Annotated in this window: 70 protein-coding genes (2 of these 70 running past the window's edge); 11 read left to right on the top strand and 59 right to left on the bottom strand. The window is 66.3% G+C overall.

Annotation, left to right across the window (positions count from 1 at the left end):
• The 49 genes from P3L18_RS02155 to P3L18_RS01915 all read right to left on the bottom strand — a co-directional run.
• Window positions 1-653: the 5' portion of a C39 family peptidase gene (locus tag P3L18_RS02155; RefSeq protein WP_276113103.1), read on the bottom strand. It extends 52 nt beyond the left edge of the window; the window shows 653 of its 705 coding nt (coding positions 1-653); its start codon is at window positions 651-653; its stop codon lies off the left edge, out of view.
• Between the two features lie 9 nt (window positions 654-662).
• The gene (locus P3L18_RS02150; RefSeq protein WP_276113102.1) at window positions 663-2261 is read right to left on the bottom strand and encodes a hypothetical protein; all 1599 of its coding nucleotides are present in this window, start codon (window positions 2259-2261) and stop codon (window positions 663-665) included.
• Complete coding sequence (locus P3L18_RS02145) at window positions 2262-3098, bottom strand: hypothetical protein (RefSeq protein WP_276113101.1); 837 nt, start codon at window positions 3096-3098, stop codon at window positions 2262-2264.
• Entirely contained in the window at window positions 3098-7105 is a 4008-nt protein-coding gene (locus P3L18_RS02140; RefSeq protein ID WP_276113100.1) for a phage tail tape measure protein, read from the bottom strand. Before P3L18_RS02140 ends, P3L18_RS02145 begins: the two co-directional genes overlap by 1 nt.
• Window positions 7106-7411: 306 nt before the next feature.
• Window positions 7412-7903 (bottom strand): hypothetical protein, encoded by a 492-nt coding sequence (locus P3L18_RS02135; protein WP_276113099.1) that lies wholly within the window; start codon window positions 7901-7903, stop codon window positions 7412-7414.
• Window positions 7904-7988: 85 nt separating this feature from the next.
• On the bottom strand, window positions 7989-8735 hold the full coding sequence (locus P3L18_RS02130) for a hypothetical protein (RefSeq protein ID WP_276113098.1): 747 nt from the start codon (window positions 8733-8735) through the stop codon (window positions 7989-7991).
• A gap of 2 nt (window positions 8736-8737) precedes the next feature.
• The gene (locus P3L18_RS02125; protein WP_276113097.1) at window positions 8738-9175 is read right to left on the bottom strand and encodes a minor capsid protein; all 438 of its coding nucleotides are present in this window, start codon (window positions 9173-9175) and stop codon (window positions 8738-8740) included.
• Window positions 9172-9510, bottom strand: a complete 339-nt coding sequence (locus P3L18_RS02120) for a hypothetical protein (protein WP_276113096.1) — start codon at window positions 9508-9510, stop codon at window positions 9172-9174. The genes P3L18_RS02125 and P3L18_RS02120 overlap by 4 nt, the downstream gene beginning before the upstream one ends.
• 9 nt (window positions 9511-9519) lie before the next feature.
• Window positions 9520-9858: a hypothetical protein gene (locus P3L18_RS02115; RefSeq protein ID WP_276113095.1), complete on the bottom strand. Its 339-nt coding sequence runs from the start codon at window positions 9856-9858 to the stop codon at window positions 9520-9522.
• Window positions 9858-10262, bottom strand: coding sequence for a hypothetical protein (locus tag P3L18_RS02110; RefSeq protein ID WP_276113094.1), 405 nt, complete (start codon window positions 10260-10262; stop codon window positions 9858-9860). The genes P3L18_RS02115 and P3L18_RS02110 overlap by 1 nt, the downstream gene beginning before the upstream one ends.
• A 66-nt stretch (window positions 10263-10328) precedes the next feature.
• A complete protein-coding gene (locus P3L18_RS02105) occupies window positions 10329-10508 on the bottom strand; it encodes a hypothetical protein (protein WP_276113093.1) in 180 nt (59 codons plus the stop codon).
• Complete coding sequence (locus tag P3L18_RS02100; protein WP_276113092.1) at window positions 10505-11482, bottom strand: major capsid protein; 978 nt, start codon at window positions 11480-11482, stop codon at window positions 10505-10507. Before P3L18_RS02100 ends, P3L18_RS02105 begins: the two co-directional genes overlap by 4 nt.
• A gap of 51 nt (window positions 11483-11533) precedes the next feature.
• Window positions 11534-12073, bottom strand: a complete 540-nt coding sequence (locus P3L18_RS02095; protein ID WP_276113091.1) for a hypothetical protein — start codon at window positions 12071-12073, stop codon at window positions 11534-11536.
• Between the two features lie 105 nt (window positions 12074-12178).
• Window positions 12179-12808, bottom strand: a complete 630-nt coding sequence (locus P3L18_RS02090) for an HNH endonuclease (protein ID WP_276113089.1) — start codon at window positions 12806-12808, stop codon at window positions 12179-12181.
• 90 nt (window positions 12809-12898) lie between these two features.
• Window positions 12899-13966, bottom strand: a complete 1068-nt coding sequence (locus P3L18_RS02085) for a phage minor capsid protein (protein ID WP_276113088.1) — start codon at window positions 13964-13966, stop codon at window positions 12899-12901.
• Complete coding sequence (locus P3L18_RS02080) at window positions 13966-15579, bottom strand: phage portal protein (protein WP_276113087.1); 1614 nt, start codon at window positions 15577-15579, stop codon at window positions 13966-13968. The genes P3L18_RS02085 and P3L18_RS02080 overlap by 1 nt, the downstream gene beginning before the upstream one ends.
• Window positions 15576-15737, bottom strand: a complete 162-nt coding sequence (locus P3L18_RS02075) for a hypothetical protein (protein ID WP_276113086.1) — start codon at window positions 15735-15737, stop codon at window positions 15576-15578. Before P3L18_RS02075 ends, P3L18_RS02080 begins: the two co-directional genes overlap by 4 nt.
• Window positions 15734-17041, bottom strand: a complete 1308-nt coding sequence (locus tag P3L18_RS02070; protein ID WP_276113085.1) for a phage terminase large subunit — start codon at window positions 17039-17041, stop codon at window positions 15734-15736. The genes P3L18_RS02075 and P3L18_RS02070 overlap by 4 nt, the downstream gene beginning before the upstream one ends.
• Complete coding sequence (locus P3L18_RS02065) at window positions 17038-17520, bottom strand: helix-turn-helix domain-containing protein (RefSeq protein WP_276113084.1); 483 nt, start codon at window positions 17518-17520, stop codon at window positions 17038-17040. Before P3L18_RS02065 ends, P3L18_RS02070 begins: the two co-directional genes overlap by 4 nt.
• Before the next feature lie 39 nt (window positions 17521-17559).
• A complete protein-coding gene (locus P3L18_RS02060) occupies window positions 17560-17799 on the bottom strand; it encodes a hypothetical protein (protein ID WP_276113083.1) in 240 nt (79 codons plus the stop codon).
• A complete protein-coding gene (locus P3L18_RS02055) occupies window positions 17796-18092 on the bottom strand; it encodes a hypothetical protein (RefSeq protein ID WP_276113082.1) in 297 nt (98 codons plus the stop codon). The genes P3L18_RS02060 and P3L18_RS02055 overlap by 4 nt, the downstream gene beginning before the upstream one ends.
• Window positions 18089-18247 (bottom strand): hypothetical protein, encoded by a 159-nt coding sequence (locus tag P3L18_RS02050; RefSeq protein ID WP_276113081.1) that lies wholly within the window; start codon window positions 18245-18247, stop codon window positions 18089-18091. Before P3L18_RS02050 ends, P3L18_RS02055 begins: the two co-directional genes overlap by 4 nt.
• A 139-nt stretch (window positions 18248-18386) precedes the next feature.
• Window positions 18387-19091, bottom strand: coding sequence for a hypothetical protein (locus P3L18_RS02045; protein WP_276113080.1), 705 nt, complete (start codon window positions 19089-19091; stop codon window positions 18387-18389).
• The gene (locus tag P3L18_RS02040) at window positions 19088-19246 is read right to left on the bottom strand and encodes a hypothetical protein (RefSeq protein WP_276113079.1); all 159 of its coding nucleotides are present in this window, start codon (window positions 19244-19246) and stop codon (window positions 19088-19090) included. Before P3L18_RS02040 ends, P3L18_RS02045 begins: the two co-directional genes overlap by 4 nt.
• A 199-nt stretch (window positions 19247-19445) precedes the next feature.
• Window positions 19446-19838 (bottom strand): hypothetical protein, encoded by a 393-nt coding sequence (locus tag P3L18_RS02035; RefSeq protein ID WP_276113078.1) that lies wholly within the window; start codon window positions 19836-19838, stop codon window positions 19446-19448.
• An 11-nt stretch (window positions 19839-19849) separates the two neighbouring features.
• A complete protein-coding gene (locus P3L18_RS02030) occupies window positions 19850-20188 on the bottom strand; it encodes a hypothetical protein (RefSeq protein ID WP_276113077.1) in 339 nt (112 codons plus the stop codon).
• Window positions 20189-20600: 412 nt separating this feature from the next.
• Complete coding sequence (locus P3L18_RS02025; RefSeq protein WP_276113076.1) at window positions 20601-23096, bottom strand: phage/plasmid primase, P4 family; 2496 nt, start codon at window positions 23094-23096, stop codon at window positions 20601-20603.
• A gap of 139 nt (window positions 23097-23235) precedes the next feature.
• Window positions 23236-23562 carry a DUF4406 domain-containing protein gene (locus P3L18_RS02020; protein WP_276113075.1) on the bottom strand — a complete coding sequence of 109 codons (327 nt, stop codon included), beginning with the start codon at window positions 23560-23562 and terminating at the stop codon, window positions 23236-23238.
• Window positions 23562-23768 (bottom strand): hypothetical protein, encoded by a 207-nt coding sequence (locus P3L18_RS02015; RefSeq protein WP_276113074.1) that lies wholly within the window; start codon window positions 23766-23768, stop codon window positions 23562-23564. The genes P3L18_RS02020 and P3L18_RS02015 overlap by 1 nt, the downstream gene beginning before the upstream one ends.
• A 79-nt stretch (window positions 23769-23847) precedes the next feature.
• Window positions 23848-24528: a DNA methylase gene (locus P3L18_RS02010; protein WP_276113073.1), complete on the bottom strand. Its 681-nt coding sequence runs from the start codon at window positions 24526-24528 to the stop codon at window positions 23848-23850.
• The gene (locus P3L18_RS02005; protein WP_276113072.1) at window positions 24525-24818 is read right to left on the bottom strand and encodes a hypothetical protein; all 294 of its coding nucleotides are present in this window, start codon (window positions 24816-24818) and stop codon (window positions 24525-24527) included. The genes P3L18_RS02010 and P3L18_RS02005 overlap by 4 nt, the downstream gene beginning before the upstream one ends.
• Window positions 24815-25153: a hypothetical protein gene (locus tag P3L18_RS02000; RefSeq protein ID WP_276113071.1), complete on the bottom strand. Its 339-nt coding sequence runs from the start codon at window positions 25151-25153 to the stop codon at window positions 24815-24817. Before P3L18_RS02000 ends, P3L18_RS02005 begins: the two co-directional genes overlap by 4 nt.
• A complete protein-coding gene (locus tag P3L18_RS01995; protein ID WP_276113070.1) occupies window positions 25150-25407 on the bottom strand; it encodes a hypothetical protein in 258 nt (85 codons plus the stop codon). The genes P3L18_RS02000 and P3L18_RS01995 overlap by 4 nt, the downstream gene beginning before the upstream one ends.
• On the bottom strand, window positions 25404-25628 hold the full coding sequence (locus tag P3L18_RS01990) for a hypothetical protein (RefSeq protein WP_276113069.1): 225 nt from the start codon (window positions 25626-25628) through the stop codon (window positions 25404-25406). Before P3L18_RS01990 ends, P3L18_RS01995 begins: the two co-directional genes overlap by 4 nt.
• Window positions 25625-25840, bottom strand: coding sequence for a hypothetical protein (locus tag P3L18_RS01985; protein ID WP_276113068.1), 216 nt, complete (start codon window positions 25838-25840; stop codon window positions 25625-25627). The genes P3L18_RS01990 and P3L18_RS01985 overlap by 4 nt, the downstream gene beginning before the upstream one ends.
• The gene (locus P3L18_RS01980) at window positions 25837-26103 is read right to left on the bottom strand and encodes a hypothetical protein (RefSeq protein ID WP_276113067.1); all 267 of its coding nucleotides are present in this window, start codon (window positions 26101-26103) and stop codon (window positions 25837-25839) included. Before P3L18_RS01980 ends, P3L18_RS01985 begins: the two co-directional genes overlap by 4 nt.
• A complete protein-coding gene (locus P3L18_RS01975) occupies window positions 26100-26294 on the bottom strand; it encodes a hypothetical protein (RefSeq protein WP_276113066.1) in 195 nt (64 codons plus the stop codon). Before P3L18_RS01975 ends, P3L18_RS01980 begins: the two co-directional genes overlap by 4 nt.
• Window positions 26294-27130, bottom strand: a complete 837-nt coding sequence (locus tag P3L18_RS01970; protein ID WP_276113065.1) for a hypothetical protein — start codon at window positions 27128-27130, stop codon at window positions 26294-26296. Before P3L18_RS01970 ends, P3L18_RS01975 begins: the two co-directional genes overlap by 1 nt.
• Before the next feature lie 70 nt (window positions 27131-27200).
• A complete protein-coding gene (locus P3L18_RS01965; protein WP_276113064.1) occupies window positions 27201-27797 on the bottom strand; it encodes a hypothetical protein in 597 nt (198 codons plus the stop codon).
• 16 nt (window positions 27798-27813) lie between these two features.
• Window positions 27814-28581, bottom strand: a complete 768-nt coding sequence (locus tag P3L18_RS01960; RefSeq protein ID WP_276113063.1) for a hypothetical protein — start codon at window positions 28579-28581, stop codon at window positions 27814-27816.
• Entirely contained in the window at window positions 28581-28886 is a 306-nt protein-coding gene (locus P3L18_RS01955) for a hypothetical protein (protein WP_276113062.1), read from the bottom strand. Before P3L18_RS01955 ends, P3L18_RS01960 begins: the two co-directional genes overlap by 1 nt.
• A complete protein-coding gene (locus P3L18_RS01950; RefSeq protein WP_276113061.1) occupies window positions 28883-29608 on the bottom strand; it encodes a hypothetical protein in 726 nt (241 codons plus the stop codon). The genes P3L18_RS01955 and P3L18_RS01950 overlap by 4 nt, the downstream gene beginning before the upstream one ends.
• Window positions 29609-29621: 13 nt before the next feature.
• A complete protein-coding gene (locus P3L18_RS01945) occupies window positions 29622-29744 on the bottom strand; it encodes a hypothetical protein (RefSeq protein ID WP_276113060.1) in 123 nt (40 codons plus the stop codon).
• Window positions 29744-29926: a hypothetical protein gene (locus tag P3L18_RS01940; protein WP_276113059.1), complete on the bottom strand. Its 183-nt coding sequence runs from the start codon at window positions 29924-29926 to the stop codon at window positions 29744-29746. Before P3L18_RS01940 ends, P3L18_RS01945 begins: the two co-directional genes overlap by 1 nt.
• Window positions 29926-30264 (bottom strand): hypothetical protein, encoded by a 339-nt coding sequence (locus P3L18_RS01935; protein ID WP_276113058.1) that lies wholly within the window; start codon window positions 30262-30264, stop codon window positions 29926-29928. Before P3L18_RS01935 ends, P3L18_RS01940 begins: the two co-directional genes overlap by 1 nt.
• Entirely contained in the window at window positions 30261-30458 is a 198-nt protein-coding gene (locus tag P3L18_RS01930; RefSeq protein ID WP_276113057.1) for a hypothetical protein, read from the bottom strand. Before P3L18_RS01930 ends, P3L18_RS01935 begins: the two co-directional genes overlap by 4 nt.
• On the bottom strand, window positions 30455-30880 hold the full coding sequence (locus P3L18_RS01925) for a hypothetical protein (RefSeq protein ID WP_276113056.1): 426 nt from the start codon (window positions 30878-30880) through the stop codon (window positions 30455-30457). The genes P3L18_RS01930 and P3L18_RS01925 overlap by 4 nt, the downstream gene beginning before the upstream one ends.
• Window positions 30877-31497, bottom strand: coding sequence for a hypothetical protein (locus P3L18_RS01920; RefSeq protein WP_276113055.1), 621 nt, complete (start codon window positions 31495-31497; stop codon window positions 30877-30879). The genes P3L18_RS01925 and P3L18_RS01920 overlap by 4 nt, the downstream gene beginning before the upstream one ends.
• Window positions 31498-31885: 388 nt before the next feature.
• Window positions 31886-32128 carry a helix-turn-helix transcriptional regulator gene (locus tag P3L18_RS01915; RefSeq protein WP_276113054.1) on the bottom strand — a complete coding sequence of 81 codons (243 nt, stop codon included), beginning with the start codon at window positions 32126-32128 and terminating at the stop codon, window positions 31886-31888.
• 213 nt (window positions 32129-32341) lie between these two features.
• Here P3L18_RS01915 and P3L18_RS01910 point away from each other — a divergent pair, with 213 nt between their 5' ends.
• Complete coding sequence (locus tag P3L18_RS01910) at window positions 32342-32794, top strand: helix-turn-helix transcriptional regulator (RefSeq protein ID WP_276113053.1); 453 nt, start codon at window positions 32342-32344, stop codon at window positions 32792-32794.
• A gap of 154 nt (window positions 32795-32948) precedes the next feature.
• A complete protein-coding gene (locus P3L18_RS01905) occupies window positions 32949-34022 on the top strand; it encodes a tyrosine-type recombinase/integrase (protein WP_276113052.1) in 1074 nt (357 codons plus the stop codon).
• A 247-nt stretch (window positions 34023-34269) separates the two neighbouring features.
• Here the strand turns inward: P3L18_RS01905 and P3L18_RS01900 are convergent, their stop codons facing one another.
• Window positions 34270-34767 carry a PPOX class F420-dependent oxidoreductase gene (locus tag P3L18_RS01900; RefSeq protein WP_276113051.1) on the bottom strand — a complete coding sequence of 166 codons (498 nt, stop codon included), beginning with the start codon at window positions 34765-34767 and terminating at the stop codon, window positions 34270-34272.
• Window positions 34768-34880: 113 nt separating this feature from the next.
• Window positions 34881-35612 (bottom strand): IclR family transcriptional regulator, encoded by a 732-nt coding sequence (locus P3L18_RS01895; protein ID WP_006371032.1) that lies wholly within the window; start codon window positions 35610-35612, stop codon window positions 34881-34883.
• A 106-nt stretch (window positions 35613-35718) separates the two neighbouring features.
• On the opposite strand from P3L18_RS01895, the gene leuC reads away from it, so the two are divergent.
• The 3 genes from leuC to P3L18_RS01880 all read left to right on the top strand — a co-directional run bounded on the left by leuC (window position 35719) and on the right by P3L18_RS01880 (window position 38660).
• Window positions 35719-37197 (top strand): 3-isopropylmalate dehydratase large subunit, encoded by a 1479-nt coding sequence (leuC, locus tag P3L18_RS01890; RefSeq protein ID WP_276113050.1) that lies wholly within the window; start codon window positions 35719-35721, stop codon window positions 37195-37197.
• Between the two features lie 80 nt (window positions 37198-37277).
• On the top strand, window positions 37278-37871 hold the full coding sequence (gene leuD / locus P3L18_RS01885) for a 3-isopropylmalate dehydratase small subunit (RefSeq protein WP_006371034.1): 594 nt from the start codon (window positions 37278-37280) through the stop codon (window positions 37869-37871).
• Between the two features lie 189 nt (window positions 37872-38060).
• Window positions 38061-38660, top strand: a complete 600-nt coding sequence (locus tag P3L18_RS01880) for an HU family DNA-binding protein (RefSeq protein ID WP_276113049.1) — start codon at window positions 38061-38063, stop codon at window positions 38658-38660.
• 162 nt (window positions 38661-38822) lie between these two features.
• Here the strand turns inward: P3L18_RS01880 and P3L18_RS01875 are convergent, their stop codons facing one another.
• The 3 genes from P3L18_RS01875 to cofC all read right to left on the bottom strand — a co-directional run bounded on the left by P3L18_RS01875 (window position 38823) and on the right by cofC (window position 42883).
• Complete coding sequence (locus P3L18_RS01875) at window positions 38823-39761, bottom strand: bifunctional NUDIX hydrolase/histidine phosphatase family protein (RefSeq protein ID WP_006371036.1); 939 nt, start codon at window positions 39759-39761, stop codon at window positions 38823-38825.
• 129 nt (window positions 39762-39890) lie between these two features.
• On the bottom strand, window positions 39891-42074 hold the full coding sequence (locus P3L18_RS01870) for an RNA degradosome polyphosphate kinase (protein ID WP_079930267.1): 2184 nt from the start codon (window positions 42072-42074) through the stop codon (window positions 39891-39893).
• Between the two features lie 38 nt (window positions 42075-42112).
• Window positions 42113-42883: a 2-phospho-L-lactate guanylyltransferase gene (gene cofC / locus P3L18_RS01865; protein WP_276113048.1), complete on the bottom strand. Its 771-nt coding sequence runs from the start codon at window positions 42881-42883 to the stop codon at window positions 42113-42115.
• Between the two features lie 129 nt (window positions 42884-43012).
• Between cofC and P3L18_RS01860 the strand changes: the two genes are divergently transcribed.
• Complete coding sequence (locus tag P3L18_RS01860; RefSeq protein WP_026920014.1) at window positions 43013-44020, top strand: NAD(P)H-dependent glycerol-3-phosphate dehydrogenase; 1008 nt, start codon at window positions 43013-43015, stop codon at window positions 44018-44020.
• Between the two features lie 19 nt (window positions 44021-44039).
• On the opposite strand, the gene P3L18_RS01855 is transcribed toward P3L18_RS01860, so the two are convergent.
• Entirely contained in the window at window positions 44040-44648 is a 609-nt protein-coding gene (locus tag P3L18_RS01855) for a DUF3515 domain-containing protein (protein WP_006370589.1), read from the bottom strand.
• 57 nt (window positions 44649-44705) lie between these two features.
• Window positions 44706-44951 (bottom strand): Lrp/AsnC ligand binding domain-containing protein, encoded by a 246-nt coding sequence (locus P3L18_RS01850; protein WP_014360508.1) that lies wholly within the window; start codon window positions 44949-44951, stop codon window positions 44706-44708.
• Window positions 44952-45111: 160 nt separating this feature from the next.
• On the opposite strand from P3L18_RS01850, the gene P3L18_RS01845 reads away from it, so the two are divergent.
• The 3 genes from P3L18_RS01845 (at window position 45112) to P3L18_RS01835 (ending at window position 47516) form a co-directional block, all read left to right on the top strand.
• Window positions 45112-46215 (top strand): thiamine-phosphate kinase, encoded by a 1104-nt coding sequence (locus tag P3L18_RS01845; protein WP_079930265.1) that lies wholly within the window; start codon window positions 45112-45114, stop codon window positions 46213-46215.
• Between the two features lie 96 nt (window positions 46216-46311).
• Window positions 46312-46833, top strand: a complete 522-nt coding sequence (locus tag P3L18_RS01840; protein WP_006370592.1) for a gamma carbonic anhydrase family protein — start codon at window positions 46312-46314, stop codon at window positions 46831-46833.
• 2 nt (window positions 46834-46835) lie between these two features.
• On the top strand, window positions 46836-47516 hold the full coding sequence (locus tag P3L18_RS01835; protein ID WP_006370593.1) for a uracil-DNA glycosylase: 681 nt from the start codon (window positions 46836-46838) through the stop codon (window positions 47514-47516).
• Window positions 47517-47739: 223 nt separating this feature from the next.
• Here the strand turns inward: P3L18_RS01835 and bluB are convergent, their stop codons facing one another.
• The 3 genes from bluB to rpmB form a co-directional block, all read right to left on the bottom strand.
• Window positions 47740-48396, bottom strand: a complete 657-nt coding sequence (gene bluB, locus P3L18_RS01830) for a 5,6-dimethylbenzimidazole synthase (protein ID WP_276113047.1) — start codon at window positions 48394-48396, stop codon at window positions 47740-47742.
• Window positions 48377-49189 (bottom strand): enoyl-CoA hydratase-related protein, encoded by an 813-nt coding sequence (locus P3L18_RS01825; protein WP_276113046.1) that lies wholly within the window; start codon window positions 49187-49189, stop codon window positions 48377-48379. The genes bluB and P3L18_RS01825 overlap by 20 nt, the downstream gene beginning before the upstream one ends.
• 110 nt (window positions 49190-49299) lie before the next feature.
• The gene (gene rpmB / locus P3L18_RS01820) at window positions 49300-49491 is read right to left on the bottom strand and encodes a 50S ribosomal protein L28 (RefSeq protein ID WP_006370596.1); all 192 of its coding nucleotides are present in this window, start codon (window positions 49489-49491) and stop codon (window positions 49300-49302) included.
• A 423-nt stretch (window positions 49492-49914) separates the two neighbouring features.
• Here rpmB and P3L18_RS01815 point away from each other — a divergent pair, with 423 nt between their 5' ends.
• Entirely contained in the window at window positions 49915-51558 is a 1644-nt protein-coding gene (locus P3L18_RS01815) for a DAK2 domain-containing protein (RefSeq protein ID WP_276113045.1), read from the top strand.
• Window positions 51558-53697, top strand: partial view of an ATP-dependent DNA helicase RecG gene (recG, locus tag P3L18_RS01810; RefSeq protein ID WP_276113044.1) — the 5' portion only. The gene runs 257 nt beyond the window's last position; the window shows 2140 of its 2397 coding nt (coding positions 1-2140); the start codon lies at window positions 51558-51560; the stop codon falls past the right edge of the window. Before P3L18_RS01815 ends, recG begins: the two co-directional genes overlap by 1 nt.

Raw genomic sequence — 53697 nt, 5'->3', positions numbered from 1 at the left:
TGTGGCCAGCGACCGCCGATCTGGGCGAGCACATCCTTGGCGTCCGATCCGATGGCCGACATAAACGCCGAGGTGAACCCCGTGACGTCGGTGACCTTCAGGCCTGTCGGCAGATTCGGGTAGGTGTAGCCCTTGCCGGCGATCAGCGACATGCACTGCTCGACGGTGATCCAGTACGTCTTCGGCTGGAATCCGCTGTCGGCCACGAACACCCACCGGTGCGCGTCGTCGTACCCGGCAGCCAGTGTGTAGTGGTAGACCGTGCCGCCGCCGTAGCTCGGGGAGCGTGATCCGCCCACCCCGCGCGGGTAGTTGTTCGGCGGCGCAATCCAGTTCATCGCCACCGCGTACCCCGCGTTCACCGAGCGCACGAGACGACCCCAGAAGTCGTTCACCTGCGCAGCGGTCGGCGGATCGTTGGTGATCCACTGGGTCAGATGGTCGATGCCCAGGTGGTTGCCGAGCACCCGATCCAGGTAGGCGATGCTGTCGGTGCCATTGACGGTGGTGCCGAGCTCGCGGGCCAACTGCGACTCCGGCACCACCCGCTGCGTCTTCGCCCAGATCGCATTCTGCGTGGTCGCCGGACCGCAGTTGTACCCGGTCTCCTGTGTCACGATCCCGGCATTCACCGGGAGAGTTCTGACTGTCATGTGTCCCTCTCAGATCGAGTTCGCGAGTCCGCGGATCGACGTCGCGCCGTCCTGCACACCAGTGATCAGCCGCTCCCACAAGCCCTGCGCTGCCTTGTTTTTCCCGAGCGTCGCCGTCTCGGAGAACCCGCCGTCGCGACGTCGACCGACCGTCACCTTCGAGACGTACTGCTCGACCGAGGTGCCGTTGTCCCAGAGGGTGACGGTGTCGCCGTGCTGGTATTTGCGGGCGGCGCGCTTCCCGGTTTCGGGCTGGCCGAAGTGGATGCCGCGGCCGTCAGTACCGGACATGACGTCGAACTCGATCGTCTGCGTGCCGCCGTGCTCGTGGAGTGTGCGTTTGCCGGTGGCATAGGCGTCCAACGAGTAGGCGGCGGTGTTGTCGGCGAAGATCTCACCGAACGCATCCATCCCGAGGTCGTCCTCAAGGTCGTGGTCGACGACCACCTGGTAGGCGAAGAACACATCGTCGAAGAGGTCGCCGACGGTGAGGCTCAGCCCTGCGAGGCCGCCGGCGCCGGGGATGGTGGAGATGGCGAAGATGATCGCGGAGATGGCGAGGTTGGCGCCGATCTCGATGGCCTGGTTCAGCACCTCGGGCGCCTTGCCGCCGACGATGGCCCGCGGTGCATCACCGTGCGTCTCGCTGAACGTGTACGACTTGATGCCCGCCTGGGCGTCGGTGCGGAACTGGCAGATCCGGTTGTCGCGCTTGGTCGTGGTGTCGAAGAGGTAGCAGGCGTGCGGTGGGGTGTTCTGCCACAGGCCCGACGACACCGACCCCAACTGCGAGAGGTCGAGGAAGTGATCGGAGGTGAGGTCGAGGATCGATTGGAGCTTGCCGAGCGTCGACGTCGAGAACACCTCGGGTGGCGCGCTGTGCCCGTCCCACAGGTCGACCGACACGCCCATCTCCAGGCGGTCACACGTCGGGGCGAACAGCTCATCGAGCCAGGTGAATCGAGCAGGTAGCGCGATGAGGTCTTCGTAGGCGCCGAGGATGATGTCGAGGAGGTCGTCGACCGAACTGATGTCGTCGAGGTTGGTGTAGTTCGAGATGTTCCACGAGTCCGGCCACTTCAATGGAAGGCGCACGTACACAGGTCGATTGAGGCGTGTGAACACCTTGGCCACGAAGTTCTTGAACACCGGATCGACTGGGCCCCAGACGATGTCTTGCTTGCCGGTGATGTTGAATTGGACTTCGGCGGGGAATAGGTTGTTCACCCATGCGGACCCGCGCTTGAGGTGGAAGCGGTTGTCCATTCCGGAGTAGGTGGTTTCGACGCCGAGCGGGCCGACTTTGTTGCGCTTGAGGATTCGGCCGGAGTATTCGAGGCCGTCGTAGCCGCATCGGAAGTGCCAGACGGTGCGGCGGATGTCGGTGATCTCGTCGTTGACCCAGTGCTTCTCAGGGAGCCTGAACGAGAATGCGCCCGGGTCGACGCCGAACGCGTACTCGACCTGATCCTCGATGACCGTACCGACCGGCTTCCAGTCGATGGTGTCGCCGTTAACCGCGATGGCGCCATCGCTGCTGCGCCTGCCCAGCTCGAAGTAGTCCCACGTCGGATCGGTGATCGCCTGTGGGTATCCCGGATCAGCCATCTAGAGCGCCGCCCAATAGTATTGCGGCACAGTCACAGTGAGGCTTGTCGCGCCACTGGTGCCGGTGCCGGTGATGGTGACCGGGATCGCCGGAGTGTTCGCGGGGGCGCGCTTGGCCCACCGCGTGCCGATCCACGAGCGGTCGGCGCCGGACTGGTCGACGATGGACCAGTAGTCGGGGTCGGTGTCGATCTCGAGCCACTGGCCTGCGGTGAGCGTCGGCAGCGGCAGCGTCTCCCCGGCGAGTCCGAGCGTGGGGTTGGTGATCGGGCCGACGAGTTTGAATGCGGCCCATGTGTCGACGTCGCCGTCGTTGCCGATGGTCGCGCCCGCGAACTGTGCCGCGGTGAACGTCGCGACGGCGGGGTCGGTGCGCCACCACGACATGTCCTGGCGGAACGTGAGCTGGTCGAGGGCGCGGCCGACAGCACCCATCGCGCGGTAGTCGGGTTCGTTCTTCGCCGCCATCAGCCGGATGTCCTGCCAGCGCCCGGTGTTGTTGATAGTCAGGCGCAGCGGAGGGGTGTCCTCGGTGCGCGCGAGACCGCGTCCAAGGGCGCGGCGCCACTGCATCAGGTACGACACAGCCGGGTCGCCACCACCGGGGTAGTCGAGGTACACCTCGGCCTCGATCGGTCCCGCCTCATCCTTGCGGCCGCGGACGATCACACCCTGCGTGGATTCGCCCTGCACCTCGTTGAATCCCCACGGCGCACCGGCCAGCCCGGTGATCGACTTGAGGCGCACACCGGGCTGGCGAGGTCCGGGTGTCCAGTAGCCCAGCTCCCAGTCCTCGCCCCAGAAGTCGGTGAGGGTAGCCGAGATCGGCGAGCCCATCACATCGCCGCCAAATGGATGCCGGTCTTCTCAAGGAGGCCCTTCACGTCTTGCACGACGATGTGCACAGTCTTGCCGTCACGCACGTCTTTTCGTAGCTCCTCGAGTTGCTGGGACAGTGGCTCGACGGCCTTGGACAGTGCCTCACCCAGGCCGGGGATGTCGTTGCTCGACGTCGATGGCTGCGGCGCGAGATCGCCGAGGGTGACCTGACCGGCAGCCGCCATCTGCGCGTAGGGGCCAATGACCGATGCTGCGGTGAAACCGGCGCCGGCGGCGAGGTAGGCGTAGTCCATCCACGACTTCGGGGCCATCCAGTCCGAGGTGTCCTCGGCATAGCCGCCGAACCCGCCGCCCGCGTAGGCGCGGACCATGCCGAGTTCGCGACCGGCCTGCAACCACAGACCCTTCGACCGGTCGGAGCCGTCCATCGGGATGAACGCCTCGCGGCCCGCTTCACCGGCGAGGGTGATCCACGCGTTGGCGTTGTTGAGCATCTGCGCGGCGTCGGGCCCGTTCCATCCGCCCTCGGCGTAAGCCACAAACGGCAGCGGCCCGGACGGCTTGAGCTTCGACGGATCATCTTTGGCCGGCGTGGTTGTCGGAGTGGTCGGCGTGGTCGTCGGGGTGGATGTGGTGCCGACGGAGTCGAGGCGGCCACCGGTGACGTACACGTTCTGTGTCGCGCCCGACGGTGTAGCGCCGGCGCCAGTGGTGTCGAGGGTGCCGACCGACGGGCCGAGGTCGGCGACCATCTTGGTGGCCTCGTCCTGGTGGGCGTTCATCTCGTCCATGTAGGCGCCGCGACCATTCGCGACGGCGGTCTGCGCACTCGACTCCCCGGGGCGCTGCTGGACCCAGAAGATGTTCTCGTCCATCGACTGCGACCAGCCGGGAGTCTTCTTCTTCTCGTCGAGGCGGTCGTAGAACCCGGTGATCTGGGTGTTCGGATCGTCGCGCCCGGGGTAGCTCGAGTCCTGTTGGAAGATGCCCTTCCAGTTGCCGTTCTGCGCCTCGGGGTCGAGGTTGGATTCTTGGATGGCATCGGAGAGGATGTCGGCGATCTCGGCGTCGGTGTATCCGCGCTTGCGGCCCTCAGCGATAATCTTGCGGGCCACATCCTCACGCGAGGACTGCGCGGTCAGCGTGATGTCCTGGATGCCTTGCGGCTGCTGCCCGTTCGCCGCCGCGGCGACGCCGACGGGTCCGCTCGCGCGCATGTGCACGTGGTCGGTGTGGCCGCCGTAATCGGAGGCGAAGTAGGAGCCGTCGGTATCAGGGCTGCGGCCGTGCCAGCCGATCTTCTGGCCCGTGTTCGGGTTCATCCAGATGACCTGCTCGAGCGTCGGCGTCGACGGCGCGATCCCGACGAGATATTCAGCGAAGGCCTGCATCTCGTCGACCGAGCCCGACCAATCGATCCCGCGATTCAGATGCCCGGGGTTGGGGGCGTAGCCGGCCTCGGCGCGATCGGACTCCTGATGCCCCGCGTAGGTCGACGGCTTGACGTGGTGTTCCTCGCCGAGCTTGGTCACCCAGTCAGGGAAGCCACCGGACCCGTAGCTGATCGACGTGCCCGACGGCAGGCCGTACCCGGTGTCGCCGCCGACCTGGCCGCCGTCAGCGAATCCACGAGCGAGCACGCGGGGGAAACGGCGCTGTTGGACGTCGGCCATGAAGGCGTTGCCGTAGTAGTCGACCGCGTCGACCGGCTGCACCCATTCGCGATTGGACAGCGCCACCAGGAACGCATCATCACGAGGCCCACCCGGACCGAACACCTGACCACCGGCTGCGCGCTTGGGAAACAGACCGTTGATCCCGTAGCCCGAATTCAGTTGCGAGGCATTGAGTTGGGCGACAACCTCGACCGAGCGTGTCTTGGTGAGCGCCTGGAGCGCCACTTCTGCCTGCTGCGTCTCGGCGTCCACCCGCAACTGCCCGTTCGGCAATGTGGTGACCTTCAGGCCGAGCTTGGTCAGCTGATCGATCACCGCGGGACTGTTGTCGGAGATGATGACCGACTTCGCATCCGGCACGCCGACAATGGAATTCGCGAGATGCTGCATCCCTTGGGTGGAGGTGCCCGCCTGGCTGGCCAGACTCGCGAGACTGTCCGCGCCGCGATTGAGCGACTGGCCGAGTCCGTACATACCGTCGGCGAGCGTGCCCACCGACTCGGATGCCCGCTGGAGCGACGGCGCCATCGTTTCACGTGCCGATCGGGCACTGTTCTCGAGCGCGCGACCCATGTCACCGGCCTGCCCGGGCAGGTGACTCAACGCCGAACCGAGCGCCTGGAATCCCATAAGGATCGGATCGATCGAATTGGCCATTCCGGCTGCGGCTTTCAGCCAGAACTCCGCGCCATGTAGCCACGCTGACATCAGGAAAGCTACGCCCGCACCGGCTTTCATCGCTGCAACACCCAAGATCTGGAAGAACTGGACGATCTCCTGCTGATGAGCCGACACCCAGTCGGCCATCTTGCCGACCTCCGGCGCGAACGCCTCGGCGAGCTTGAGCTTGATGTCGTTGGCCGCGACCGTGATCTTGTTCCGCGCGGCCTGCAACTTGGCGGCCGGGGTGTCGAGCTTCTGCGCTGCCTCGTCAGCCGACAGTCCAGTGTTGCGGAACTCGGCTGCAGCCTTCGACAGGTCCATGCCGTTGACGGCGGCCTTCATATCCTCGGCTTTGGTGCCGAACAGGGCGAGCGCCGCGTTGTACCGGTCGGTGGGGTCCTGGATCTTCTGCAACCCAGTGAAGATCTGCCCGATGGCGTCGCGGGCCTCAGCGCCACCTGCCGCCATCTTCGTCTGCATCTCCTCGGCCGAGATGCCAAGGAGATTGAAGTTCTGGTCGGCCTGCGCGGTGCCGTCGGCGACGCGGAGTGACATCTCTTTCAGCGCGTCGGCGACGACGTCGGTATCGCGCGCGCCCGCCTTGACGCCTTGGGAGAGTAGGCCGAATGCCTCTTGTCCGGTGAGTCCGAGGGAGCGGAACTGAGTGGAGTACTCATCGATCGTGTCGAGCCAGTCCTCGGACACATTGAGGTTGTTGACCTGGCCCTTGTAGATCAGGTCAAGGGCCTCCGAACCGTCCCTAGCCAGGCCGGTCTTCATCAGCTGTCCAGCCGAGCGCGTGACGGCGGGGATCTCTTCGCCCATCACGTCGGTGACCATGTTCAGCTTCTCGAGCAGCGGGTCCATGTCGGCGGCCGAGGCACCCGCCTTGATGAGACCGCTCTGCATGGCCGCGCCCGCCGCGGACATGTTGGCTTCGACCGACTCGCCCCAGCCGTTGCCGAACGCCGCGCCGGCAGCCTTCCCGACTTGCACCATCTGGGCGTCGGACAGGCCGAACCGGGCCTGGATTATCGCGCGATCCTGCTGCATGTTCATGCCGTCCATGACGGCGTCGGCCAGCTTCGCCCCGGCGATGGCGCCGAGGCCGACGACCGCGGCGAGCGCCATGCCGACCGGCCCTGCCTTCGATGCCAGGCCCGCGATTTTGGATCCGAACCCGGCGATGAACGTGGCGCCACCGGATTCGCCGCCCTCGCCCATGCGGTCGGAAATGCGGTCGTTGAGCCCGGATAGCATGCCGGAGAACGCATTACCGCCCTCTTCGGCTCCTTCGCGGATTCCCTCGCCTGCGCGGCGCCCCTCATCACCGAGGTTCCGGAGGTCCCGGCGGGCGCGGTCGGTGTCGTCACTGATGCTGCGGCGAGCCTGCCCCATGCCATCGCCAACACCGCGGAGTTGGTCGGAGGTGCGGCGGCCCTGTGTGCCGAGGTCGTTCAGCGACCCTTGGGCCTGGCCGCTGTCGCGGCGGATGTCCTGCATCGACCGCGGTGACTGGATCTGCGAGATCTGCCGGTCGGTGGTGCGCGCCTGGTCGGCGAGATCGGCGAAGGCGCTGCGCGCGCGGTCGATGTCACGGTTGTACTCGCGCGCCCCCTCAAGGCGCAGCTTCGCGGTGAGGGTCCCGAGGTCGAGATCAGACACGCGTACCTCCGTTCGTTGTTACGAGGGGGCGCACTGCTTGTGCTGTGCGAGATGTGTTGTCAGACAGTAGGTCTGAGACCCGAGACTCGAACCACTTCCAGGTTCGCCGGGAGAGAATGCCGTCACCGAAGTCAGCGGTGAAGCGGGAGTGGAAGTCGAGCTCCACCGCACGCCAGGCGGACCAGATGTGCGCCCACGTGACCGACGCGGTGGGTGGCGTGGGGGCGGTCTCGTTGTACCAGTCGCGGATGGTCTCGCCCGGTGGCAGCGTCGGGTCGTAGTCGCCACCGCCGGGATCGTCGGAGCCTAGGGCGCCTGGGCGGGGGTCGTAGAGGCCGTAGCGCCCTTGGATGAGGTGGCCTTCTTCGGCTTCGCTCTCCGCTGTTTCCGGTTGGAGCCCGGGCCTTTTCCCTTCGCCTCACCGCCGACGAGGCTGTCGAGCAAATCGTCTGGACCCCAGTAGGTGAGGGCCATATCGGGACTCACACCGAAGTGTAGGAGGGCGGTGTTGGCGGCGCGCAGGATCTCTTCGCCGCCAACGCCGTCGGCGAGCATCTGGGCCCACACCGAGCCGTCGGCGCCGACGTACTCTTCCTTCTCGGCGTCCCACTCGGCGCCGAACATCTTGGCCTGCCAGTCGAGCCGTTCGAGAGCTGTTGCGCGGTCGTTGGTGTCGGCGAACTTTCTGCGCAGACGAATGACGTCCATCGCCGAGGGTGGCTCGATGACGTAGACGGTGCCGCCGATCGGCAGGCGAAGGCAGGGGTCGAAGAAGTCGTCGAGATCGGGGTATTCCACTGTGATGATTCCGTTCGGTAGGACGACGAGAGCCCCGCGGTGGTGGAATCAGGCCACCGCAGGGCTCTCGCCGAGATGGGGTGTGTCAGGCGAAGGTGGCGGTGCCGTCGTTGGACAGCACGGCCAGGCTCGCCGACGCCGGCAGGTTGGCGAACGTGTACGGCCCGCCCGTCGAGCCGGTGACGGTGACCGCCGACATGCCGGAGATCGCCTGCACTGCGGTTTGCAGCGATGCCGCGGTGGTCGTCGGCGTGACCGCCAGAGCCTTACCGTTCAGCCCGATCGTCACCGTGGTCGCGGTGTTGAGCGTCAGCGTCGCGCTGATCGTGCCCGCGGCCGTCGGCTTCGTGATCCGGGTGGGCGCACCCTTACCGGTAACGGTCGCCGACCACTTCTGACCTTCGTTCGGCTTGCCGTCGTCGAGGTTGATCTCGACGGTCGCGAACCCCTCGAAGGCGACGTCGACCTCGTCGGTGCGCCATCCGCGGATGTGGATGATCGCGTCGTCGCCCGCCTTGTCCATGGTGTTGAGCAGCCAGACGAGCGCGGGGTTGATGACGCGGTTGGGCTTGACGCCGGTGCCCTTGACGAGGCCCTTGAAGTCGATCTTCCAGCCCTTGCCCATGACTGCCATCGAGTCCCAGATGTCGGACCCGAAGTCGGTGTCGTCTTCGGTCTTGCCCGCGAAGTTCGGGGTGCCGGCGGTGAGCGCGCGCAGCTCCTGCCAGTTGGAGCTGTCCTGCGCGACGGAGCAGTCGATCTCCCAGCGCCACTGACCGGCGTTGAGGTACTTGAGTCCTGCGTTGGACGATTGCTTGAGGGGGACAGCCATTTTCAGTCTCCTGGTTGTAGGGCGAGGGTGTAAGAGTCCGGCTTGATGAACCGGCCATTGGTGTCGGCGTCCAGCGGTCCGTCGATGTGGCGGAAGATGTCGCGGACGTCAATACCTCCCGGCCAGGAGCCGGAAGTGTTGTGCAGCGCAGTGAATCCGCGCCAGGCGTCGTCGTGGACGACGCGCGGGTCTTTCGTTCCACGCCAACGGATCTGCACGTACAGGGTGGGCGTGGTGTCGACGGTGAAGATGTCGGGGTCGGAGCCGTAGTGGTTGAGGGTGACCGCGCGGTCGGGCCCGGTGGTGGGGAAGGGCCCGAAGTAGATGGCGGGCAGTGCGGGTGTGCCGGTGTAGATGCCGGTCGGCTGGTAGGCGGCTATCCCGAGGTCGGCCATGTGCTGAGCGAGGCCGTCGAGAACAGCACGCGGTGCGATGGTCATCCGCCGAGCGCCTGCCGCAGGGTGTCACTTATAGCGCCGAGGATGGCGTCGCGGTGGTTGTGCATGGCGTTCTCGAGGAACTTGGCTTCACCCTTGCCCTTGTGGGTGTAGCCGACCTCTTCGTGCTGGCGTACCGCGTAGGGGGTGTTGTAGCCGACCGCGGCATCGTAGCCGGAGGCGGCGGTGTTTCCGGAGCGTTCGAGGGTGCCGGTCTCGAGGGGTACGTTGCGGTTGGATTCGTCGAGGAGAACCTCGGCGCCGGCGAGCAGGGCGCGTTCGGCGTCGGTCTCGGTGATCTGGGGGTCGCGGTCGCCGGGGGTGATACTGACGGGCATGGCACCTCCTCAGTCGAGATCGATGGTGTAGTAGTCGGGGGTGACGTCGGTGCCGGATCGGTGCGGTGCTTCGGCGATCACAGTGCGCCACTGCGAGTCCGGGAGTTGGACGAGTGAGCCGAGGGGGATGCGCGGGGTGCCGTCAGGGAATGCGGCGCCCGACGACGACACAACCTGGGAGCCGTCTTTGTCGCGGACCAGCCGGTTGCCCCAGCGGGGTTTGCCGACAACCTCGACGCCGTCATCACTGTCGTAGGTGTCGCCGTAGGGGCCGGAGCCGACGAGACGGCGGACGAGGATCGGTGTGCGCCACCAGAAGGCGAGCGCGGTGATGGCCGGGTTGGCCATCACCAGACCGCCGAGGAGGCGAGTCCGGCGTTACGGAGGATGCGGCGTGCGTCATCGCAGAGCGTGTCGGCGAGAGCCGTGTTGTCGGCGATGGTGGGCGCGGTGAAGCTGACCGACGCGCCGTCGACCGATGAGGAGGCGACGACACCGGTCTGCGCCCCACCCGCGAACGGGTCGACGCCTGCGGCGAGCCAGCGCTCCACCTGGGCGCAGGTGGCGTCGCGCATGGCTTCGGCGAGATCATCGTCGGTGGGAATGCCGGTCGGCGTGACGTCGAAACAATCGAGTCGGCAGGCCGAGGTGACGAGCAGGGATGCCTTGCGCAGCAAGGGCCCGACGGTGTCGAGCACATCCTCGGATTCCATGAACGCGGCGAGTTCGGTGGCGTTGGCGTAGACGGGCATTCACGCTCTCCAGGTGGTGGCCGATGGCCGGAGCTGTGTGGAAGTCAACTCCGGCCACCGGGGTTATCAGGAGGCCGATTTGGTCGAGGTGCGCCGCTTGGGCTTGTCCTCGACCTCGTAGCCTGCCGACTCGAAATAGCGCAGGGCGGCCGGGTCGTCGGTGGTGGCAACACCGTTGGTGAAGACGACACCGCACACCGATTCGCCCGAGTACCCCTCCACGGGGGCTTTGACGGTGGCCATCACGCGGTGAGGGTCACACCGCGCAGCACCGCGGCGGCCTTGGTGGCCTTGAGTGCGACACCCACCGGACCGAGCTCCACCTCGCCGCGCTTCACCGCGCCCGAGGTGGAGAAGTCAGGCAGCCAGGTCTGGACGACCTGCGAACCGACAGTGGTGACGGCGTGGAAACCGTCGAGGCCGACCCGGATGGCGTAGATGTCGGTCTTCTTCGCCGTGACGGGGATGACCGGGCTGGAACTGCCTGCCTTCTCGCCGGCGTCGATGAGGGTGATGCCGCCGTAGGTTTCGCGTTCGATCGGCCGTCCGTTGGCGCCGATCAGCCCGTCGATCGGGTCCTTGACGTACATCGAGGCACGGCGAGCGGCGGCGCGGATCTTCGCCAACGCCTGCTTGTTGGCGACGAGGAACGTGGGCGTGGCGTCGAGGCTGCCGAGGAAATCGTCGAGCACATCGAGAACCTTGAATGCGGCGCGGCTGTCGGTGTCGAAGTCCGACCAGTCGGCGGTCGAGGTGATCTCGGTGGCCGATCCGGTCAGCGCCTTCGACAGGCCGTCGAATCCGTTTGCGTCGGTGGCGGTGTCGCCGTTGATGACGGCGTCCTGGAACTTGGCCTTGGTGGCCTTGGCGATCTGCTGGATGTGCAGGGCGATCTGGCCGGAGGCGGCGGGCCCGAGCTTGGCAATGATGCGATCGATTGCGAACGATCCACCGAGAGGCGCCAGGGTTACCGTCTTCTGCACGGTGGTCACGGCCTGGTCGGTGTATTCGGTGTTGTACGCGCGGAACGCCGCGTTGGCCTGGTCGACGAGCCGCCGGTAGCCGTAGGTCAGGGTGGCTCCGCCGCCTGCCGGGTTGACGGCGTCGTCGAAGATGAGGCCGTCAAGCAGCGCCGAGACCTTGCGGAACTCGTCGATGACTGCGGGGTCGTAGTCGGTCTGGGTGTTGTTCTTCGCTTCTGCGAGGGTGACGGGCGCCATGGCGTCCTCTCCTTTCGGTTCCCTCGCTCTGCTGCGAGGAGGTCGGGGTGGTTACTGGTAGGCGGCGCTGATTGCGCCTTGCAGGGTGGTGGGCTTCTTCGCCCCACGTGCTCCGGTGGCTTCGCCGCCGGAGCTGCCGGTCTTGGCGCTGGCCTTGCGGAGTGCGGCGAGCTTCTTGGCCTTGGCGTCGATCTTGTCGACGGGGGTGTCCTCGAGGAGTTCGAGATCGTCCTTGGTGAGGCCGTGAGCGACAGCGGCTTCGGCGAGTGCGGCGCGACGGTTGGCAGCATCCACAGCCTTGAGTGCGTCGTCGCGTTCGGCTTGGGCCTTGGCGGTGTCGTCGAGCTTGGCGCGTTCGCGTTTCTTCTGCTCGGCTTCGTATGCGGCCAAACGCTTTTCGGCATCCTTGCGGGCTGCGCGCTCGGCGTCGAGGGCCTTCTTGCCGCCTTCGCCGAGCTTGTCGTCGTCGACCTCGGTGCTGGTGTCCTTCGCGGACGTCTGCTCGGTCGTCGTCTGCTGCTCGCTGGTGCTGGTCGAGTCGGTCGACGTGGTGGCGTCGGCGTTGTCGGTGGTGGTGTTCTCGTCTGCCATCGCGGCATCCTTCGATCCGGGCGGGCGCATCGCGCGCACGCCGATATCCCCGACACCAGGATCGGTGCGGGGTGACCCGACACGAGGTCGGGAGGTGTGGTGGGGTCAGGCCGCTGGGGTATACGGCCACGTATGCCGCTTCGCCGAGTTGCACGATCGACATGCCGGGCGAAGGTTACTTGGCCAGTTGCAGCCCCCTCGCGCCAACGGCTTCACGTGGTCTATGTGCTCCCAAGGGGAGCCGCAAATCCAGCACTTGCCGCCGTAATACTCAATTCGCGCTCGGACTTGAGATGGCGTCGCAAACCCTTCTGCGGCAGCTTTCGCAGCCTGTCGCTTCTGGTTGTAGGCGGAGGTTCGATGTCGATTTCGCTTCGCCCATTCCCGCCAGGCCGCACTAATTCGCTCGCGATTCTCGCGGCGATACTCCGCGTCCCGCTTCGCCTTCACCGCCTTGTCGCGCTCGTAGCTCTGCCACCAGGCTTTGTTGGCTTCACTCTCGCGCTTTCGACGGTCCCGCTCGTGCCAGATCTCAGGGTCCGCCTTGCGGTCCGCCTTGCGCTGCTCGCTCAATCGTTCCCTGTGGCGAGATTTAAACTCTCGATTGTGCTCACGCTTGCGTTCAAGATTATTCCGATCCCAGCGGATCTTGTTACACCGCTTCGAACAAGTTGTGGCGTCGCGACGCTTGCCGTTAAGGCTCGCTCCACAGATGCAGCAGGTACGATCATTCATGCCGGTTACCTCTATCTAGGTAGTCGGAAGGCCATCAGGTGTTCCCGCACCTGGTGGCCGTTTTATGTTGTGCCCCAATGATACCCGAGATTAACCATGAATCCGCTCGCGCCATGGGACTCGTTTTGCCGACGTTGTGTCGACGTGTTCGCGAATCTTGGCCTGGTATGCGCGGACTCGCGCCTTCGCTACCTTGCGGGCCTCGTCGTCCAGCGCGGCGGCCTGCTGACGCTTCGAAGCTCGCACCTGCCGTTCGAGGTAGCGCAGCTTCTCGCGGTCCTTCGCACCCTGCGGATCGGCCGTCTCACCGAACGAGCGGGTACGGCCTGGCACGTAGAGCGCGTGGCTGTGTCGGCAGCCCGGGTGGTACAGGCCGGCCGAGCGCGCCTCAGCAAGGCTGCGGTGCTGACCGTCCGGTTTCAAGGCCAGGACCTTGCCCTCCCACGGTCGGCATCGTTCGCATTCCTGCGGCACGTCCGACACGATCACCAGATCGAACCCGGCCGACACGAGCTTCGCGTTGTGGCCTTCGATCGACGCGTTCATCAGCGACGAGCGGGACGCCATGTCGACGTAGGATTGCAGCTCCCATTGGCGACCACGGCTGTCGACGAACCCGGTGATGCCGCGGGCCGCGAACTCGTTGAGCGCCTGCGCTGCCGCCTCACGCTGCGTCTGCGCGCCGAGCATGGCCGGGGCGGACGCCCGCGCCACCACCTGCCGGTAGATGTCGTTGACGCTGCGGTAGATCTGCGGCCTGGTGGCATCGAGGGTGTGTGTCAGGTCGGCGGCCGCGGCGGCGAGCGCGAAAGTGTCGACCGCGCCCCCGACGCTGCCTGTCGACAGGACGGCGGGCGCGATGGCCTTACCTGCTGCGCCGATCTCGGCTTGCGCGACAGCTGCGCCGCGGTTGACCGCCATGCGGGCCGTCTCGTTCGCGGTGAGCGGGATACCGGCCTGGAGTTTGCCGAGCACCACCTCGGCCTCTTCGCGGAAGCGCTGCATGGCGAGGAGTTGGCGATCGGCCCAGTCGGGTCGGTCGAGGCCTTCGGCGAGCCGGTTGGCGATCGTGGTGAGGAGTGCGTTTTCGGCTTGCGCGTATAGGTCGAGGATCTGGCGTACCAGGGGCTCGGTGAGCGGTCCTGGCTGTAGCGGCATCAGCCCAGCTTATCGGCGTTGGCCGGCGGCTGCTGCGGAGTTCCCTGCTCATCGACAGCCTGCGGATCGGGCGCGTCGGGCTGCTGACCACCGGCGAAGTCGGCTTCCTCGGGGAGTGTGGCCACCGAGATGGTGTTCGCCTCATCGATCAGCTCGACCTCTTCGGCGACGCGCTCGTCATCCCACTCGGGGTGCAGGTGCCGGACCTTCGTCTCGGTCGATGCAGCCTTCGCCGCCTCCCACATCTGCACCGTCGTCGCCCGCTGGTTGTCGGACTGCTGACGCATCGACGGCCACGACACCTCCAGATCCTCAGCCGGAGCCGGAGTGCCGTTGAGGTGCGCGGCGACCTGCATCAGAGTCGTGTTGAGCGACACCATCATCGGCGACCACAGGCGGATGCGGGCGGCCCGTGTCGAGTTGGTGTCGCGCTCCTTGGCATCGACCTCGGTGGCCGTGACCGCGGTCTCGTCGGACAGGCCGAAGGTGATGGGGGAGTAGCCGACCCGAGACAGCACGCGGCGCAGCAGGTTCTCGAAGGTGGCCTGGTGTTCGGCGACGCGGATCGAGAACTGTTCGGCCTGTAGGTACGTCATCGCTTCGCCGGTGGCTGCCATACCGGTACCGATCGGCGAGTACACCGACCGATCCAGGTCGAAGCCTGGGGTGTGACCTTTCCGGGCCTGCAACAGCTCGTCGGAGACGAACACGCGGCCGCGGCCGAGGTCGAGATCGTTCATCCACGACGACCAGGTGGCATCGATCCGGTCGAGCAGGTGAATGACGTCGCGGGTGAGGTCGGCGCGCCCCAGTGGTGCGAGCGCGGGCTCGTTGCGCCACTCCGGGTTTGGGCGCAGGTTCGGGGCGTAGCCGGCGCAGATGCGGTCGGTGCCGGTCGCGATGCCGGTGCCGTCGAGTGTGACCTCGATGCCCGCGGTGGCGGCGTGCTCGGTGAGCGGGATCGCGCGGCCGAGGTTGTCGGCGGTGCCCTGGTACAGGACGTGGTCGATGCGTCCCGGCGTGTAGTGCTGCAACCAGCGCAACACGACGTTGGCGTCGCCGGAGTCGAGTTCGGACCAGAACGTGACCGCGACGAGGTGCCCCCAGCGGAAGGTGGGGATGGCGCGGTCAGCATCCACCCAATCGATCCACGGGTTGTCGCCGATGCTGCGATCCCACACAACCCGTCCGTACACCCCGGACAGCATGGATGCGGACTCGGCGGCGGCGAGCCGTCGCGAGTGGGCGTCGTCGATGTTGACGAGGTCGTCGATGATCGCTTGCAGGCTGTCGTTGCCGTCCGGGTCGGTGACGACAATCGGTTCGGCGAACAACGATTGCGCGGCGACGCGGCCAAGGTCGGCGGCGACCGGCACGTGCAGACGCTTCGGGTTGCTCATCCCTGGTTCGGGTTGTGACCAGAACGCGCGCCACGCTCGCTTGAGGCGGTTGGCGTTGACCATGTCGGCGCGTTGGGCGCCCTGGCTGCCGTAGAATGTGGCCAGCTTCTCGGGGTCGCCTTCCCACCACACCTGCCGTTCGGCGCAAGCGGAGAGCACCTTGTCGTGCGGTGCGGGCGGCCAGGCGGTGCCGTTGGCGGGGAGATCGATCACGCCGGCTTCCGAATGAGCTTTTCGATGATTCCAGGATCGGCGCGGTGGTGGTTCAAACCCACCAGTTCCGTCGAAGGAAGATCATTCACCTCATCGACGTAGGCCAACAACGCCGGATTCTTTCGAGCCTTGCGGTTGCGATCACGACGCTTAGTCACGCGGCGGCCTCCTCGGGTTCGTCAACGGTCACGGTCGGTATGGAAACGTAAGAGCGCCAGAGGTTTTGGGATGTCACTACCCCGTAGCGCAGGGCGTCAGCGCTGTGGTCGTCGAGCTTGATGACCGCGTCCTCACCCTTCTCTTCCGCCTTCTTCGTGTCCCACACGTAGCCGGGGAGCTCATCGATCAGCGCGGTGCACGAGCGGTGGATCTTCAGGCGGTCGGCCTTGAACAGCGACGACACGAGCGTGATCCCGGGAACGACGCGATTGTTGGCGGCGAACACCGAGGTGAAGCCGTCCACGCGAAGCTGGTTACGGAAGCCCTTCGCCGACGGGTCGACGAACAGCCGGTCCGGCCAACCCTTCTCGTCGAACCAGGCACGCAGATGTTGCGAGCGTTCGCCGTCGGTCATCTTCGGCGGATTCCACTCGGCCACCACGTACAGCACACCATCAACGCCGACGCCGATCAGCTCCCCGCGGGTGGGGTTCTGAACGCCGTGGTCGACGCCGAGTGCGACGAGCCGTTCGATGGTCGGCACCTCGTCGACCACGTGGCGTGCGGGATCGAACATGTCGTAGACGGCGCCGTCGGCCAACGCCCATTCGCCTTTGATCATGCGCCGGAACCAGAGGCCGGTGTACATGCTCTTGACGCTGGCAACGTAGTCGGCGTCGAGGTTCGGATTGTCGTCGAGGATGAAGCTGACGCGGTGCAGCTCGATGGGTCGGCGGTCGTCGCCCTCGGGGAGTGTGAGGTCGTCCCGACGGTCGATGATGCTGCCGTCGTGGGTGATCCAGTAGGCGGCCTTGTCGAGCCATTTGAGCTTGAACCAGTGCCGGGGGCCTTCGGGGTTGCAGGTGGCCCACAGTCGCGCCCCGACGACGCTCAGGCGGGATACGAGCATGTTCCAGTAGCTCTCGGGAAGCGTGCTGGCTTCGTCGACGTAGGCGCCGGCGAGGGTGAGGCCCTGGATCTTGGTGCGGGCGGCCTCGTTGTCGGCGCCGATGAGCAGGATGGTGCGGCCGAGGATGTCGACGGTGCCGAGGCCGTAGTTGATCTTGACGCGGTGCGCGCCCAGCATCTCCTGCATCGGCAGGACGAGGTTGTTGATGATGGTGCGCTGGGTGCGCCCGGTCATCAGGAGGTTGCCGTCCGGGCCCTGCCGAATGAACCCGATCCACTCGATCAGCGAACCGATCGTCTTGCTGGATCGGACGGAACCCTCGTAGACGTTGAGGCGCGCCTTGGGCATGCGGGCAGCGGCGAGGCCTTTGCCGACGAGTGGGTTGATGATCATGGTTGGTCGCCGAGAATGTGGTTGAGCCAGGCGTCGACGGCGGGCAGGTCGCGGCCTTCGGAGTTGAGTTCGTGCAGCCTGTTCGCCGCGACGAGGGCCGAGGAGACGGCCTGCATCAGGTCTTTCTTCGACCGCGGGGTCATGTGGTCGAGTTGCCGTGAGTTGAACACATAGTCGGCGCCTCCGAACCCGTACACCTCTTCGGGTCCGTCGATCTCGGTGAGCAGCCCGACGACCTTCTCGAGCAGCGTGGTTTCGATGGTGGCTCGGCGGGCTTTGTTGTCAACATGGTTGGCTTCGGCGGCCTTCGCGGTCTGGCTGCGATCCCACGACAGGCCCATCGCCTTCGCGTGCCGCGATACGCCTTCCTTGCTGCGCCCCAGCTCTTTCGCGATGGAATGCAGCGTGCGGCCCTCGGCGTGAAGTTCGCGGATGCGATCGCGTTCGGCGTCAGTCCAGGGTCGGCGTGGGGTGGCCATGGCGTAGAGGTGTTGGCATCGCGCCCCTCCTTGCGTGTGTCAGACCGGGATGTCGATGCCGGTGATGTCGGTGAACAGGTCGCACATTTCGGTGACCTGGTTGTCGGTGAGTCGTCGACCGCTGCGGTTGTCGGTGCGTGCGGCGTGCAGCTTGGGGAGTAGTCGGTCGCGGATCGCGATGGCGTGTGCGGCTTTGAGTCGGCCGCGTTGGCCGCGCATGGTGGCGTTGAGTTCGGAGCAAAGGAGCGTGAAGCGGGTGTCGACGTCGGTCTGGCTCATTGCACCCTCTGCCGTCTCGAGCCCCGATCCTCTCGCCAGTGTCCGAGATCCCCGACATGCACGGTGACACCGACCATGCCGACAACCATGTCCCACGCCTCGGCAGCGGTGCGGCCTGCGTCGACTGCGGTCTGCAACAGGGTGAGCACGGGCGCGGGGTCAGAGTCGGGGGTTGCTTCGAACCCGATGCGTTCACCCTCGTCAGCGAGCCACAAGGTGCCGGCTGCGGGGCGTTGAATGATGCACCAGCGGCCGTGTCCTTCGCGGTCGGCGGGGTCGGTCGGGTAGCTCACGGCAGCGTCCGTTCGGCCTGTATGGCGTTGAGCCACGCAGCTTCTCGCTGTGCTGCCGATTCGATGCGGTGTTGGATGGCGGCGTGGGTGCAGGCGATCCAGCGGATGGGTGTGCAGACGGCGGCGAGTAGCACGAGCAGCACGGTGACCTCCATGGTTGGCGCGTGTTGTGGTCAGCCAAGGCTCGACGGCGGGCTGGGCGAGATGCGCGTACCCCTCGCACAAGAGACGCGACCGGCCCTTGAGGGTCATCGGTCGCGCAAGCGCAGCTTACCTGGCGACCTGGTGAAATTGTCAAGCACCACGCCGAACGCGCGCCAGACGGGCCCGCTTGTGCGCGGCCAGCACATCACCGAGCCGATACCACCACTTGCCCGTCTCTTCGTCCCACTCGCCCATGAGCTGGCCCGACCGCCGCAAGTAGTCGACACGACGCCGGTTCAGTCCCTTCGCCTGGTCGCCCAACTTGTGTGCCAGTTTCTCCACACGACCGGCGTCGACCTGATGCTGGTTCGCGGTGGCGATCATAATCTGCGCTCGCATGTCGGGAATCCGGTATTCCTGATCCACCACACCCACTGACCGCACCGCAGAATCGATCGCCCGCATCACACCGAACGCCAGCTCACGACCCACCTGTGCATCCATCGTTGAGAACGCAACCCTATGTTGGCGTAGCCATCCTGCCGCGGCGACGAGACTGTCGAACGCCGGCACCTCGACACCGCGATGCTCACACAGCACCCGGATCGTCGTCCCCAGCTCGTTCCAGAGAGCTTCACGAACGATGTCGGCGCCAATGTTGTACGGCGGACGCGAACACGGCTGAGACTGCACATGCGGCCCCGCAACACCCATCCGCGACCACGGCTCACCAGCAATAGCCAGTCGGACAACAAGATCGGTGGTCACCAGATCCAGTTTCCGAGCCAGATCATCCAGCTCACCCGGCGACAAGGCCCCCATCACGCGTGTGAAGTCCGGCGAACGTTTCGTCACTTCGTGCCACCTTCCAGGCGTTCTGAGATTCGTTGCGGCTGCTCAGCCCACCATTGGCGGCTGTCGGCGCGCGTGAGGACGGGTTCACCGTTCTCGGCGGCCTTCTGGAGGTCGAGCTCGATCTCCACTCCGAAGAAGTTGCCCATCATGCTCATCTCGCCCTCCTGAGATCAGCCCGGGAGATTTGTCCCCGTGTGAGTTGCGCGGGCCGATGTCCGATGTGCCAATAGCCAGATGTGCACCGGTATACCGACAGGTGATCGCCGCCGTGGATGCGGCGTACGGTCTTGGCGTCCTGCTTTCGCCTGTACGTCCGCTTTCCGCACTGACAGGTCGACCAGTTGGCCGCGGCACTCATGCGACGTCTCCGTCGATCTGGGCGCGCTCACGGTACGCCTCGGTCAGCCGCAGTAACGCGAGGTAGTCGTCCAGATGCATCACGGCGAGGTGGATCGGCGGATTGGCCCCTGACCCTCGCCGCTTCACCACGAGCGCGGCTGTGGCCGCCTGGGCCGCGTACTTCTGCCGAGCGAGACCAGTCAGCCACTCGCGCCAGACGGGTGTTGCTGCGTCCTTGGTCTGCAGGATGTGGCGGCCGTCGTGGGTGAGGTGGATGTCGCCCATGTCTTCCATCCGCCCGGGCCGGGTCCGTCTGGCTTGAGTGAATCCGAATTCGAGGCAACGCGCAAGGATATCTCTCTCGTATTTATCGCCCTTGGCTTTATTGGCTTTATTGCGATTCACCATCGGTCGTCCTTTCAAAATGGGGGAGTGCCTGGCCATTGGTAATTGGTGGTGCGGTGATGTCGGGTGATATTCACTTCTCGCAATTCGCGGGGGACGGGTTTGCCGCACTGGTGCTCGACGTGCACGGTGACGCCGTCCGGTGGTGGCCAGCGCCAGGCGTAGGACAGGTTGCGACCTCGGCCGCCGCGGACGGTGGCGAGCACACGTTCTGTGGGTCGGTAGGCGAGGACGCCGAGCTCGGTGAGCGGGTCGGGGTCGAGGCGTCGATCCTGGGCGTCGATGCGGCCGGCGAGGACTGGTGCCGCGCACTGTGGGCACTTCACCGGGGCGAGGTCGGTGGCGTCGGCCATCGATGGACGCGTCACCGTGTCGGCGGGTGTTTTCCGGCGGGCGTGGGAGGCGCCGCAGTCGGGGCAGACGCAGCGCGCTGCGGGGCTCACTGGACGCCGCCGAGGTTGTGGATAACTCCGGACACAGCGACCGTAGCGACCGTTTTTTGACAGGTGTTACGTGCGTAGAGCTGATTGTGTGACGTATGAGCACTTGTGTGACTACTGTTGCGTTCTACAGCCTCGCGCGTAAGGCCCAAATCTTTCTCTTTTTGGTCGCTATGGTCGCTATTTCGGCTTGACGTGGGGAAACAGCAGCGACCATAGAACAAATTTTCGGTCACTGCATGGTCGCTGCGGTCGCTGCGCGCTTCGAGCGGAGCGACCGATCGAAGCGACCGTTCTGGAGATATCGGTCCCTGTGGATAACTCGTCATTCCGGGTTCCTCGGATCGTCAATCTCGGCCTCAATAAGGGAGACTCCTCGATAGAATTTGCGGCTGTTCGATAGCGCGATCGTGGTGCCGGTTCTGCGTCTCATCTCGCGCCCAAACGTCTGCGCGGATAGCTCGGTCACCCCGTTGGCTCGACACCACGAGGAGTAGGCGGCTCGGACCTTGGTGGTGTCGGCCTTGACGATGTCGCTACCGGGTGCGAGGTGCAGGCAGTCGCCGACGAACTGACCGAACGCGTCCTCTTCGCGCTCGTAGGCCGCGGTGGCCTCGATGACCGAGCGCGGCTCGTTCAGGCCCGCCATGGCCGCCTGAGCGCCCTCGACGATCCACGCGAGAATGCCTGGCCCTTCCTCATCGACCAGAATGGATTTCAGATTGTCGATGCGGTCCTTTTCCGGCACGGTGTGCTCGAACGGGATAAGCCGCAGTCGCCGCCAGAAGGAATTGCCGCCCATTTTCACCGACGGCTGATGATTACCCGACAGAATGAGCGTGTGACTGGGCGTGAATTCGAATGGGTTCGCATACAGGAATCGCGCCGAGAGCCTGTCGCCACCGGTGAGTGTCTTGACGCGCTGCTCGTCGAACTTGCCGTCCTCGTCGACCTCGGAGCAGATCGCCAGGCGCGCCCCTGCCAGGCGGGCGAGTTCGGTGTCGTGGCTGTACTTTCCCGCGATCAGCACGTGGCTGGGCACGGTGATGGCGTAGTCGCCGAGCACGTCGAGCAGCACGTCGGTGAGGACGCTCTTGCCGTTGGCGCCGGCGCCGTGCAGGAATGGCAGGATGTGGTGGGTGACGCGGCCGGTGGCGGCGTATCCGACGACTCGCTGGATGTAGTCGATGAGTTCGATGTTGCCGCCGAAGGTGTCGGTGAGGAACGCGTCCCACCGTGGGGTGGGCATGTCGAAGTCGCAACCGACAGCGGTGAGCTTGGTGTGGTTCTCGGTGGGCCGGTGCTCGTGCTGCGTCCCGGTCTCGAGGTCGACGGTGCCAGTCGGGGTGTTCAGCAGATAGGGGTGGGCGTCGAGCTCGTCGGCGGTGACCCGGATGCGCCGGTCGCGTCGCGCGATGGCGACCATGTTCTCCAGGCCCGATCTGCCCTGCGATTTGCGGCGGAATGCCTGCTCGATGTCGCTGGTGGCCGGCAGCCCGTCGGCGGTCGCGATGGCGGCGTCGAGGGCGGGGCTGTCGTCGTCGCTGATCCGCCAGCGCATCCCGTCCCAGGAGAGCCAGGCGCGTCGGGTGGGGTTGTAGCGCAGTCGTCCGCCGTGGTGGTGCACGAGCTGTCTGGCGTTGCCGAGGTCGGTGCGTTCGGTCTGTAGCGGCTGCCCGGCGGGTGCGAGGGCCGCGGTGCCGTTGCTGGCGGGTCGGGGCGCGGTGGACATGGCGGTGATGTTGTCTCCGTCGAGGATCACGAGTTCGGGTGTGTGGCTGTGGTTGCCGAGTTCGCGGTCGAGTTGGCCATCGCTCATCACCGCGGCCCGCTGCTCGCCCCACACGAGCCCGTCACGGACTTCCGACGGCGCGACGTTGCGGGCGTTCGACCCGGCGGCGCAGAGGTCTTCGAGGCGGCGCGTGAGGGTGTCGATCGCGGCCGTGTGGTCGCTGTCGGTGATGCAGCCCTTGCGGCGCGCGCACGCCAGCCGGGTGGCTTGGGCGAGCATCCACGGGTGCCGCGCGTCGGGCTTCTCGGTCGCCCAGGATGCGACCATCTTCTGCACGTACCCGCAGGTGCGTTCTGCCCACGTCCAGGTGCCGGTGTCGACGGGGTCGGTCAGCAGGGGATCGCTGGTGAGCTCGGCGATGCCATAGGCGTCGAGAGCGTCGAGGATTTCGCCGTACGTCAGCGGTGTTCCGGTGTCGGCGGCCGCGGTGGCGGGCACCGGATCACCCTTGTGGTTGGTGGTCTCGGGGACGCGCAGGATGCGGGGGAGGTCGAAGACGGAGTCGACCGCGATGCCGCGTGTTGCGGCGATGGTGGAGACCAGGCGCCCCCACCGTTTGAGGATGACGCCGGCGACCATCGTGCGTTCGGGGCTGTCGAGGATGGCGTTGTCCTCGTCGTCGATCGCCCAGATGGGTTGCAGCCCATGCCCCGACGCGATGGTGAGGGTGGGGCGGGTGCCGATCGCGATGGACAGGTCGGCGATGAGGTCGTGGGCCGCGTCGAGGTCGGGGCAGGCGCCGGGTTTGACGTCGAGGTCGGCCCAGAGTGCGGCGAGGCGGGTGATGGTGTCAGCGCCGCCGCGGGGTCCGGTGCGTGGCGGCCCGGTGACGGGGTTGATGGAGAACCACACGTCGGCGCCGGTGAGCGTGGTGGCGATGGTGGTGACGACGCCGGGGGTGTTGACGTGGGTGGTGAAGGGCCCGTCGCCGGTCTTGTGGCAGAGGGCGACGTGTTCGGTGCCGTCGTGCCCGAGGTGATCGAGGGCGTCGGCGAAGGTGAGTGTGGTCGGCGTTGACCTGGTGTTCATTCGCGTCTGTTCCTCGTATCAGTGTGCTGTTCAACAGGTTTCGTCCCCCACAAACACCCCGCGCACACCCGTCGCCGCCAGTCGGAGGAGGCGAGTCGGGCATGGCAGCGGGTGCAGCGGGGGTGGCGGTGGCGGGGCATCAGGACGCCGCCCAGTTGTCGCCGCCGATGGCCCACCATTCGACGCTCTCGACTCGCATCCCGAGCGCGGTGGCGACGTGGACCTCCAACTGCGCACCTCGTGACTTCTCCCAGCCGTGCAAGGTCGCGACACTGTCGCAATGTTCGAGCATGGCCAGGAGATCCTTACGGAGGTAGTCAGCCCACGATTGGCCGTCACCTTCGCCGAACTCGTGGGGTGACACCACGTCAAGGCCGATGAGCCGCAGCCGATCTGCTGCGGACTGGAAGGCGGGGAAGTTGCAGTCGGGATAGCCGGTCATCGGGCCGGAAATGTAGATGGCCATCACGCCTCACCCCGTACCCAGGCGCCATCGACGTAGTGCCCATCGAGCACGCCGGGCTTAGGCTCGGCACCACCCGTGCAGTGGAGCCAGTCGTCATCGGTGAAGTGTCGCCAGCCCTCGAAAGTCTCGTCGGAGAAGTGGTTCCACATCACAGCCCATTTGATTGCTTTGTTGCAGTGCTTACAGATCGCAATCCGTTGTGGCATCACTTCACCTCCATCCGCCACACGGCGACAGCAGCCGCACACAGGAGGGTGGCGAGCTCGATTAGGTTGAGGAGGGGCATCACGCCACCGCCTTCAGCGACGCCATGATCTGTCGACCAATGAACTCGGTGTACGCCGGAGGTATCGCCTCAGCCAGTTCCTCGCGTGTGCACCAGCCGATTCCCATGATGTTGCGGGCGTGAGCGATTGGGCTGACATGCCCGGAAATCGACATGATCGTGCCCGGCGTCCAATGCCCAGCCTTCGACGCGGGCACCACATGCTTCGGATGGCCGGGTGCAATTAATGGCAGGTTCGACTCGAACAGCCGATGCCGGTACAGCTCGCGGCCGAACATGGTTCCGCACAACATGACCGGATCGATTAGCGGAGCACCTGGCACGTTCTCGATGACGTATGGTTTGCCTAGACGCTTCAAGAGTTCTCGCACTGGAGCTACGAGGTCGGGGTACTTCTCGGCGATATCCGGCCTGCACTTCGACATGGCGCTATACCTTTGACATGGCGGTGAAGCATGCACCGCCACCACGCGACCTAAAGTTCCTGCTACTAGAGGTTTGAATGGGCCACCCACCAGGTCTCTAAGGAGCTGCATCGCATCCGTCTGAATGAATTTGTCTCCGCAATAGTTCGGCTGCGGGTGCAGGTCCACACCTACAACGTAGAAGCCTGCATCCTGGTAACCCTTGGTTGCGCCGCCTGCACCACAAAACAGGTCTAGGAGTACTGGTCGACTCATCGTCCCTCCCCGTCGTCCCCGGCACGCTCAGCGGCGTCGGCAGCGGCGAGGAGAGCAGCGGCGTACCGGCGGGCCTCGGCTTGGGTGAACACGTGCAGATCGGTCACAACGAGCGGTCGCTCCACCCAGACATGGTCACCAGCCACCGCATAGTCGGCGGTCTCCGGCAAGTCCGGCTTCTCCACCACCGAAAACCCGTTGGCGTGCAAGGCATCGAGGATGCGCTGGGCTGCCTCATCGTGAGTGCTGTCGTCGTCAAGCGCACTGATGATCGTTTCGTATGCACTCACTGTCCACTCCCCTCAGCGTCGCCGAGGATGCGAACGACTTTCTGCCGGTACCGCTCGGGCACCTTGTCGGCCATGCCGTCTGCTATTAGGCGGCTATACCGGACCATCTTCGTGGCGTATTCAAGCCATTCGTGAGCGTCGTTGTATTCTCCAATGCCGTCAGCGGCGTCGTGCAACTGATCGGATGCCACTTCCAACATCGCCCGCACCTGCTCGATCACGTTGCGGGCCTTGGCGAGTTCGGCCAGTAGTTCCTCGACGACCGGCCCCCACGTCTCTACGCCGATTGGCGGGTCAGCTAGTAGGTCCCGCGCCCGGTCTTCTACGTCGCTCACGTCAGCTCCTCCTCGGCGTAAACGAGACGCGCTGTGGCACAGGGCCATACATCGCTGCACTCGTAGCACGTGAGCGGCACCACGCCGGACTGCATGTCACACGGCTGATGCAGCTCCCGTATCGGTGCAGCCATCTCACGGGCGGCGGCGATCAGTCCGGGAGGTGCCTCGTTGTCGATCACCGGCAGGGTCGTCGGGCCTCTGCCGTCATCCCACGCCCGCTGTGCCGCTGCAAAGGCTGGGTCGCCGCTCATCCCTTGTCCGCCTCTCGCACACGCCGGATGATGGCGGCACAGGCCGAATTCCAGCCTTCTCGATAAGCGACCCGAAGAGAGGCATGCGGGTGTTCCGGGTACTTCTCTTCGGAGTGGAATCCGAGTGCTTTGAGGTCGTCGTCGACTTCCCTGTCGGTCGGCTCGGGAAGCTCGCACAGATCGGCCAGCTCCCGGTACTGCTCGGATGTCATGTCGGTCATCGGGATTCCTCCAGGTCGTCCAGGTACATCTCGTGTGTGCGGCGCAGATTCTTCGCGGCGAGCACACGCGCGAAAGCCTCGTCACGGTCGCTGCTGCTCGCGTAGTAGAACTCGTCGCGGCTCATCCGCGCTATGGTCGGGTAGGCGATGATCATGGTCTCCCGGTATTCGACCGGGAACTGTTCGACTGTCAGAGTTGCGTTGTCGGTCATCGGGATTCCTCCCATCGGAAGTGTTCACACGGGCGCGAATCAGGCCCATCGAAATCAGGCGCCGGGTATCGAATGTCTTTGAGCAGGGGCGCTTCCGTCTCCTTGCGTCCCCAGATGGTGAGGATGCAGGGGTCTCCGTATTCGCCGCCGAGGTCACTCCGGCCACTGATCGGTGCGTACGGTGCGGCTGGCCCGTTGTGGGAGCGGCCCACCTTGTCGATGAGTTCTTCACGCTCGGTGCAGGTGATGGGGTGCCAGGTCATCGGGATTCACCGCCATCGGCGGGCTTGCTGTGCCGACGCCCGCGCACGAGCGTTACCGCACGCAGAATCCCTTCAGCCAGCGCCTCGGCTTCATCTACGGTGAGCCAGTACATCTCGTCGATGACCACCTCGTCGAAATTGTCGACCTCAATGTCCAGTGGTGAGCCACTGTGAATGCTGAGGTTTCCCATCACTTCTCACCGCCGTCCCGCAGGAGGTTGGCGGCGAGGTCGGTGAATTCGCGTGCCGAGGCCAGTCGGGGTCCGGCACGCCAATCGTCTTTTTCGGCTATGACCTGGGAGATTAGGCGGGATGCGCCGAGAGAGGCTATGTTGGCCAGCTGTCGACGCACCTCCGGACTCAAAGAGGCGATGACTTCCGCGCGGCGATCAGAGTCCATTGCGAGGAGTTGGCCGTTGCTGATGCCGCGATGGAACGGCGCCTCGCCATCGTCTTTCGCTTTGCGATCCCCGTCCCGCAGGAGGTTGGCGGCGAGGAGGTTTCGTGCGGTTTCGTAGTCCAACGCGTCCGGGGGGCTGTCGACGGCGATCACCTTCGCCGCCTTTTCGATCAGCTCCTCATCCGAGTCGGCCTGCTGCTGGGCGGCTTCGAGACGGTCGATGTAGTCGAGCACGGCCTCACGGACGCGCTCACCAGGACCCTCGCCGTCCTCACCGCCACCCAGTTCTGAATTCGGGACGCCGCCTATCCAGTCGCGCACGAAGTCACCGTGCGCCGGGTTGGTGTGGTCAGGCTCCGGGAGCTGCGCGTCAGGGCAGCCATCGGTGAGATGGCCCAGGCAATCACCGTCGGACTCCTGGGCCAGTTGCTCACGACACATGATGAGGTCGGCTTCGAGGGTGCGGACCTGCTCGCGGCGTTGGCCGGCCAACTCCTGCCAGTAGTCGCGGTCGGTGGTCATCTGCTCGAGATGGACTGCGGGAGTGAAGAGGTCGGTGCTGCCGTCGGCGTTGATCATCGTCACGCTCTGTGCGCGGACGACAGGTCTGGGTCTGGGTGTGGTCATGGCGACTCCGGGGTGGTGGTGATGTCGGCTGCCCCGCAACCCCTTACGGGGCAGCCGACATCAGTGGGTGTTACTGCTGGGCGGCGCGGATCGCGGCCTTGGTGGCCTCGGGCATGGCTGCCCACTGGTCGGCGGTGAATCCGGCCGGCACCTCGTCAGAGTCGGGCGTGGGAGCGGTCGTGGTGGCCGGCTGTGCACCCGCCTCGGGCTCGCCGCCGCCAAGGTCGACGAGCGGTGCCCGATAGGACGCCTCGTACTGCTTGGGCGCGTTGTAGCCCTTGCGGGACGGCTCCCCGTCGCCGGAGTAGGTGAGGGTCAGCGTGCCGCCGCGCGCGATCGCCCGCGCGCCGGTGGCTGCCATCACCGCGGCGAGGACCGCCGCCATGCTCGACTTCGATTCGGGCTTGCGGGGACCTCGGAGGTAGACCGAGCGCTTGCCGTCGTCGAACGGGGTGTCGCGGATCTCGGTCTGCAGCTCGACCCGAACCATCATCTTCGGTTTGCCGTCGTCCCAGACTGCGGGCTGACCGGTCTGCATGTCGGTCTGCTGGACCTGCTCGATGTCGGTGATACGTCCCGTTACGGACGCGCCGACGGTGTCGAATGCGAACGAGTTGCCTTCGCCGCCGAGGTCAAATGCGTTGCTGCTCATGGTGTTGGTGCTCACTTTCACTATTAGGTGGTCAGAGCGCGAATGCGCCCTGGGGGGCCGACACGGTGGTGTCGGAGTCTTTGCCGCCCATGCACTGGAAGGGCCCGGGGTGTCGCGACTGGTACGGGCACACCCAGCAGCCGTCGGGAGTGGCGGGGATGTCGTTGATGCGTTCGGGGTGTTCGCCGAGTTGCAGATCCCAGATGAGCGCGGTGACGGTGTCGATGCGGGCAAGGGTTTCGTCGACGACGGCGTCGCTATAGGGCTCGGTCCACAGGTGGGCGTGCTTGAGTTGTCCACCGCGGGGCAGGAAACAGATGCCGACGTGCTCAACGGGGAGTCCGAGGTTGCGCCAGCCGCGTCCGTACAGGTGTGCTTGGCGGCGGTAGGTTTCAGACGGGCCTTGCCTGCGGTAGGTGTCCATGCGGCTGGTGCCGGGGAACTTCCAGTCGATGACGGTGTTGGTCGCCATGTCATAGAGGTCGCAGGTGCCGGCGAGTCCTTCGCGCACGGTGACGCGGTGTTCGGCGAGCCAGCGTGACGGCTTGCCCTCGGCAACGAGGCGAGCGTTGGCGCGCTGCGCGAAGTCTTCGACGCGGCTGTGGGCCCCGGTGCCGACGACTGAGGGGAGCGGATCGTCGAAACTGTTGACCTTGGGCGCGTGGAGCAGTCCGAGGGCGAGTTTGCGTAGGCACGGGTGGCCGACTTCGGACGGGCCGAGGGCGACTTGCTGGCTGCGGTCGTCGCCTTTCGCGCCGTCGATGATGAGGGCTTTGAGGTCGTCGAGCTCGGTGGCCATCACTCGATCACCTTGAACACGCGGTTGCCGTCAACGAGTTCGGTGTATTCCTCGACGATCTCGGGGCGCGCCTTTTCGAGTGCCTTCTTGTTGAACCGGCGAGTCTTGGCGTTGTGCTTCCAGGTGACGACGGTGTGGCCGTCGAGCTTGCCGATCTCGTTGTCGCCCAACGCGAGTTCGATGTCGGTGCGCAGGGTGGCCTTCGTTTCGGTGAGGACTTTGATCTGGGCGTCGAGGGCCTTGTAGGCGTCGAGTTTGTCGCGCACGGCATCGAGGTCGACGGTGCCGGGTTCGAGAGTGGTCATCGGGACATCTCCGCATCATCGGCGTGCAGCGGTCCCATAACCTGCCGCCACGGCTCGGTGAGGAGGTCGTAGTGCTCTTGGGTGTATCCGTTGGTGCCGATCAGATCCCGAGTGACGAGAGCCCAAGCGGCGTCCCGAGCGGCGCCCCAAGCGGCGTCCCGAGCGGCGCCCCAAGCGGCGTCCCGAGCGGCGGCCCAAGCGGCGGCCCGAGCGGCGTCCCGAGCGGCGCCCCAAGCGGCGGCCCGAGCGGCGTCCCAAGCGGCGTCCCAAGCGGCGTCCCGAGCGGCGCCCCAAGCGGCGGCCCGAGCGGCGTCCCAAGCGGCGTCCCAAGCGGCGGCCCCAGCGGCGCCCCCAGCGGCGGCCAGGTCAGTGATCTGCCGGGGGGTAGCGCCGGAGATCGCACGGACCTGGGCCACGATCTCGTGCCATTGCGGCCCGAATGTCTCGGCCAACTCCGCGTCGGTGATCTCCGATTCCGCGAGGTAGGTGATCACCTCATCAGAGGTGCGCCCGTGCTCGTCGTTCCAGACCTCGGCGCGATGGCGTCGGCGAAACACCTCTCGCGCGATGTATCCGTCACCGGGGACTGGCGAGCACAGGCGCAACGCCCCGGTCAGGCACACATGGCCGTCGGCGTCCTGTTCGGTCCCCTGTGTCCACCCGTGCTCACGGATGTAGTCGGCGGCGAGGTGTGGAAGTAGGTTCAGATTGTCGATGCTCATGATTCGTTGTCTCTCAATCAGTCTCGTTGTCGTCGTCGATCGGCTCGTTGGGCCAGATGAACGCGAGGATGGTGGTGGAGATGAAGCCGCCAATGATCCCGACGGCGACGATCGCGGTGAAGGTCGTGGGGTCCATCAGGCGACCTCGCCGATCCAGTCGGCCCAGTCGATGTCGTCGTCGTGCTCGGGCGCATCGGTGGGCATGGCGGGGCAGGGGTCGTCGTCGGCGTCATGGAAGCCGCCGCACCACGGGCAGTCGACGAGGTCGTCGTAGAAGCTGTCGGGTTCGCCGGCGATGTCGTGGAGGCCAGGAAGCATCACGCACCGCCGTTCGGGACGAGGCGCAGCGTCGCGCCGGACTCGGGCGGGAACGCCATCACCGAGGCGACGAGTTGCAGCGCGCGGACGAGGGTGTGGGAGTGGGCCGAGATCATGCGCAGTCCGGAGCGGGCGGTGGTGATCCGCACGGCGGCCAACGGTTCGTCGGCGTTCCACTCGGGGAACCGGTCAGGATTGACGCCGATGACGTCGACATGGGCGCCATGCTCGGAGGTGTAGGTGAGCATCGAGGTGTCGGGGCCGGCGGCCTCGCCGATCTGCTCGATGAGCCGTCCGAGTACTTCGGCGGTCGAGACGGTAGGGAGCGTGGTGGTCATGACGCCGCCTTTCCGTAGCGGGGGCAGCCGGCGGCGATCCAGGCGTCGACGGCGGCTTCGGTGATGAACCAGGTGCCGCGGGGTTGCGACTGTGAGCCGTGGAGTGCGCCGGAGCGCAGCGCGTCGCCGACGACGGTTGTGCCGCGCCCGGTCATCTCGACGACGTCGGGGATGCTGAGCGTTTTGCGATTCATGCCGACACCGCCTCGGTCATCAATGCAGCAAATTCCTTGAGGTGTCCGTACTTTCGCTTGAGTGATGCGATCTCACGTTCGAGGTCGCGCAAGAGCACCTTGCGGCCGAAGTCGTTGGCGATGACCTCTTCCGTTGGTGCGTAGCCCTCGGTTTCGGGCTTGTCGCCACCACGTACCGAGGAGAATGCGCGAACACTGCGCCGCTCGGTGACTGGGGCCGATTCGGGGAAGCTGATCTTCACCGACCGGATGAGTTGCTGAGCTTGAACCCGGCGGTATGCCTCGCCCGCCAGTGCGTCGTTCCACTCGAAGCGGTGGTGCAAGGGAGAATCGGTGGGCCGCGCGTCGTCCACGACGTCCTGCGGGGTGAGTTGGCCCCGTTCGACGTATAGGGATGTCAGGTGTGCTCGAAGGTCGCTCATCGGGCCACCTCAATGTCGCGCGAGTGGTCGATCATGTAGGTGCCGAACTCGCCGGACTTCTGCGGCCGCCATTCGCCGACGCCGACGCCCATGCCGCCGGCATCGATCAGGGAGAGTACGGAGTCGCGAGATAGGGAGCTGGTGACAAAGGAGACGTTGAGGACGGCGCTCCACTCGGAGAACTCGCCGCGGTATCGAAGGTCTGTGCCTTGGCCGACGCGGACGACGTCTTCACGCATGTGCGGTTCGCCGTCGATCTGGACGAGTTGTTGCGGATCAGCCTTGGTGAGAATGCCTTTGAAGAAGAGCATCTGTCGCAAGCTGGTCATGGTGACCGACTTGTCGTAGAAGCGAGCGGCGCCGATGGTCGCGGCCTTGAACGCAAGGACCGGGAAGCCGTAGCGGTCACCCTCGTCGGTGGCGATCCGGTAGAAGCTGGCCTCGTAGTCGGCCTGCGGGTCGCGGATCTCCTTGACCTTCTTCTTGCCCTGTTGGGCGTCGAGCATCTGCCGCTTGGCTTTGTCGGACCAGCGGTGAACGATGAGGGGGGTGGTGCCGATGATCGGGACCGTGAGGGTTTCGACATCGATTTTGTTGAGCTGAATCTGATCAGACATCTGGTAATCTCCTTGTGTCAGTTGGACTTGCTGATTTCTGTGATGGCCCCGGTGTTGTGAGCACCGGGGTTGTCTGTTGTGTGGCCCAGGCGGGCCAAGCCTCGACTTGCGCAGCCTTGCCCTGCCTGCCGCGCCTAACCGGGGCATACCTAGTTCGGCCTTGCCTTTCCACGCCTGCCAAAACCAAGCCATTCCGAGCCGCACCGCACCGTTCCGCGCCGCGCCATGCCGTGCCTGCCGGAGCAAGCCCTGACTCGCCACGCCTTGCCAATCCATGCCTGCCGAATCGCGCCACGCCTTGCTGTGCCAATCCGCGCCCTGCCCTGCCTGCCAAGCCCTGCCCTAACGAGCCCTACCCAGACCAGCCATGCCAAGGGCACTGGGTTGATCAAGCCGCCGTGTCGTCGGGTATGACGTCGAAAAGATCTGTGAAGCAGTCGCTCCCGAACGCTTCGATGCACCCCGCGATGAACCGGGGGCCGGGAGCGCTCTTACCGGTGAGGACTCGGGAGACGGTGCCGGAGTCGACGCGGATACGTTCAGCGAACGCATAGTCCTTGTCGAGCCCAGTGAGCCGTCGGATCTTCGAGAGTCCCGGCTGGTTGAGGCGCAGGGTGGCCAACACTTTCACCTCCTCTGTAGTGCGGTATTGCGTTGACGCCTATGAATGTACGCATGACTAGGCGTGTACGCAATATGCTCGAGTCACGATTAGGTAACGGGCTTGAATTGCGTGCATGACATGCAGAAACACACGCCTGTAATTCCCTCAACTGGGTAGTTGCGTAGACGCAACCGCGTTTCGCCTAGTGATGAGATTGCGTGGACGCATTACGGTGTCTCTATGGCGAACGACTGGTGGGGGTACATCACCCGGCATGCGGGTGAGCGATTGACGCAGAAGCAGATCGCAGAGGTATCCGGAGTCGATCAGTCGACGATCTCTCGGTGGAAGCGCGAAGGTGCGAACAAGCCGGAGAACATCATCAAGTTCGCCAGGGCGTTTCGACGCCCGCCGGTGGAGGCACTCATAGCGGCTGGGTACCTGACCGAGAACGAGGCTGCCGACGTAGTGACGATCCGACCGGTCGCGGCGGATCTAACCGATGACGCACTTCTCGACGAGGTGCGTCGGCGTATGACCGGAGGCAGCAATGCAGTGGAAGATGATGAGGAACAGGGAGCACCGAGCCAGGCGGTCAAAAGCCAGAAGACTTCAGACGACGCGGAGGATCGGGCGACCGACGCCGTTCGGAACATCGGTGAAGCACCTGAGCAGAGCGAGGAAGTCCTCTAACTCCGCATCGGACAGTAACCGGGTGTCAAACCTTCGGGCAGCTGTGGTGATGTCATCGAGGATGTGTTCTCGGTCTCGCATGTCTGATTTGTACCTGACGACACCGACAGTTTTCGCACATTCGTTCGATTAGTCTGGTGTGTAGGAGGTTCACATGGGATCGATCTCGAAGTACCCCGTCGGCGCCGGCCACCGGTGGGAAGTGCGCTACCGCAAGCCGACCGGCCAGCAGACCCGCAAGCGCGGATTCGCTTCGAAGGCCGCCGCCACCGCGTATCTGCACCAGGTGGAGACCGACAAGGCGGCGGGCACCTATGTCGACCCGTCGCGCGGTCGCGTCACAGTGACGGAATGGGCGACGCTCTGGCTCGACGGCAAGGCGAACATCGCGACGTCTACCAAGTCTCGGTACCAGTCGATCATCGACACCTGGATCACGCCGACGTTCGGGTCGACTGCGGTGTCGTCGGTGCGGCATATCGACGTGCAGGCGTGGGTGAGTGGCCAGGACTGCTCAGCGGCCAGCGTGGTGAAAAACCATCGAGTGCTCTCGCAGATCCTCGAACTGGCTGTCCGTGATCAGCGCATCCCCTCGAATCCGGCGCGCGGAGTGAACCTGCCTCGGGTCAAACATGCGAAGCGGCGCTACCTCACCGCCGCGCAGGTGGAGGAGTTGGCGACGGCCGCCGAGGGGTGGCGCCCGTTGGTGCTGCTGCTCGCTTACACCGGCCTGCGGTGGGGGGAGATGGCGGCGCTGCAGGTGGCCGACGTCGACATGCTGCGCCGCAGGCTGCATGTGGCCCGGGCGGTGACGGTCGTCGACGGTCGGTTCGTGTGGGGGGAGCCGAAGGACCACGAGCAACGCTGGGTCCCGATCCCGAAGTCGGTGGCTGCCGAGCTCGCGAATCACATGGCGGGTAAACGGCGTGACGACCTGGTGTTCAAGGGTGAGCGGTCTGGTGGGCCGTTGCGGGTAAAGGCGGCCCGGGAATCGTGGTTCGACGACGCGGTGGTCGCGGCGAAGTGCCCTGACGGGCTGACGCCGCACGAGCTGAGACACACCGCGGCGTCGCTGGCGATCAGCGCGGGCGCGAGCGTGTTGGCAGTGCAACGGATGTTGGGGCACGCGAAGGCGTCGATGACGCTCGACGTGTACTCCGATCTGTTCGACGACGACCTGGATTCGGTCGCGACAGCTCTCGACGAAATCCGCAGGCAGGCGATGTGAGTGGACACAGCGGTGGACACACAGACCTGATTTTCGTTGTCCAAGAGTGGATGAGCCTGGAGATGCATGGTGTTGTCCTACAACGGATATCGCCTCTACCGGCACCGCCCGACTGGCCTCTCAAGGCGGTAGCGCGGGTTCGAATCCCGTCGGGGCTACAGAGAAAGGCGCCCTTCCCGGTAATCCCGGGGAGGGCGCCTTTCGCTTGTGCAGCCGGGGATGTTATCGACGCCGGAGGCAGCGGTGCCTACAGATACTGGGCCGTCGATCCGGACACCGGCGTCTGTGGCAGACCGAGCTTGCGGTGATCCCAGGAGCGCGTCCGGCTTCCGGTGATGCGTACCGCGACGCGCTTGTTCATCATCTGCTCGACGAAGGGTTTGGATTCCTCGGTGTACGGGGCGGTGTAGCGCTCCCACACCGAGATACCCACCTGCAGGCAGGAATCGGCGTCGTCGAGGATCTCCGCGGTGCCCTCGATGGCCACGCCGCGCAAGGTGCCGTAGGTGTCGCCGTCCTCGATGAGAACCGAACACCGATTGTTGCGCCGGAGATTGACGGCCTTCTGCGACTTGGCCTTCGTCTCGAACCAGATCTCGCCGTCGATGATCCCGTACCACATGGCAACGAGATGAATGCTGCCGTCGGGTCCGGTCGTGGCGAGGGTGGCGGTTCGGCTGCGGGCGATGAACTCCTCGATCTCGTCGGGACTCATCACGATCTGGGTGCGCTGGTTTGTGCCCATTGCCCGGTCACTTCCTCCTCATGCCCGCGACCGGAAACCCGTCCGCGGATTCCTGTGGTTCATCTCTGTGTGGTTCGTGCCTGTGGTTCCTCACCGACGCTAACCCAGTGGCCCTATCGGGCCGACACCAACCTCTTGTGGATGGCGTCGGCGGCGGCGAGAAGATCCGCGGCCCAGCGGGCCCCGGGCCGGCGTCCCATCCGGTCGATCGGCCCCGAAACCGAGATCGCGGCAACGACTTCGCCTGCCGCATCGCGTACCGGGGCCGAGACGCTGGCGACGCCCGCCGCACGCTCACCGGCACTCTGTGCCCACCCGCGTCGTCGGATGTCGTGCAGTGAGCGGTCGCTGAAGGCACTGTCGGCCAAGAGGTGTCGCTGTGTGCTCGTGTCGGCCCACGCCGCGAGGACCTTCGCGGCCGACCCGGCGGTCATCGGGAACCGGGTGCCCACCGGGACGGTGTCCCGCAGGCCGGTCGGTGGTTCCATTGCCGCGATACACACCCGCTCGGAGCCTTCGCGGCGATACACCTGGACCGATTCGCCGGTGATCTCCCGCAGTCGCGGCAGCACCATCAGTGCGGCCTCGCGCACCGGATCATGTGCCGAGGAGGCGAGTTCGCCCAAGGCCGGCCCGGGATACCAGCGGCCGGCGGCGTTGCGTGCGAGCAGGCGGTGCGTCTCGAGTCCCACCGCGAGTCGATGCGCGGTGGCCCGGGGCAGGCTGGTGCGTTCGCACAATTCCGTGAGATTGCACGGGGTCTCGGCGATGGCGCGCAGGACGGTGACCGACTTGTCGAGGACACCGATTCCGCTGCTGGGCTCCGATGCGCTATCCTTTCCCATAGGACGATACTAGCTGTCCAAATACTGAGATGCACGTCGGTCGGTGATCCGCAGCCCATTCCGGTCGCCGACAGCGACTTTGCCAGAGACGGATGCGAGTGCAGCCATGACGAACAACCCAGCCGGATCGAACAGCCCTGCGGGCGCGACATACAGCGCTGCGGACACCCCGAACACCCCAACGGGGCCACGCACTCTCGCCGAGAAGGTCTGGGAGGACCACGTCGTCGTCCGCGGGGACGGGGCGTCGAAACCCGACCTGATCTACATCGATCTCCATCTGGTCCACGAGGTCACCAGTCCACAGGCCTTCGACGGTCTGCGGCTCGCAGGCCGTCCCGTGCGCCGGCCCGACCTGACGATCGCCACCGAGGATCACAACGTCCCGACGATCAAGACCGATCTCATCGCCGACCCGGTGTCGCGCACGCAGGTCGAGACCCTGCGTCGTAATTGCGAGGAATTCGGTATCCGGCTGCACCCCATGGGAGATGCCGAGCAGGGCATCGTGCACGTCGTCGGCCCGCAACTGGGACTGACCCAGCCGGGTATGACGGTGGTCTGCGGCGACTCGCACACCTCGACCCACGGCGCATTCGGTGCGCTGGCAATGGGAATCGGCACCTCCGAGGTCGAGCACGTCCTCGCGACCCAGACGCTGTCCCTGCGTCCCTTCAAGACCATGGCCATCACCGTCGACGGTGATCTGCCGACCGGCGTCACGAGCAAGGACCTCGTCCTGGCCGTCATCGCCGAGATCGGTACCGGCGGCGGGCAGGGCTACGTCCTCGAATACCGCGGCTCGGCCATCGAGAAACTGTCGATGGAAGCGCGGATGACCATCTGCAACATGTCGATCGAGGCCGGCGCCCGCGCCGGGATGATCGCGCCCGACGCCGTCACCTACGAGTACCTGCGGGGCCGCCCCAACGCCCCCACCGGCGCCGACTGGGATGCGGCGGTGGCCTATTGGGATTCGTTGCGCACCGATCCCGGCGCGGAGTTCGACGCCGAGGTCCGCATCGACGCCGCCACGCTCTCTCCGTTCGTGACCTGGGGAACCAATCCCGGCCAGGGCGCGCCACTGTCGGCGACGGTGCCCGATCCGGCCGACATGGGCGACGAAACCGCCTCCGGCGCAGCAGCCAAGGCGCTGCAATACATGGACCTCACGCCCGGCACCCCGCTGCGCGAGGTGGCCGTCGACACCGTGTTCGTGGGCTCGTGCACCAATGGACGGATCGAGGATCTGCGTGCCGTTGCCGAAATCCTCAAGGGCCGCAAAGTGGCAGACGGACTCCGGATGCTGGTGGTGCCCGGGTCGATGCGCGTGCGTGCACAGGCCGAGGAGGAGGGTCTCGGTGAGATCTTCACTGCCGCAGGCGCCGAGTGGCGTCAGGCCGGATGCTCGATGTGCCTCGGGATGAACCCCGACCAACTCGCCCCGGGTCAGCGCTGTGCCTCGACCTCCAACCGCAACTTCGAGGGCCGGCAGGGTAAGGGTGGGCGAACTCACCTCGTCTCACCGGCCGTGGCCGCCGCCACCGCGGTGCGCGGCACCTTGTCCTCGCCCGCAGACCTGTAGCGCCCCAGAAGTCTTGGCCTTCGGCGGGAACTCCCGGCGAGTCCCCGCCACACCTCTCATTCGCAGACCGGAGTCACATCATGGAACCCTTCATCGAGCACACCGGGATCGGCGTGCCGTTGCGCCGCAGCAACGTCGACACCGACCAGATCATCCCCGCCGTCTACCTCAAACGGGTCACCCGAACCGGATTCGAGGACGGACTCTTCGCCGGCTGGCGCTCCGATCCGGACTTCATCCTCAATGCCGAACCCTGGAATCGCGGTTCGGTCCTGGTCGCCGGACCTGACTTCGGGACCGGGTCGTCGCGCGAACATGCCGTCTGGGCGCTGTCGGACTTCGGTTTTCGGGTGGTCATCTCCTCCCGGTTCGCCGACATCTTCCGGGGCAACGCGGGCAAAGCGGGCCTGGTGGCCGCCCAGGTCGAGCAATCCGACGTCGAACTGCTGTGGAAGCGACTCGAGGAGCAGCCCGGCCTCGAAGTGACTGTGAGCCTTCCCGAGCGGACGGTGACCGCAGCAGACCTCGTGGTGCCGTTGACAATTGATGACTACACGCGGTGGCGTCTGATGGAGGGCCTCGACGACATCGGCCTGACATTACGGCAGGTAGACGCGATTTCCGAGTACGAGAACGGGCGGCCCGCCTTCAAGCCGGTGACCCTGCCGGCCTGAGTTCTGCTCCCGGGTTCGACCTCTCGGCAAGCCCCGAACGCCATCGACGGAACGTGTTAGCGGCCTGAAATTTTCGCAACACGTCCCGTCGATTGGCGTGGAAGATGGACGTTTTCGCCTCGGACGTTTACCGTGTGGGGTTAGCTGGCTATATCAGATACGGCCAGAACAGCTTGCGGAGGTATATCAATGAACAAGGCAGAGCTCATCGATGAGCTGACCAAGAAGCTCGACGCTGATCGCAAGACCGCGACCGAAGCGGTCGAGCTGATCGTCGACACCATCGTCCGCGCGGTGAACCGCGGCGAGAGTGTCACCATCACCGGGTTCGGTGTCTTCGAGAAGCGTCGTCGCGCACCGCGCGTCGCACGCAACCCGCGTACCGGTGAGACCGTGAAGGTGCGCGCCACCTCGGTTCCGGCGTTCCGTCCGGGCGCGCAGTTCAAGGCCGTCGTCGCCGGCAAGCAGAAGCTCTCGGCGACCGGTCCGGCCGTCAAGCGCGGAAGCGGTGCGGGCACCACCACCGCCGCGAAGAAGACCGCGGCGAAGAAGGCCCCGGCCAAGAAGACCGCGGCAAAGAAGGCTCCCGCCAAGAAGACCGCCGCCAAGAAGGCCCCGGCCAAGGCCACTGCAACCAAGACCGCCGCCAAGAAGGCGCCGGCCAAGACCACTGCAGCGAAGAAGACCGCGGCGAAGAAGGCTCCCGCCAAGAAGACCGCGGCAAAGAAGGCTCCCGCCAAGAAGACCGCCGCCAAGAAGGCTCCCGCCAAGAAGACCACCCGGCGCTGAGCCCGCAACCGGGGCACACCCGGGGCGACCACGATCGCACTCACCCCTGACGAACTTCCCTCGTCAGGGGTGAGTTGCTGTGTGGGGCCCCGCCATCGACGAGTTGCGGTCGGCTCAGTGATCGAGTCGCCTTCGGCTCAGTGGTGACGAGTCGCCTTCGGCTCAGTGATCGAGACGCGGGAGAGGAGAATCGATGTGGTCGGCCGCCACCAGAGTGCCGGCGAGTGCCGAGAGCACCCACACACTTCCCTTGCGGTTGCGCGCCTTCGGCAAGGTGAGACCGTCGTGCTCGGCCCACCACTGCATCAGCGGCGGAATCACCTTGCCCTGACTACACACCGCACGCACCCGCCCATCCCCGGGCTCGGCGAGTTCCCTGATCCGCGCACGGGCCGGCGCCGGGTCGTCGGCATAGGCCGCCTCCGACAACGTGGGTTCCTCGATGATGGTGCCCCCGAGACGATCTCGGGTCGGGGCGAGAGTCTCGACGCAACGGACCGGGTTCGCACTGTGCAATTCGGTCACCCCGAACGCCGCCAGTAAGGGCACCAGCGCCCGCGCCTGCTCCCGACCCACCGCGTCGAGAGGGCGCGTCCGGTCCTCACCCCGATACCGAGAACGACTGCCCGCACGCGCATGCCGCACCAGCAGCAACGTCGTGAGCTCGACGGGTAACCGCGTGAACTCCTCCAGCACGGAACGATCCAGCCGATAGCTCAGGCGATCCGCCGCCTGCTCCGTCGACAACCAATCCAGCTCGTCGACCTCATGATTGGCCTCGAAGCGCCCACCCACCGACTCCGCCGACCAGTACCGGACATGCTTGCGGCCGTGCGGCAGATCGTAGGACACCGTCGTCAGCAGCCGACCCAGACGCACCACATGCCCGGTCTCCTCGTCGATCTCCCGGACAGCGGTATCGATCAGGGTCTCACCGGCGTCGAGCTTGCCCTTGGGCAACGTCCAATCGTCATACCGCGGGCGGTGCACCACCCCGATCTGCACCGTCCCCTTCGATCGGCGCCACAACACCCCACCGGCCGCCCAAACGGTCCTGGCGGGAGCGCTCTTCTGCGAATCCGACTTGCCCGACTTGGACATCGCCTCGTGTACACCTCTGCTCTTGTCGACACCCGTGAACCCCTGGGACGCGGGCGATCGTAACCGACCACGGTTACCGTACGGTGTCGACCCACCCCGGCAGGATCATGCGCCCGAGTCCCGGCGGTGTCATGCGCCCGAGTCCCGGCGGCGATTCCGCCGCATCATCTGTCGCTGATGATCGCGCACCTCTTCACCCGCGGCGGGGGAGGCCACCCAGCTACCGTCGGAATGCAGCACCCAGCACCGGGTTCGCGGATCGAGGGCGGAGGAGAAGATATCGGCGAGTTCACCGGTGAGGCGCTCATCGCGCACCTGCACCATCACCTCGATCCGACGATCGAGGTTGCGGTGCATCATGTCCGCGCTGCCGATCCAGTACTCGTCCTGCGCCCCGAAATGCATGATGCGCGAATGCTCCAGGAACTGTCCCAGGATCGAGCGCACCACGATGTTGTCACTCACACCCGGCATCCCCGGCCGCAATGCGCAGATTCCGCGTACCACGATCTCCACCGGAACCCCGCTCTGCGAGGCCCGATACAGGGCGTCGATGACCTGCTCGTCGACGAGTGCGTTGGCCTTCAAACGAATCCGCGCGCGCTCGTCGCCCTCGTGATGAGCGAGGATCTCCCGATCGATCCGATCGACGATTCCCGAACGGATGCCGTTCGGGGCGACCAAGATGTTGCGGTACTCGGTCTTGCGCGAGTAACCGGTCAGCGTGTTGAACAGATCGGTCAGGTCGGCGCCGATATCCGGTGCGGCGGTGAGCAACCCGACGTCCTCGTACAGCCGGGCGGTCTTCGGATTGTAGTTGCCGGTTCCGATGTGGCAGTAGCGCTTGATCGTCGAACCCTCACGCCGCACCACCAGGCAGGTCTTGCAGTGCGTCTTCAGGCCGACGAGACCATAGACGACGTGGACACCGGCCTGCTCGAGTTGACGCGCCCACTTGATGTTGGCCTGTTCGTCGAAACGTGCCTTGATCTCCACGAGCGCCACGACCTGCTTGCCCGCTTCGGCGGCGTCGATGAGCGCGTTGACGATCGGCGAATCACCCGACGTGCGGTACAGCGTCTGCTTGATCGCCAACACGTGCGGATCGGCAGCAGCCTGTTCGATGAACCGCTGAACGCTGGTCGAGAACGAGTCATAGGGATGATGGACGAGCACATCGCCTTCGCGCAGGGTGGAGAAGACACTCTTGGGCGTCTCGCGTTCACCGAACGCCGGATGTGTTGCGGGAACGAACGGACGATCCTTCAGGTGCGGACGATCCAGACCGTAGATCTCGAACAGCGAGGACAGGTCGAGCAATCCGGGTACCTGGATGACGTCGGCCGGATTGACGTCGAGTTCCCGCAGCAGCAACTCGAGCATGTGCTCGCTCATGTCGTCGGCGACCTCGAGACGCACCGGTGAACCGAAACGGCGACGGGCGAGTTCGCGTTCGAGAGCCTGCAACAGGTCCTCGTCGCGATCCTCCTCGACCTCGAAATCGGCGTTGCGGGTGATCCGGAAGACGTGATGCTCGACGATCTGCATCTCCGGGAACAGATGTTCCAGATTCGCGGCGATGAGGTTTTCCATCGGCAACAGCACGGCGGGGTGGTGGCCGCGGCCGTCGGCCACCGCCGACCCGGGAGCGAGCTGGTCGACGCGGACGAAACGATTGACGTTGTCGGGCACCTTGACTCGCGCGAAGTGCTCGCCGCCCTCGTTCGTGTCCTTCACCGTCACCGCCAGATTCAGCGACAGCCCGGAGATGTAGGGGAACGGATGGGCCGGATCGACGGCGAGCGGGGTGAGTACCGGGAAGACCTGCTCGTGGAAGTGCTCCACCATCCGCTTCTGCTGATCGGCATCGAGCTCCGACCACGACACCACGTGAATTCCGTTGTCCGCCAAGTCGGGTCGTACCGAATCGAGGAACACGCGGGCATGCCGGTCGGCGAGGGTCTGGGTGCGCCCGGCGATGCGCAGCAACTGCTCGCGGGGGGAGAGGCCGTCCGCGGACCGCACCGACAAACCGGTCTCGTCGCGGCGTTTGAGCCCGGCGACCCGCACCATGAAGAACTCGTCGAGATTCGAGGCGAAGATCGCGAGGAACTTCGCGCGCTCGAGCAACGGCAGCGACGTGTCCTCGGCGAGTGCGAGCACACGCGAATTGAAGTCGAGCCAACTGAGTTCGCGATTCAGATAGCGGTCCTCTGGCAGATCGGCCGATTCGTCTGGTGCCAGGGTGGCCGCCGGCGGGGCGCCGGGGATCGCGGTGAGTGGCTGGGTCGAGGTGTCGTCTGCGGGGCTCACCGCTCAATCATGACGCATCGGTCCGGCGAGCCGAAGCCTCACCGCCCGGCCCGGGACCACCACGACGCCCGACGTCGCGTAATCGGTCCGTCGAGACCGAGAACAGCTCGCGTGTGCGCTCCCACTCCCAGAGCGACCGCGGCCTCGAGGTCGGCAGCGGTGTCGACATCGGTGCGCAGATCCGGCCAGCGCCGGTGCGCCGGATCGATCTCGAGTGCTCCGTCGGCGCGATGCGCGGCGGCCGAACCGATTCCGAAGCGCGGCAGTCGAACATCGTCGGCGGGACGCAGGAGAAGCGCGGTCCCGTCGCCGCCGGCGTCGGTGACCAATGCGTACGGGATCTCGGCGCATTCGTCGAGTACGGTGCGGATGCTGGCGGCGTCTGCGGCCGGGAGATCGGCCTGCACCATCAGCACGCCTCGGATGTCGCGCCGGTGGGCGCGTATCCACTCCGCCCCCTGCGCGTAGGCATGATTCAGTGACGAGTCCGGGCGTGCGACCTCCGGCAAGGCCAGGGCCCCGGCGGCGGCGACCGCACGCAGAACGTCGTCGTCGGGGCTGACCACGACGATCGGACCCAGTCCCGCCGACCGCACCGCCGCCAGGGTGTCGAGCAGCATCGAGAGCACCAGCTCGCCGTGCTCACCGATCCGTGTCACCGGCGATGCCGCGGCTGCTGGTCCGGGTGCCGTGCTCGGTGGGATGCGGGACGCGGCGAGACGGGTCTTGGCGGCACGGAGGTGTTTGACGACCAGAACGGCGGCCACCGCCGGCGTCTGCACGTGATCGTTGCTGTTCTCGCCTCCCACGCTCCCATGATGGACGACGCGGCGCAGTCGGCGCCGACCGCGTGCCCACCGGACACCCCAATCACGGTGGATGGGCATCGGCCGCGGGCTAGGGTGAAGGCCACAATCGATCGGTGAAGGGGAGTGGACGTGCGCGCGGTGGTCATGGGTGCCGGGTCGTGGGGGACCGCGACGGCGAAGGTTCTGGTCGACGCGGGAACCGACACCGTGTTGTGGGCCCGCCGGCCCGAGCTCGCCGAGACGATCAACGCCGAGCACACCAACCCCGACTATCTCACCGGCATCGCCCTGCCCGAGCAACTCCGTGCCTCCAGTGACCTCGAGGAGGTATTGCCCGACGCCGACATCGTCGTGTGCGCGGTGCCGTCGCAGTCGTTGCGCGACAACCTGACCGCGTGGAGGCCGCATCTCGGCTCGGACGCGACGCTGGTGTCGCTGGCCAAGGGGATCGAGACGCATTCGTTGATGCGGATGAGCGAGGTGATCGCCGAGGTCGGCGAGGTGTCAGAGGATCGGATCGCGGTACTGACCGGGCCCAACCTCGCGCGGGAGATCGCCGAGGGACAGCCGGCGGCAACGGTGATAGCCTGCCGCGATGAGCAACGCGCAGAAGCGTTGCAGAGCGCCTTCAACACCGGTTACTTCCGTCCGTACACCAACACCGACGTTGTCGGTTGTGAGATCGGTGGCGCGGTGAAGAACGTGATCGCCCTGGCATGTGGGATGGCCAGCGGTGTCGGATTCGGACAGAACACCCTGGCAACCATCATCACCCGAGGCCTGGCCGAGACGATCCGGCTCGGTGTCGCCGTCGGCGCGCACATCGAGACCCTCGCCGGTCTGGCCGGCATCGGTGATCTGGTGGCGACGTGCTCATCTCCGTTGTCGCGCAACCGAACCTTCGGTGCGCGACTCGGCGAGGGGGCGACAATGGAACAGGCGCAGGCCGCCACCAACGGGCAGGTCGCCGAAGGCGTGAAGTCGTGTACGTCGGTGCGTGCGCTCGCCGAACGTCACGAGGTGTCGATGCCGCTGACCGATGCAGTCCACGGTGTGTGCCATTCCGGGATGTCGGTCGCCGACGCGGTCGCGTCGTTGCTCGGCCGTACCACCAAGCCCGAGGTCTACCGGGACTGATCCGGGTACGGCTCGCCGATCACCCGAAATCCAAAGGCCCGGTGGGTAATACGCGACCGATCGCGGCCGAGACGTCGGTGATCGAGGAGTTTCCGCCACTGACCGGAACCCACAGCGCCACATAGGGTCGGTGATCGACACACACATAGGCCTGCCCACGGTTCTCGATCGTGTCGGTGATGAACCACTGCACACCGTTGACCGTCTGCAGTCGGCTCGACGGGGCGAGTTCGCTCGGCCGGTCCACACCACAGCGTACGGTCACCGGGTCGCCGCCGTCGGAACCCTTCCACGTTGCGGTGTCACCGTCGACCTGTTTGGTGCCGAACCCCTCGAACGACTCCGGTAGCGCGGCCATCAGCGTCGCGCACCGGCCGGCATCGGCGGACGTGGCCGCCGTGTACGAATCGACCGGGGTCTGCTGCTGATCCGACGACTTGAGTGCCGCATAGGTGATGAATCCGACGATGACCATGATCGGGATGGTGACGAGCGTGGCGATCAGCGCCGGGCTCAATCGCGGCCCCGAGCCGCCCTCGTATCGAGCGTGATCGGGCTCGCCGGTGGTCGTCTCGGTGGGCTCGGATTTGTCGCGCCCATCGCCGGCGGAGTCTTCGGGGCTACTCACACGCCTCACCCTAACCGTGCCGGGACCTGCACTCCGCGCTGCCCGTGCCGAGTCGTCTCAGTGCGCGGTGGTCACCACCGGGCAGGTGAGGGTTCGGGTGATGCCGTCGACCTTCTGGATCTGCGGGACCACATCGTTACGCAGATGCGCGGCGTCGGCGGCGTCCACCCGGACGATCACGTCGTACGGTCCGCTGACCTCTTCGGACGAGGCGACCCCCGAGATCTCTGCGATGGTCGCTGCGGCCAGAGCCGCACGTCCGACCTCGGTCTGGATCAGTATGTAAGCCTGAACCACGGCCATCCTCTCCACATCTTCCACGTCGCGGGAATCGGGCTGATGACCCCGCAGGCGGTGCCGCGGCGAACGGGCTCACAACGCCCGAACCACTACACTGCTGGGACACATTGTCGCTGACAACCCCGTGGGTGGCGAGTTGGCACCGCGAGGGAGGGGAGTCGAGGTGGGCACCGAGCCCCTCGGTGGTCGGCCCGATCACGGTGTTGACCACGGCCGGCACGACGTCGGCCGGCACGAGGTCGACAGGTCGGAGGTCGACAGGTCGGCGGTCGACAGGTCGGCGACGCTCGGCGAGGTGGGGGAGCGAGCGATCATCGCGATGTTCACCTCAGCGGTTGCGCACCGGCCCGAATCGTCGTCCGGCAGCGACATCGTGATCGGGTCCGGTGACGACGCGGCGGTCTTCGACGTCGGGCCGACCGTCATCAGTACCGACACCGCGGTGCAGGACCGCCACTTTCGACTCGAATGGTCCGGTGCCGCACAGATCGGTGCGCGTACCGTCGTGCAGAGTGCCGCCGACATCGCCGCGATGGGCGGCCGGACGACTGGAGCGGTTGTGGCGCTGGCCTGTCCGCCGCAGACCACGGTCGGTTGGCTGGCCGATCTGAACACCGGCATCGTCGATGCCGCGCATCGCCTCGGGGCGCGGGTGCTCGGCGGTGATCTCGTGGCCGCCGACGAGATCGTGGTGAGCATCACCTCGGTCGGCGCCCTCGACGGTCTCGCACCGGTGACATTGTCCGGGGCGCGTGCCGGCGATCTGCTGGCGGTCAGTGGTCCGCTGGGATCGGCGGCGGCCGGGTTCGCGGTGGTCTCCCGATCCGGTGTCGCGCCGATGGCGCGGTGGCAGCGCGACGCCGATCCGCGTGCGACGGTGGTCTCGGCGTTCCTGTTGCCGGCGCCGGATCTCTCCCAGGGTGTCCTCGCCGCGCGCGCGGGGGCTCACGCCATGACCGACATCTCCGACGGCCTGGTCGAAGAACTCCGCACGATGGCCGCCTCCTCCGGGGTGTCGCTGGCCGTCACCGGAGATGCGGTGCCCAGATGCGCGGAGGTCGACCAGGTCGCCGCCCTGCTGGGTGCCGACGCACGGACCTGGGCGCTGACCGGTGGGGAGGACCACGAACTGTTGGCGTCGTTCGCGCCCGGCGCGGTACCGCCCGGGTGGACCGAGATCGGCGAGGTGCGACCGGGACCGGCCCGCGTCACCATCGACGGCGCCGACATCGCCGGGCTCAGCGGGTGGCGCGCATTCGATCGGTGAGGCACCCGGCGGTCGGTGCTCGACGGTCGGTGCTCGCCACGGGCATTCGCGGGGTGGCGGACCGCGACGAGTCCCGGCGGTGATTAGATCACCACCATGGCGATCTATGCGCTCGACGACCGAGAACCGGAACTGGGGGAGGACGTCTACGTTCATCCCGATGCGACCGTCATCGGCGCGGTGACACTGGCCGACGGCGTCTCGGTGTGGCCCGGCGCAGTGCTGCGCGGTGACTACGGCACGATCACCATCGGTCGGCGCACCAACATCCAGGACGGCACCGTCATCCATTGCACGCCGATCCATCCGACCGTCATCGGTGCGGGCTGCGTCGTCGGCCACAATGCCCACATCGAGGGCTCGACCATCGGTGACGATGTGCTGATCGCGTCGGGGTCGGTGGTGCTCAATGGCTCCACGGTCGGAGCGGGTGCGATCGTCGGGGCCGGCGCGGTGGTCCCCTTCGATGCCGAGGTGCCCGCACACCGGATGGTGCTCGGCATCCCCGCGAAGTTGCGTGAGGGATACGAGGTGCCGCCCGGACATCTCGAGATGAACGTCGAGATGTATTTCCAGAACGCCCAGCACTACCGGACATCGCTACGGAGGCTCGACTGATCATGGCGCCCAAGCCACTTGCCGAACTCCTCGATCCCGGTTGGGCACACGCACTGGAACCGGTGGCCGACGTCATCACCGAGATGGGGCAGTTCCTGCGTGCCGAGAACGAGTCCGGGCGCGGTTACCTGCCCGCCGGACAGAATGTGTTGCGCGCCTTCACCAGTCCTTTCGACGATGTTCGGGTACTCATCGTCGGTCAGGACCCCTATCCCACACCGGGGCACGCGGTGGGTCTGAGTTTCTCGGTGGCGCCGGAGGTTTCGCCGATTCCGCGGTCGCTGGCCAACATCTACACCGAGTACTGCGAGGACCTCGGCTATCCGCGCCCGGCCAACGGTGACCTGACACCGTGGGCCCGCAATGGTGTCCTGCTGCTCAACCGCGTGCTGACCGTGACGCCCGGAGAACCGGCCTCACACCGCGGAAAGGGTTGGGAGAAGGTCACCGAATGTGCCATCAAGGCGCTCGTCGACCGGGACGAACCGCTGGTGGCCATTCTGTGGGGGCGTGATGCCGCGGGCCTGCAGCAGTGGATGCCCGACGTGCCGGCCATCGTCTCGGCGCACCCCTCGCCGTTGTCGGCGAGTCGCGGGTTCTTCGGGTCACGGCCCTTCAGTCGCGCCAATGCCGAACTCGAGGATCTCGGCGGCGAGCCGGTCGACTGGCGCTTGCCGTCCTGAGCGTCCGCGCGTCTGAGTCCCTGAGCGCCCCCGCGCCCGAGACTTCACCGACGGCGCCCTTCATTTCGCCGACGGCGCCCGATATTTCGCCGACGGCGCCTGCCGGGGTGCCGATGGCGCCCGCTGCCGTCGGTGCCGAGCGCGGTCGGCGTCGGGGAGAGCGCTGTCGGCGGAAATCCGAGCGCTGTCGGCGGGGTCGAGGCTGTTGCCCGACGCCGGCAACTCAGCGGGAGAAGCGCCGCGCACCCGGATCGGTACGTTCCTGCCAGCCGACGCGCTCGAGTTCGGGGACGTCCGTGATGGTTTCGGGGTATCCCAGGCACAGATAGGCGGTGAGTGACCAGGTGTCGGGCACCTCGAGAGTGCGGTGCGCGGCCGCGGCGTCGAGGATCGAGACCCATCCGACGCCGACGCCGTGTGACCGTGCGGCGAGCCACAACGCGGTGACGGCCGCCACCGTCGAGTAGTCGAGCGTCTCCGGCATGGTCGCTCGCCCGAGACCGTGCCCTTGGGGCAGTTCATGATCGGTGAACACCGCGAGGTGGACGGGGGCGTCGTCGAGCCCGGCGAGCTTGAGCCCGGCGTAGAGCCGCGCACGTTCACCGTCGTAGCCGTCCAGTGCGTCGACGTTGCACCGCGCGAAGTTCTCCCGGATCTGTCCACGGCACCGCGGTGATCGCACCTCGACCCATCGCCACGGCTGCGAGTTGCCCACCGACGGAGACAATTCGGCGCGATGCAGGATTGTGTCGAGCAGGTCCGCATCGATCGGGTCGGTACGGAACCGGCGGACATCACGCCGCAGGGCGAACAATCGATCGAGATCGTCGCGGAAGTCCGGGCCGAACTCGGCGGCGGTGTCAGTTGTCGCGTGCGGCAACGAAATCCGGGCTTCGCTTGGCGATGAAGGCGTCGATTCCCTCGATCCCCTCGGGCTCACCACTGCGCTCGGAGATCGACCGGGCCTCGGCGAGAAGGTGTTCCGGCAGTGACGTGGTCGCCGACGCGGTGAGCAGGTGTCGGGCCGCCGAGAGCGCAGCGCGCGAACCGGAGGCGAGGGTCTGCGCCACCGCTTCGGCCTCGGTGACGATCGCGTCGTCGTCGACGACCCGGGACAGGATGCCGATCGAGAGCGCCTCCTCGGCGCGGATCACGCGGTTGGTGAGGATGATCTCGCGAGCACGGGCTGCGCCAACCGCCCTCGGCAGGGTCCAGGACATGCCGCCGTCGGGGGTCAGACCGATTCCGGCGTAGGCGGGTCGCAGAGCCGTCGAGGTTCCGCCGATCGCGATGTCGGCGTGGAGCACGATGCTCATGCCGGCACCGGCGGCCCAGCCCTTCACGGCCGCGACGACCGGGCGGTCGGCGCCGGCGAGTGCGAGTACGAAGGCATGGAAGTTGTCGGCGACCTCGCGGAGGTAGGCCGGACGGTCCGACGCGTCGGCGAAGGCGCGGACGTTGCCGCCGGCACAGAAATTGGCGCCGGGACCGGTGAGGAGGATCGCACCGACCTCGCGCTCGCCGCGGGAGATCTCGTTGAGTGCCGCGGTGGCCTCGCGCAGTGCGGTGTCGTCGAGGGGGTTACCGGCCGAGGGGCTCGACACGGCGATGGTCAGGATGGCGCCGTCCTGGGTCACGGGAGAGCGGCCTGCGGCGTCGGGGGTGGCAGTCATGTCCGTCACCTTAGCCGGGACACGAAAAAGACCCGACCCCGGCCCGAGCGTTCGCTCGGTGGGTCGGGTCTGCTCGCCGACGATCGCAGGTCGTACGACCCGGAAGTCGGTCAGACCAGGGAGGTCTTGCCGGCCTTCAGGCAGGAGGTGCAGACGTTCTTGCGCTTCCGGTTACCCGGGGCGACCTCGACGCGGACCGACTGAATATTCGGATTCCACCGGCGGTTGGTGCGGCGGTGCGAGTGCGAAACGGACTTGCCGAAGCCCGGACCCTTGCCGCAGACGTCACAGACGGCAGCCATAACGAACTCCTCGGGGGTGAGTGGTGTGTGGTTCTCGGTCAGCCCGCCGTCACAAGCTCCGAACGGGCGCGACGACAGCGCGCGCCGTATACCGGAGCCACGTTGGCGGCAAGGCAACCGTGCAAGGATAGCGGGCCCGGCCGTCGCCGACCAAATCCGTGCCGGACTCCCATCGCGGCGATGTGGGGAGTCCCGGCCCTGCGGAGTCCCGTCCGACACCGTCGGTCCTCGCGAGTAACCTCGACCACAGTTGTCGGCGACGCCGGCAGCTGCGGTGATTCGGTGCTCGCGCGGGTCGAGGATGCGCGTTGTCGGTGGGAGGTGGTCGTGGCGGCGTTCGATGGTGGCATGACCGATGGTGTGGGCGGCGAGGGGGCTGCAGAGCACGGGGGCATGGCGCACGGGGGTGCGACACATGGGGGTATGACACAGACGATGAGCCCGGCGCTGCTGCGTGACTGGGCTGCGGCGAGCGCCGACGGGCTCGAGGCGGCGCGCGGAGAGATCAACGACCTCAACGTCTTCCCCATCCCGGATTCCGACACCGGCAGCAACATGGCCTACACGATGCGCGCCGCCGCCGATGCCGCCGTGGCCCTGCCCCACGATGCCGACATCGCAGCGGTGGCCCGCACACTCGCCGACGCCGCGGTGGCCGCCGCGCGGGGCAATTCCGGGATCATCCTCTCGCAGGTCCTCGTCGGGGTGGCCGACGCCGTCGAGGTCGCGGCCCCCGGGGAGTTGTCGCTGTCCTATCTCGCGAGCGCAGGCCTGCGTCTGGCCGGGCTCGCCGCCCGCCGCGCGGTCAGCGAGCCGCGCGAGGGGACGGTCCTGACCGTCATTTCGGTGGCCGCGACGACTGCGGCCGCCCACGCCGACGACCCGCCGGGCGATCTCGTGCGTGCGGTGGCCGACCGCGCCGCCGAAGCCCTCGACCGGACCACCGATCAACTGCCCGAGCTCGCCTCCGCCGGCGTGGTCGATGCAGGTGCACGCGGCTTCCTGGTGTTGCTCGATTCGCTGGTCGCGGTGATCACCGGGGTATCGGCGCGGCGTCGGCGCTACCGGGGTTCGCTGATGGGCGGCGGACGACCGGGCCATCCCGACGATGCGACGTGCTCGGGCTCCTCGGAGATGGATTTCGAGGTGATGTACCTGCTCGACGGCGCCGCGGGCGAACACATCGGTGCCCTGCGCGACGAACTCGACCGCATCGGCGACGCCGTCGTCATCGTCGGCGACAGCTCCAGCGGCGACGGCGAGCGGTTCTCGGTGCACGTCCACACGTGCGAACCGGGCAAGGCGGTACAGGCCGGGTTGGCCGCGGGGCAGATGTCGGACATCCGGATCAGCTGTTTCGCCCTCGACGCCATCCGGTCGCAGGTCGACTCGGCCGAACCGCCGCCGCGATACAAGCGGGCCATCGTCGCCGTGGTCAAGGGGCAGGGAGCCGCTGCGCTGTTCGCCGACGCGGGCGCCGCGGTGGTGCGCGCCGACGGCGGGGTGAGCACCGACATACTGGCGCAGGCGATCCGCGACACCGACGCCGCGCACGTCATCGTCATGGCCAACGGTGCGATGACCAGCCAGGATCTCGTGTCCGTCGCCGCCGACGTCCGATCACAGCAACGGTCGGTGGTGTCGCTGCCGACCCTGTCGATGGCCCAGTGCCTGGCTGCGCTGGCCGTACACGACCCGGGGGAATCCGCCGACGCCGATGCCTATGCGATGGCCGAGGCGGCGGCCGGTGCCCGATGGGGATCCCTGCGCCGCGCCGAAGGCCGCATGATGACCCTGGCCGGCACCTGCGAGGTAGGCGACATCCTGGGACTCATCGGTTCGGACGTGCTGGTGATCGCCCCGGATCAGACCGAGGCCGCGACCGCACTTCTCGACCTCATGTTGGCCACCGGTGGCGAGATGGTGACGGTGCTGGCCGGTTCCGAGGTCGACGATGCCGCGCTGGACGCGCTGGCCGAACATGTGCGGCGCAACTATGCGGGCATCGAGTTGAGCGTGTACGCCACCGGTCAGGGCGACGACCTGATCCAGGTCGGGATCGAGTAGTGGCGGCCAGGCGCACCTCGACCGGTCGGTCCGGACGTACCCCCGCGGCGACGGACGACGCCGTCACGGTTCCGTCGGTGACCCCCGGGACGGTCACGCTGTCCGACGAGCTGGCCGGTGTCCTCGGCCCGAAGACGGCCGCGGGTCTGGCGACCATCGGGATCTCGACCGTCGGCGAACTGCTCCGGTATCCGCCGCGCCGCTACGTGCGGCGCGGCCAGCCCTCGGCGTCGGAGGAACTCGAGGAGGGCGAATGGGTCACCATCGTCGGGCGCGTCACCAAGGCGAACATGGCGTCCATGAAGTCGCGTCCCGGAAAAATTCTCCGGCTGTCGGTCATGGACGAGAAACGAACCTTCGAGGTGAGTTTCTTCAATCCCTACAGCGTCGCGCGTGCGCTCACCACCGGCCGGAAGGTGATGTTGGCCGGCACGGTGAAGTTCTTCCGGAGTCAGCCGCAGTTGACCCATCCGCAGTGGCTGGTGCTGCCGGAAACCGGTGAGGACCTGGAGAAGGTCGTCGGCAGCCCGATGATGATGGAGATGTACGAGATCGAGCGCGCCGCAAGCGAATCCGATCCCTCGGCGCCCAATCCGATGCTTGCACTGTTTGATCGGTCGATCATCCCGATATACCCGGCGACGAGTACCTGTCAGACATGGGAGATATGGAGCGCCGCGCGTCGTGTCCTCGACCTCGTCGGACCCCTGCCCGACGCCCTCGATGACGCGCAACGTCGGAAACGGTCGCTCATCCGTACCGACAACGCGGTCCGTTCGGTCCACCTGCCCGAGGCCGACGGCGAGATCCGCCCGGCCCGTGAGCGCATGAAATTCGATGAGGCACTGGCGATCCAGCTGGTCCTCGCGCAGCGGCGACTCGCCGGGCGCACCGACACCGCACCGATCTGCCCGCACGTACCGGGCGGCCTCGAAGACCAACTGCTCGCCCGGCTGCCGTTCACACTGACGACCGGACAGCAGGCTGTCGCCGAGGAGATCGGTACCGACCTCGGTCGCGACGAGCCGATGAGTCGGCTCCTGCAGGGCGAAGTCGGCTCGGGCAAGACATTGGTGGCGTTGCTCGCGATGCTGCGCATCGTCGACAACGGCCACCAGTGCGCACTTCTTGCGCCCACCGAAGTGCTTGCCGCGCAGCACTATCGAACGATCTCGGCGATGCTCGGTGACCTGGGCTCGGCCGGCCGGCTCGGCGCCGCCGACGGTGCCACCCAACTCGCACTGGTGACCGGATCGATGAAGACCAAGGACAAACGCGAAACCCTCCTCGACGTCGTCACCGGGCAGGCCGGCATCGTGATCGGCACCCACGCCCTTCTCGAGGAGAACGTCAGTTTCTTCGATCTGGGCATGTTCGTCGTCGACGAGCAGCACCGGTTCGGTGTCGAGCAGCGCGACACGCTCCGCGGGCGTGGCCGCGACGGCATCGCACCGCACGTGTTGGTCATGACGGCAACGCCGATCCCGCGCACCGTCGCGATGACCGCATTCGGTGATCTAGACACCTCGGTGCTGACCGAACTACCGGCCGGCCGCCAGCCCATCACCACCAACGTCGTGCCCATGGGTAAGCAACGGTGGGTCGATCGGGCCTGGGAGCGCGTCGACGAGGAGGTTGCCGCGCACCGTCAGGTCTACGTGGTGTGCTCACGCATCGGGGACGATCCCGATGCGCCGAAGAAGGCAGCGCCGAAAAAGGCGACAGTGCGCAAGGGCCGCACGCCCGCACGAGGTGCCGACGCCGATGGTGACGGGCCCGAGGAGGAGACCGTTGCGGTGATCGATCAGTTCCACGAACTGCTCGCGGGTCCGCTCGGTGGGCATCGGATCGCGATGCTGCACGGACGCATGCCGGCCGAGGAAAAGGCCGAGACGATGGATGCGTTCGGCCGCGGCGAGATCGACATCCTGGTGTCGACGACGGTCATCGAGGTCGGAGTCGACGTGAAGAATGCGACGACGATGGTGATCGTCGATGCCGACCGGTTCGGCGTCAGTCAGCTCCATCAGTTGCGCGGACGCGTGGGCCGCGGTGGACTGCCCGGCCTGTGCTTGTTGATGACCAGGGTGTCGCCGGGTTCGAAGTCGATGGAACGACTCGAGGCGGTCGCTGCGTCCA

The sequence above is a fragment of the Gordonia sp. N1V genome, assembly GCF_029269935.1.
Lineage (GTDB): Bacteria > Actinomycetota > Actinomycetes > Mycobacteriales > Mycobacteriaceae > Gordonia > Gordonia polyisoprenivorans.
This window is presented reverse-complemented; position numbering and strand designations above follow the sequence as displayed.

Excerpts from the sequence above, each read along its gene's own strand:
- P3L18_RS02150 (WP_276113102.1), bottom strand. The coding sequence starts at position 2,261 with ATGGCTGATCCGGGATACCCACAGGCGATCACCGATCCGACGTGGGAC.
- P3L18_RS02145 (WP_276113101.1), bottom strand. The coding sequence starts at position 3,098 with ATGGGCTCGCCGATCTCGGCTACCCTCACCGACTTCTGGGGCGAGGAC.
- P3L18_RS02130 (WP_276113098.1), bottom strand. The coding sequence starts at position 8,735 with ATGGCTGTCCCCCTCAAGCAATCGTCCAACGCAGGACTCAAGTACCTC.
- P3L18_RS02125 (WP_276113097.1), bottom strand. The coding sequence starts at position 9,175 with ATGACCATCGCACCGCGTGCTGTTCTCGACGGCCTCGCTCAGCACATG.
- P3L18_RS02120 (WP_276113096.1), bottom strand. The coding sequence starts at position 9,510 with ATGCCCGTCAGTATCACCCCCGGCGACCGCGACCCCCAGATCACCGAG.
- P3L18_RS02115 (WP_276113095.1), bottom strand. The coding sequence starts at position 9,858 with ATGGCCAACCCGGCCATCACCGCGCTCGCCTTCTGGTGGCGCACACCG.
- P3L18_RS02110 (WP_276113094.1), bottom strand. The coding sequence starts at position 10,262 with ATGCCCGTCTACGCCAACGCCACCGAACTCGCCGCGTTCATGGAATCC.
- P3L18_RS02100 (WP_276113092.1), bottom strand. The coding sequence starts at position 11,482 with ATGGCGCCCGTCACCCTCGCAGAAGCGAAGAACAACACCCAGACCGAC.
- P3L18_RS02095 (WP_276113091.1), bottom strand. The coding sequence starts at position 12,073 with ATGGCAGACGAGAACACCACCACCGACAACGCCGACGCCACCACGTCG.
- P3L18_RS02090 (WP_276113089.1), bottom strand. The coding sequence starts at position 12,808 with ATGAATGATCGTACCTGCTGCATCTGTGGAGCGAGCCTTAACGGCAAG.
- P3L18_RS02085 (WP_276113088.1), bottom strand. The coding sequence starts at position 13,966 with ATGCCGCTACAGCCAGGACCGCTCACCGAGCCCCTGGTACGCCAGATC.
- P3L18_RS02070 (WP_276113085.1), bottom strand. The coding sequence starts at position 17,041 with ATGATCATCAACCCACTCGTCGGCAAAGGCCTCGCCGCTGCCCGCATG.
- P3L18_RS02065 (WP_276113084.1), bottom strand. The coding sequence starts at position 17,520 with ATGGCCACCCCACGCCGACCCTGGACTGACGCCGAACGCGATCGCATC.
- P3L18_RS02060 (WP_276113083.1), bottom strand. The coding sequence starts at position 17,799 with ATGAGCCAGACCGACGTCGACACCCGCTTCACGCTCCTTTGCTCCGAA.
- P3L18_RS02050 (WP_276113081.1), bottom strand. The coding sequence starts at position 18,247 with ATGGAGGTCACCGTGCTGCTCGTGCTACTCGCCGCCGTCTGCACACCC.
- P3L18_RS02040 (WP_276113079.1), bottom strand. The coding sequence starts at position 19,246 with ATGAGCATGATGGGCAACTTCTTCGGAGTGGAGATCGAGCTCGACCTC.
- P3L18_RS02035 (WP_276113078.1), bottom strand. The coding sequence starts at position 19,838 with ATGGTGAATCGCAATAAAGCCAATAAAGCCAAGGGCGATAAATACGAG.
- P3L18_RS02030 (WP_276113077.1), bottom strand. The coding sequence starts at position 20,188 with ATGGCCGACGCCACCGACCTCGCCCCGGTGAAGTGCCCACAGTGCGCG.
- P3L18_RS02025 (WP_276113076.1), bottom strand. The coding sequence starts at position 23,096 with ATGAACACCAGGTCAACGCCGACCACACTCACCTTCGCCGACGCCCTC.
- P3L18_RS02020 (WP_276113075.1), bottom strand. The coding sequence starts at position 23,562 with ATGGCCATCTACATTTCCGGCCCGATGACCGGCTATCCCGACTGCAAC.
- P3L18_RS02015 (WP_276113074.1), bottom strand. The coding sequence starts at position 23,768 with ATGCCACAACGGATTGCGATCTGTAAGCACTGCAACAAAGCAATCAAA.
- P3L18_RS02010 (WP_276113073.1), bottom strand. The coding sequence starts at position 24,528 with ATGAGTCGACCAGTACTCCTAGACCTGTTTTGTGGTGCAGGCGGCGCA.
- P3L18_RS01995 (WP_276113070.1), bottom strand. The coding sequence starts at position 25,407 with ATGAGCGGCGACCCAGCCTTTGCAGCGGCACAGCGGGCGTGGGATGAC.
- P3L18_RS01990 (WP_276113069.1), bottom strand. The coding sequence starts at position 25,628 with ATGACCGACATGACATCCGAGCAGTACCGGGAGCTGGCCGATCTGTGC.
- P3L18_RS01985 (WP_276113068.1), bottom strand. The coding sequence starts at position 25,840 with ATGACCGACAACGCAACTCTGACAGTCGAACAGTTCCCGGTCGAATAC.
- P3L18_RS01980 (WP_276113067.1), bottom strand. The coding sequence starts at position 26,103 with ATGACCTGGCACCCCATCACCTGCACCGAGCGTGAAGAACTCATCGAC.
- P3L18_RS01975 (WP_276113066.1), bottom strand. The coding sequence starts at position 26,294 with ATGGGAAACCTCAGCATTCACAGTGGCTCACCACTGGACATTGAGGTC.
- P3L18_RS01970 (WP_276113065.1), bottom strand. The coding sequence starts at position 27,130 with ATGACCACACCCAGACCCAGACCTGTCGTCCGCGCACAGAGCGTGACG.
- P3L18_RS01960 (WP_276113063.1), bottom strand. The coding sequence starts at position 28,581 with ATGGCCACCGAGCTCGACGACCTCAAAGCCCTCATCATCGACGGCGCG.
- P3L18_RS01955 (WP_276113062.1), bottom strand. The coding sequence starts at position 28,886 with ATGACCACTCTCGAACCCGGCACCGTCGACCTCGATGCCGTGCGCGAC.
- P3L18_RS01950 (WP_276113061.1), bottom strand. The coding sequence starts at position 29,608 with ATGAGCATCGACAATCTGAACCTACTTCCACACCTCGCCGCCGACTAC.
- P3L18_RS01945 (WP_276113060.1), bottom strand. The coding sequence starts at position 29,744 with ATGGACCCCACGACCTTCACCGCGATCGTCGCCGTCGGGATCATTGGC.
- P3L18_RS01940 (WP_276113059.1), bottom strand. The coding sequence starts at position 29,926 with ATGCTTCCTGGCCTCCACGACATCGCCGGCGAACCCGACAGCTTCTAC.
- P3L18_RS01935 (WP_276113058.1), bottom strand. The coding sequence starts at position 30,264 with ATGACCACCACGCTCCCTACCGTCTCGACCGCCGAAGTACTCGGACGG.
- P3L18_RS01930 (WP_276113057.1), bottom strand. The coding sequence starts at position 30,458 with ATGAATCGCAAAACGCTCAGCATCCCCGACGTCGTCGAGATGACCGGG.
- P3L18_RS01925 (WP_276113056.1), bottom strand. The coding sequence starts at position 30,880 with ATGAGCGACCTTCGAGCACACCTGACATCCCTATACGTCGAACGGGGC.
- P3L18_RS01920 (WP_276113055.1), bottom strand. The coding sequence starts at position 31,497 with ATGTCTGATCAGATTCAGCTCAACAAAATCGATGTCGAAACCCTCACG.
- P3L18_RS01910 (WP_276113053.1), top strand. The coding sequence starts at position 32,342 with ATGGCGAACGACTGGTGGGGGTACATCACCCGGCATGCGGGTGAGCGA.
- P3L18_RS01905 (WP_276113052.1), top strand. The coding sequence starts at position 32,949 with ATGGGATCGATCTCGAAGTACCCCGTCGGCGCCGGCCACCGGTGGGAA.
- P3L18_RS01900 (WP_276113051.1), bottom strand. The coding sequence starts at position 34,767 with ATGGGCACAAACCAGCGCACCCAGATCGTGATGAGTCCCGACGAGATC.
- P3L18_RS01895 (WP_006371032.1), bottom strand. The coding sequence starts at position 35,612 with ATGGGAAAGGATAGCGCATCGGAGCCCAGCAGCGGAATCGGTGTCCTC.
- leuC (WP_276113050.1), top strand. The coding sequence starts at position 35,719 with ATGACGAACAACCCAGCCGGATCGAACAGCCCTGCGGGCGCGACATAC.
- leuD (WP_006371034.1), top strand. The coding sequence starts at position 37,278 with ATGGAACCCTTCATCGAGCACACCGGGATCGGCGTGCCGTTGCGCCGC.
- P3L18_RS01880 (WP_276113049.1), top strand. The coding sequence starts at position 38,061 with ATGAACAAGGCAGAGCTCATCGATGAGCTGACCAAGAAGCTCGACGCT.
- P3L18_RS01875 (WP_006371036.1), bottom strand. The coding sequence starts at position 39,761 with ATGTCCAAGTCGGGCAAGTCGGATTCGCAGAAGAGCGCTCCCGCCAGG.
- P3L18_RS01850 (WP_014360508.1), bottom strand. The coding sequence starts at position 44,951 with ATGGCCGTGGTTCAGGCTTACATACTGATCCAGACCGAGGTCGGACGT.
- P3L18_RS01840 (WP_006370592.1), top strand. The coding sequence starts at position 46,312 with ATGGCGATCTATGCGCTCGACGACCGAGAACCGGAACTGGGGGAGGAC.
- P3L18_RS01835 (WP_006370593.1), top strand. The coding sequence starts at position 46,836 with ATGGCGCCCAAGCCACTTGCCGAACTCCTCGATCCCGGTTGGGCACAC.
- P3L18_RS01825 (WP_276113046.1), bottom strand. The coding sequence starts at position 49,189 with ATGACTGCCACCCCCGACGCCGCAGGCCGCTCTCCCGTGACCCAGGAC.
- rpmB (WP_006370596.1), bottom strand. The coding sequence starts at position 49,491 with ATGGCTGCCGTCTGTGACGTCTGCGGCAAGGGTCCGGGCTTCGGCAAG.
- P3L18_RS01815 (WP_276113045.1), top strand. The coding sequence starts at position 49,915 with ATGACACAGACGATGAGCCCGGCGCTGCTGCGTGACTGGGCTGCGGCG.